Annotated in this window: 45 protein-coding genes and 2 tRNA genes; 15 read left to right on the top strand and 32 right to left on the bottom strand. The window is 64.7% G+C overall.

From position 1 onward, the window contains the following. Positions 1 to 955 (top strand): ABC transporter substrate-binding protein (locus HV675_RS24810; protein ID WP_175114097.1); only part of this gene is annotated, 955 nt, incomplete at its 5' end. A gap of 173 nt (positions 956 to 1,128) precedes the next feature. On the opposite strand, the gene HV675_RS24805 is transcribed toward HV675_RS24810, so the two are convergent. The 19 genes from HV675_RS24805 to HV675_RS24715 form a co-directional block, all read right to left on the bottom strand. Further along, positions 1,129 to 4,236: a bifunctional diguanylate cyclase/phosphodiesterase gene (locus HV675_RS24805; protein WP_175114096.1), complete on the bottom strand. Its 3,108-nt coding sequence runs from the start codon at positions 4,234 to 4,236 to the stop codon at positions 1,129 to 1,131. Then, positions 4,233 to 5,027 (bottom strand): substrate-binding periplasmic protein, encoded by a 795-nt coding sequence (locus tag HV675_RS24800; RefSeq protein WP_175114095.1) that lies wholly within the window; start codon positions 5,025 to 5,027, stop codon positions 4,233 to 4,235. Before HV675_RS24800 ends, HV675_RS24805 begins: the two co-directional genes overlap by 4 nt. Positions 5,028 to 5,891: 864 nt before the next feature. Then, positions 5,892 to 7,514, bottom strand: a complete 1,623-nt coding sequence (locus HV675_RS24795; protein WP_175114094.1) for an AAA family ATPase — start codon at positions 7,512 to 7,514, stop codon at positions 5,892 to 5,894. 60 nt (positions 7,515 to 7,574) lie between these two features. Beyond that, on the bottom strand, positions 7,575 to 8,267 hold the full coding sequence (locus HV675_RS24790; protein ID WP_175114093.1) for an alpha/beta hydrolase: 693 nt from the start codon (positions 8,265 to 8,267) through the stop codon (positions 7,575 to 7,577). 405 nt (positions 8,268 to 8,672) lie between these two features. After that, positions 8,673 to 8,749 (bottom strand) — tRNA-Pro (locus HV675_RS24785). 71 nt (positions 8,750 to 8,820) lie between these two features. Further along, positions 8,821 to 9,219 (bottom strand): MerR family transcriptional regulator, encoded by a 399-nt coding sequence (locus tag HV675_RS24780; protein WP_175114092.1) that lies wholly within the window; start codon positions 9,217 to 9,219, stop codon positions 8,821 to 8,823. 70 nt (positions 9,220 to 9,289) lie between these two features. After that, positions 9,290 to 9,700 (bottom strand): integration host factor subunit alpha, encoded by a 411-nt coding sequence (locus HV675_RS24775; protein ID WP_175114091.1) that lies wholly within the window; start codon positions 9,698 to 9,700, stop codon positions 9,290 to 9,292. Positions 9,701 to 9,769: 69 nt separating this feature from the next. Next, the gene (gene pheT, locus HV675_RS24770; RefSeq protein ID WP_175114090.1) at positions 9,770 to 12,211 is read right to left on the bottom strand and encodes a phenylalanine--tRNA ligase subunit beta; all 2,442 of its coding nucleotides are present in this window, start codon (positions 12,209 to 12,211) and stop codon (positions 9,770 to 9,772) included. A gap of 150 nt (positions 12,212 to 12,361) precedes the next feature. Next, positions 12,362 to 13,375, bottom strand: coding sequence for a phenylalanine--tRNA ligase subunit alpha (gene pheS / locus HV675_RS24765; RefSeq protein WP_175114089.1), 1,014 nt, complete (start codon positions 13,373 to 13,375; stop codon positions 12,362 to 12,364). 191 nt (positions 13,376 to 13,566) lie between these two features. Next, on the bottom strand, positions 13,567 to 13,926 hold the full coding sequence (gene rplT / locus HV675_RS24760; RefSeq protein ID WP_006052502.1) for a 50S ribosomal protein L20: 360 nt from the start codon (positions 13,924 to 13,926) through the stop codon (positions 13,567 to 13,569). Positions 13,927 to 13,956: 30 nt separating this feature from the next. After that, positions 13,957 to 14,154, bottom strand: coding sequence for a 50S ribosomal protein L35 (rpmI, locus tag HV675_RS24755; RefSeq protein WP_175114101.1), 198 nt, complete (start codon positions 14,152 to 14,154; stop codon positions 13,957 to 13,959). Between the two features lie 330 nt (positions 14,155 to 14,484). After that, positions 14,485 to 15,009: a translation initiation factor IF-3 gene (gene infC, locus HV675_RS24750; RefSeq protein ID WP_175114100.1), complete on the bottom strand. Its 525-nt coding sequence runs from the start codon at positions 15,007 to 15,009 to the stop codon at positions 14,485 to 14,487. Between the two features lie 49 nt (positions 15,010 to 15,058). Beyond that, positions 15,059 to 16,966, bottom strand: coding sequence for a threonine--tRNA ligase (gene thrS, locus HV675_RS24745; protein WP_175114088.1), 1,908 nt, complete (start codon positions 16,964 to 16,966; stop codon positions 15,059 to 15,061). A gap of 338 nt (positions 16,967 to 17,304) precedes the next feature. Then, a tRNA-Val gene (locus tag HV675_RS24740) sits at positions 17,305 to 17,381 on the bottom strand. A gap of 277 nt (positions 17,382 to 17,658) precedes the next feature. Next, positions 17,659 to 20,010: a RelA/SpoT family protein gene (locus tag HV675_RS24735; RefSeq protein ID WP_175114087.1), complete on the bottom strand. Its 2,352-nt coding sequence runs from the start codon at positions 20,008 to 20,010 to the stop codon at positions 17,659 to 17,661. Positions 20,011 to 20,183: 173 nt separating this feature from the next. After that, positions 20,184 to 20,537 (bottom strand): RidA family protein, encoded by a 354-nt coding sequence (locus tag HV675_RS24730; protein WP_175114086.1) that lies wholly within the window; start codon positions 20,535 to 20,537, stop codon positions 20,184 to 20,186. A gap of 62 nt (positions 20,538 to 20,599) precedes the next feature. After that, positions 20,600 to 21,532, bottom strand: coding sequence for an alpha/beta fold hydrolase (locus HV675_RS24725; RefSeq protein WP_175114085.1), 933 nt, complete (start codon positions 21,530 to 21,532; stop codon positions 20,600 to 20,602). Between the two features lie 348 nt (positions 21,533 to 21,880). Further along, the gene (locus HV675_RS24720) at positions 21,881 to 22,522 is read right to left on the bottom strand and encodes a CoA transferase subunit B (RefSeq protein ID WP_175114084.1); all 642 of its coding nucleotides are present in this window, start codon (positions 22,520 to 22,522) and stop codon (positions 21,881 to 21,883) included. A 2-nt stretch (positions 22,523 to 22,524) separates the two neighbouring features. Further along, positions 22,525 to 23,229 carry a CoA transferase subunit A gene (locus HV675_RS24715; protein WP_175114083.1) on the bottom strand — a complete coding sequence of 235 codons (705 nt, stop codon included), beginning with the start codon at positions 23,227 to 23,229 and terminating at the stop codon, positions 22,525 to 22,527. Between the two features lie 393 nt (positions 23,230 to 23,622). On the opposite strand from HV675_RS24715, the gene HV675_RS24710 reads away from it, so the two are divergent. Then, a complete protein-coding gene (locus HV675_RS24710; protein ID WP_175114082.1) occupies positions 23,623 to 24,168 on the top strand; it encodes a PAS and helix-turn-helix domain-containing protein in 546 nt (181 codons plus the stop codon). 145 nt (positions 24,169 to 24,313) lie between these two features. Here HV675_RS24710 and HV675_RS24705 read toward each other — a convergent pair whose 3' ends face one another. Continuing rightward, a complete protein-coding gene (locus HV675_RS24705) occupies positions 24,314 to 24,757 on the bottom strand; it encodes an acyl-CoA thioesterase (protein WP_175114081.1) in 444 nt (147 codons plus the stop codon). Between the two features lie 89 nt (positions 24,758 to 24,846). Next, positions 24,847 to 25,626 carry an SDR family oxidoreductase gene (locus HV675_RS24700; RefSeq protein ID WP_175114080.1) on the bottom strand — a complete coding sequence of 260 codons (780 nt, stop codon included), beginning with the start codon at positions 25,624 to 25,626 and terminating at the stop codon, positions 24,847 to 24,849. 260 nt (positions 25,627 to 25,886) lie between these two features. Here HV675_RS24700 and HV675_RS24695 point away from each other — a divergent pair, with 260 nt between their 5' ends. Further along, positions 25,887 to 27,560 (top strand): electron transfer flavoprotein-ubiquinone oxidoreductase, encoded by a 1,674-nt coding sequence (locus tag HV675_RS24695; RefSeq protein WP_175114079.1) that lies wholly within the window; start codon positions 25,887 to 25,889, stop codon positions 27,558 to 27,560. 39 nt (positions 27,561 to 27,599) lie between these two features. Here the strand turns inward: HV675_RS24695 and HV675_RS24690 are convergent, their stop codons facing one another. The 4 genes from HV675_RS24690 to HV675_RS24675 form a co-directional block, all read right to left on the bottom strand. Beyond that, positions 27,600 to 29,075 carry a tetratricopeptide repeat protein gene (locus HV675_RS24690; protein WP_175114078.1) on the bottom strand — a complete coding sequence of 492 codons (1,476 nt, stop codon included), beginning with the start codon at positions 29,073 to 29,075 and terminating at the stop codon, positions 27,600 to 27,602. A gap of 384 nt (positions 29,076 to 29,459) precedes the next feature. Further along, complete coding sequence (gene aroC, locus HV675_RS24685) at positions 29,460 to 30,560, bottom strand: chorismate synthase (RefSeq protein WP_175114077.1); 1,101 nt, start codon at positions 30,558 to 30,560, stop codon at positions 29,460 to 29,462. 384 nt (positions 30,561 to 30,944) lie between these two features. Then, positions 30,945 to 32,879 (bottom strand): MFS transporter, encoded by a 1,935-nt coding sequence (locus HV675_RS24680; protein ID WP_175114076.1) that lies wholly within the window; start codon positions 32,877 to 32,879, stop codon positions 30,945 to 30,947. Positions 32,880 to 33,358: 479 nt separating this feature from the next. After that, positions 33,359 to 33,811, bottom strand: coding sequence for a CBS domain-containing protein (locus HV675_RS24675; protein ID WP_175114099.1), 453 nt, complete (start codon positions 33,809 to 33,811; stop codon positions 33,359 to 33,361). Positions 33,812 to 33,955: 144 nt separating this feature from the next. Here HV675_RS24675 and HV675_RS24670 point away from each other — a divergent pair, with 144 nt between their 5' ends. The 3 genes from HV675_RS24670 (at position 33,956) to HV675_RS24660 (ending at position 36,760) form a co-directional block, all read left to right on the top strand. Beyond that, on the top strand, positions 33,956 to 35,344 hold the full coding sequence (locus HV675_RS24670; protein WP_175114075.1) for an O-acetylhomoserine aminocarboxypropyltransferase: 1,389 nt from the start codon (positions 33,956 to 33,958) through the stop codon (positions 35,342 to 35,344). Continuing rightward, positions 35,344 to 36,204: an alpha/beta fold hydrolase gene (locus tag HV675_RS24665; RefSeq protein ID WP_175114074.1), complete on the top strand. Its 861-nt coding sequence runs from the start codon at positions 35,344 to 35,346 to the stop codon at positions 36,202 to 36,204. The genes HV675_RS24670 and HV675_RS24665 overlap by 1 nt, the downstream gene beginning before the upstream one ends. 229 nt (positions 36,205 to 36,433) lie before the next feature. Continuing rightward, positions 36,434 to 36,760, top strand: a complete 327-nt coding sequence (locus HV675_RS24660) for an Mpo1-like protein (protein ID WP_175114073.1) — start codon at positions 36,434 to 36,436, stop codon at positions 36,758 to 36,760. Positions 36,761 to 37,015: 255 nt separating this feature from the next. Here HV675_RS24660 and HV675_RS24655 read toward each other — a convergent pair whose 3' ends face one another. Further along, a complete protein-coding gene (locus tag HV675_RS24655) occupies positions 37,016 to 38,374 on the bottom strand; it encodes a YihY family inner membrane protein (RefSeq protein ID WP_175114072.1) in 1,359 nt (452 codons plus the stop codon). 90 nt (positions 38,375 to 38,464) lie between these two features. Here HV675_RS24655 and wrbA point away from each other — a divergent pair, with 90 nt between their 5' ends. The 3 genes from wrbA to HV675_RS24640 all read left to right on the top strand — a co-directional run bounded on the left by wrbA (position 38,465) and on the right by HV675_RS24640 (position 40,602). Beyond that, positions 38,465 to 39,067: an NAD(P)H:quinone oxidoreductase gene (wrbA, locus tag HV675_RS24650; protein WP_175114071.1), complete on the top strand. Its 603-nt coding sequence runs from the start codon at positions 38,465 to 38,467 to the stop codon at positions 39,065 to 39,067. Between the two features lie 26 nt (positions 39,068 to 39,093). Further along, complete coding sequence (locus HV675_RS24645) at positions 39,094 to 39,498, top strand: DUF2069 domain-containing protein (RefSeq protein WP_175114070.1); 405 nt, start codon at positions 39,094 to 39,096, stop codon at positions 39,496 to 39,498. A gap of 189 nt (positions 39,499 to 39,687) precedes the next feature. Beyond that, positions 39,688 to 40,602: a metallophosphoesterase gene (locus tag HV675_RS24640; RefSeq protein ID WP_175114069.1), complete on the top strand. Its 915-nt coding sequence runs from the start codon at positions 39,688 to 39,690 to the stop codon at positions 40,600 to 40,602. A 101-nt stretch (positions 40,603 to 40,703) separates the two neighbouring features. On the opposite strand, the gene HV675_RS24635 is transcribed toward HV675_RS24640, so the two are convergent. Further along, positions 40,704 to 40,985, bottom strand: a complete 282-nt coding sequence (locus HV675_RS24635; protein ID WP_175114058.1) for a hypothetical protein — start codon at positions 40,983 to 40,985, stop codon at positions 40,704 to 40,706. 51 nt (positions 40,986 to 41,036) lie between these two features. Further along, positions 41,037 to 41,975, bottom strand: coding sequence for a LysR family transcriptional regulator (locus HV675_RS24630; protein ID WP_175114068.1), 939 nt, complete (start codon positions 41,973 to 41,975; stop codon positions 41,037 to 41,039). A gap of 158 nt (positions 41,976 to 42,133) precedes the next feature. Here HV675_RS24630 and HV675_RS24625 point away from each other — a divergent pair, with 158 nt between their 5' ends. The 4 genes from HV675_RS24625 to HV675_RS24610 are packed head-to-tail and all read left to right on the top strand — an operon-like array spanning position 42,134 to position 47,294. Further along, positions 42,134 to 43,960: an efflux transporter outer membrane subunit gene (locus tag HV675_RS24625; RefSeq protein WP_175114067.1), complete on the top strand. Its 1,827-nt coding sequence runs from the start codon at positions 42,134 to 42,136 to the stop codon at positions 43,958 to 43,960. Between the two features lie 17 nt (positions 43,961 to 43,977). Next, on the top strand, positions 43,978 to 46,200 hold the full coding sequence (locus HV675_RS24620; protein WP_175114066.1) for an FUSC family protein: 2,223 nt from the start codon (positions 43,978 to 43,980) through the stop codon (positions 46,198 to 46,200). After that, on the top strand, positions 46,190 to 46,390 hold the full coding sequence (locus HV675_RS24615) for a DUF1656 domain-containing protein (protein WP_175114065.1): 201 nt from the start codon (positions 46,190 to 46,192) through the stop codon (positions 46,388 to 46,390). The genes HV675_RS24620 and HV675_RS24615 overlap by 11 nt, the downstream gene beginning before the upstream one ends. Before the next feature lie 13 nt (positions 46,391 to 46,403). Then, positions 46,404 to 47,294 carry an efflux RND transporter periplasmic adaptor subunit gene (locus tag HV675_RS24610; RefSeq protein ID WP_175114064.1) on the top strand — a complete coding sequence of 297 codons (891 nt, stop codon included), beginning with the start codon at positions 46,404 to 46,406 and terminating at the stop codon, positions 47,292 to 47,294. A 224-nt stretch (positions 47,295 to 47,518) separates the two neighbouring features. On the opposite strand, the gene HV675_RS24605 is transcribed toward HV675_RS24610, so the two are convergent. The 4 genes from HV675_RS24605 to purT form a co-directional block, all read right to left on the bottom strand. Next, entirely contained in the window at positions 47,519 to 48,898 is a 1,380-nt protein-coding gene (locus HV675_RS24605) for an FAD-dependent oxidoreductase (RefSeq protein WP_175114063.1), read from the bottom strand. A gap of 296 nt (positions 48,899 to 49,194) precedes the next feature. Next, positions 49,195 to 50,667, bottom strand: coding sequence for a DEAD/DEAH box helicase (locus HV675_RS24600; RefSeq protein WP_175114062.1), 1,473 nt, complete (start codon positions 50,665 to 50,667; stop codon positions 49,195 to 49,197). A 460-nt stretch (positions 50,668 to 51,127) separates the two neighbouring features. Then, positions 51,128 to 51,514, bottom strand: coding sequence for an MliC family protein (locus HV675_RS24595; protein ID WP_175114098.1), 387 nt, complete (start codon positions 51,512 to 51,514; stop codon positions 51,128 to 51,130). 193 nt (positions 51,515 to 51,707) lie between these two features. Next, positions 51,708 to 52,919, bottom strand: a complete 1,212-nt coding sequence (purT, locus tag HV675_RS24590; protein WP_175114061.1) for a formate-dependent phosphoribosylglycinamide formyltransferase — start codon at positions 52,917 to 52,919, stop codon at positions 51,708 to 51,710. Positions 52,920 to 53,146: 227 nt separating this feature from the next. Here purT and HV675_RS24585 point away from each other — a divergent pair, with 227 nt between their 5' ends. Both HV675_RS24585 and HV675_RS24580 read left to right on the top strand, forming a co-directional pair. Further along, entirely contained in the window at positions 53,147 to 53,746 is a 600-nt protein-coding gene (locus HV675_RS24585; protein ID WP_175114060.1) for an META domain-containing protein, read from the top strand. 108 nt (positions 53,747 to 53,854) lie between these two features. Beyond that, positions 53,855 to 54,622: DNA translocase FtsK 4TM domain-containing protein (locus tag HV675_RS24580; protein WP_175114059.1), on the top strand; the 768-nt coding region annotated here is incomplete at its 3' end.

Raw genomic sequence — 54,622 nt, 5'->3', positions numbered from 1 at the left:
GGCCGCGCTCGCGGTCGGCTTCACGCCGGCCGCAGCGCACGCGGCGGCGCCGCTGAAAATCGGCTATAGCGACTGGCCGGGCTGGGTGCTGTTCCAGGTCGCCATCGACAAGGGCTGGTTCAAGGAGGAGAAAGTCGATGTCGCGTTCGAATGGTTCGATTACTCGGCATCGCTCGACGCGTTTTCGGCGGGCAAGCTCGACGGCGTCACGATCACCAACGGCGATGCGCTCGTGACCGGCGCAAGCGGCGCGAAGAACGTGATGATCCTGCTCACCGACTATTCGAGCGGCAACGACATGATCGTCGCCAGGCCCGCGACGAAATCGGTCGAGGCGTTGAAGGGCAAAAAGGTCGGCGTCGAAATCGGCCTCGTCGATCATCTGCTGCTCGATACCGCGCTGTCGAAGCACGGCATGAAGGAATCGGACCTGACGCTCGTCAATGCGAAGACCAACGAACTGCCGCAGGTGCTCGCGTCGTCGCAGGACATCGCCGCGGTCGGCGCGTGGCAGCCGAATGCCGGCGAGGCATTGAAGCGCGTGCCGGGCTCGCATCCGATCTTCACGTCGGCGGACGCGCCGGGCCTGATCTACGACGCGATCACGGTCAACCCGGCGAGCCTCGCGTCGCGCAAGGCGGACTGGGAAAAGGTGATCAAGGTCTGGTACCGCTGCGTCGCGTATGTGAACGATCCGAAGACGCAGGCGGATGCGGTGAAGATCATGTCGGCACGGGTCGGCCTCACGCCCGCGCAGTATCTGCCGCTGCTCAAGGGAACCCATCTGCTCGATGCGGCCGCGGCGAAGAAGGCGTTTGCGAAGGGCGACGGACTCGATTCGATCTATGGGTCGACCGCGAATGCGGACAAGTTCAACGTCCGCAATACCGTGTACAAGCAGCCGCAGGATATCAACGCGTATATCGATGCGTCGCTGACCGGCGCGGTGAAGTGACGTCCATGCGATAACGGTGGTGAGCGGAGCGGCGGCGACCGCTCGGCAAGCTGCCTGGTAGCCGTTCGCCGCTGTGATACGCGGCGAGAGCGGCAACAGTGGTGGCAACGGTAGTGGCAAAAGCAGCGGCAGCGGCAGCGGCAGCGGCGCATTGCACCGCCGCCCTGCCCGCTCTACCCGAACGGCTGCGCGTCGAAGCTGCCCGCAAACGCCTCGAACCCTTCGACCGGCAGCGGCCGGCAGAAGTAATACCCCTGATACGCGTGACACCCGGCGCCCGCGAGAAAGTCGCGTTGCGCTTCGGTTTCGACGCCTTCCGCGATCACCCCGAGGCCGAGGCTTTGCGCCAGCGCGACAATGGTGCGCGCGATCACCGCGTCGTTCGCGTCGATCAGAATGTCGCGCACGAACGAGCGGTCGATCTTCAGTTGATCGAGCGGCAGCCGCTTCAGATACGACAGCGACGAATAGCCGATGCCGAAGTCGTCGAGCGAGAACACGACGCCTTCGGCCTTCAGTGCGCCCATCTTCTCGATGATGTCCTGCACGTTGTCGACCAGCACGCTCTCGGTCAATTCGAGCTTGAGCCGATGCGGATTCGCGCCGGTCCGCTCGATCACCGCCAGCACCCGCTCGACGAAACGCGGTTCGCGAAACTGCTGCGCGCTGACGTTCACCGCGATCGTCAGATGCGCCATGCCCGGCTGCTGCGCCCACTGCGCGAGCTGCAGACACGCGGTTTCGAGCACCTTGTCGCCGAGCGCGAGAATCAGCCCGGTCTCTTCGGCAAGCGGGATAAAGTCGGCCGGCGCCACGATGCCGCGTTCCGGATGCCGCCAGCGCACCAGCGCTTCGGCGCCGGTCACCCGGTCGCCGTCGCTGACCTGCGCCTGGTAGTGCACGAGGAGCTGGTCTTCGTCGATCGCGCGGCGCAGCGCCGCTTCGAGCGCCGCGCGCTCGACCACCACGGTCTGCATCGCCGGATCGAAGAAGCACATCGCATTGCGGCCGCGCTCCTTGCACTTGTACATCGCCAGGTCGGCCTGCTTCAGCAGTTCGTCGATCGACGCCTGATGGCCCTGGAAGACCGTCGCGCCGACGCTCGCGCTGGTCCGGTAGTCGACGCCGTCGAGCTGATACGGTTCGGCCAGCACCGCGAGAATCGTTTCGCCGACCGCCTCCGTGCGATTCGCCGCTTCGTCGCGCAGCGCGCTCAGACTGCCGAGCATGACCACGAATTCATCGCCGCCGACCCGCGCCACCGTATCGCCTTCGCGCACGCAGCGGGACAGGCGATGCGCGACCTGTTGCAGCAGCAGGTCGCCCTTGTCGTGGCCGAGCGTGTCGTTGAGCGTCTTGAAGTTGTCGAGATCGATAAAGAGCAGCGCGCCGCATGTGCCGTTCTGCGCGCTCACCGCGATCGCCTGCCTGAGCCGGTCCCATAGCAGCGTGCGGTTCGGCAGGCGCGTCAACGCGTCGAAGAACGCGAGTTCCTTGATGCGCTCTTCGGCAATCTTGCGCTCGGTGATGTCGTGATGCGTGCCGACGTAGTGCGTGACCGCGCCGTTTTCGCCGGTCACCGCGGTAATCGTCAGCCATTTCGGGTAGATGTCGCCGTTCTTGCGACGGTCCCAGATCTCGCCCTGCCAGCCGCCGTCGCGATGAATCGTCTGCCACATCTCGCGGTAGAACGCCTTGTCGTGCCGGCCCGACTGCAGGATGCGCGGCGTGCGGCCCACCACTTCCTGCGCGGTATAGCCGGTGCAGACGGTGAATGCCGAGTTCACGCGCAGGATCGTGCCGTGCGCGTCGGTCACCATCATCCCTTCGAGCGATTCGAAGGCCACCGCTGCAATGCGCAGCTCCGCTTCGAAGCGCTTGCGCTCGGTGATGTCGCGCCCGCTCATACGGAAGCCGGTCAGCCCGCCTCGCGCATCGTAGATCGGCACCCACGACACGGACAGCCAGATCAACGCGTTATCCTTGCGGATGCAACGAAATTCGAGGTCGCCGCCGCGCAGCCCCTGGCGGCCCTTCAATAGCTCGGGCGCGACGCGCGGCATGTCGTCCGGATGAATCAGCGTGCCGGCGAAGTCGTGCATCGCCATGCATTCGTCGACGGTATAGCCGGTGTATTCCTCGACTGACGGATTGATCCAGCGCGGCTTGCCGTCCGGTCCCCACCAGACTTCGAGGTTCACCGTGCAGTCCGCGATCGCGCGAAACTTCTCTTCGCTCTCGCGTAGCTCGCGCGTCATCGTCGACGCGAGCCGCATCGCCCGGCTGCGGCCGGTCGCCATGATCCACGCGAGCAGCGCGAGCAGCACGGAGAGGCCGCCGCCGGTCCCTGCGATCAACCATTCCGCGTTGCGCCCGAAGCGGGCCATAAAGCGATCCTGCGCGGCGAGCGACAGCGTCCAGTCGTGCCCGCCGACCACCAGATACTCATGCGTGACGAGGTCCGACGGCACATGATGGGCTTGCGGGTCGGACGAGCGATACAGCAGCGATGCGGCCGACGTCCCGACGCCGTCGTAGATCGCCAGCGACAGGCCGGGCGGCTCCTCGCCGTACAGGCTCGCGATCACATCGTGCATCCGGAATGCCGCGTAGACCCAGCCGAGCAGATGCGCGCGGCGTTGCGCGACGGTATCGATCGGCTCGCCGTGCTGATAGACCGGCAGGTACATCACGAAGCCCGGCTGGTCCTGCCGGCCGACGTCCGAGGCGAGCTGCACCTTGCCGGAGATTGCCGCGAGCCCGGAGTCGCGTGCTTTCTCGAGCGCGTCGCGGCGCACCGGGCTCACCCATGAATCGAAGCCGAGCACCGCGCGCCGGTTGTCCGCGAACGGCATGCGCTCGATGATCGGTGCGTAGCTGTCGCGCTCGCCCACGGGGTCGACCGCATAGTCGGCGCCGGCGACGTGGCGCATCGTCGCGACGTGACTCGCGAGGCCGCGTTGCGGAACCCACTCGATCAGTCCGATCGCCTGGATGCCGGACAGATTCGCATCGGCGTTGACCGCGCCGATATAGTCGCGAAAGCGCTCGCGATCGAGCGTACCGGTCGCGACGAAGAGCGCCTGCACGCCGTGCAGCATCTGCTCGTACGACGCCATGCGCTGTTCGATACGGCTCACCGCGTCGCCGAGCGCGAACGTGAATTGCGCACGCAGTTCGTGCTGCGAAGCATGGCGCTCGTGGTCCCACACCGTCCACGTCAGCATCAACGAGGAGGCGAGCACCAGCAGCGGGATCAGGATCAGGCGCGCCCGGTTCACGGCGGCGTCGGAAAATCGACCATCGAGTCGGCGAGGTCGGGTTTGAAATATTTACGGAAAATGCGCCGCACCGTGCCGTCCGCGCGCATCTCGTCGACTAACGCGCGCCATTTTTCCCGTTGCGCCGCGGGCAACGCCTTCTTCGACATGATGAGGCCGTGCGGCACCGCGGGATCGTTGAATTCGATGATTGTCGTGATGTCGCGAATCTGCTTCTCGTCGACCACCGGGTAGTCGAACGGCTCGATGATCATCCCCTGGATGCGCTTCATGGTCAGCGCCTGATAGAGCGGCTCGAGACCGCCCGCAAGACTGACGCGGTTCTCGGCGGACAGCGTATCGACCAGCTGGTTGGCAGAATCGCTATAGCGGAAGCTGCGGATCACGCCGAGCTGGGAGCGATCGTCGCGCTCGAAGTCGGACAGACTCCGGATGCCCGCGTCCTTGCGCACCAATAGATAGTACTTGTCGCTGAAGTACCACGCGAACGACGCGTACTGATCGCGCTCGTCGTTGGTGATGCCGGACAGGCTGAAATCGAGCGCGCCGGACTCGATCAGCTTCCAGATGCGCGCACGCGACATCAGGCTCACGCGAATCTCGCAGCCGCTGCGGCGCGCCAGTTCGTCGGCGAAATCCTTGTCGATGCCGGTATCGGTGGCGAGCGAATACAGCAGCCCGTGGTCGTGCAGCGCAAGCGTAAACGGGCGCGAGCAGTCCGGACCGCTGGCGGCGTGCGCGCTGGCCGCGCAAAGCGTCACAAGCAGGCTACCTAGGACTTGCCTTATCAACTGGGCCTCCGGCGCGGGATATCGGTCAGATGCCGCAATTGTGTGGACGTTTGATGACAGCCATGCACGCGTTTGCAGTCATGAAATCCCCTTCGCAGCGGACGATAAGACGATCCGCCTCGCGTCGACTGATCTCCCGCCGTCGCGCGAATCGTTGTTCAGGCACACGAAACGTGTGGACGCACTTCAGTCCGTATATCGGCAAGCGTTCGCGAATCCTGAAGAGCCCTTCCTCTAATTCCGCTGTGGCCGGCTCGGGTGCCGGGCGCTTGTGACCCGGCCGGCAACGCATTCGGGCAGACTCGGTCCGCTTGCGTCAGAACGGCGACCTCCGTCAGGATCGCATCGATTTCGCGGTTCTGGAAGTCGACTTCGGGCTGCGTCACTCCAGTCGCCGAAAAGTGTCCCGACTGCCTGGCGGGCTCGTGACGGATAAGACGCATGCGTATCTCCGTTTTTATGAGCGGAGTGATATCGACGTCAGATGATCGAAAGCCGTCGCGCGCAAGGCCTCATGGATCGTCCTATTCGATCTGGTTGCGTGCGGGGGCGCGAGCGGCAAGCGGTCGACGTGTGATGCGCGGTGCTGTGCCAGGATAGCGGCGATGCTGTTGTCGCGGCATCGATGGGGAGAGAAGTCGCGGCTGATGGGCGAAGCCGAAGCATCGGCTTGTGCGCGCGCGGGTTGGCGTGGGAGAGTGGGAAGGGTTTGGGGGCGTTGCGTTGTGCTTTGCTGCGTTGTGCTTTGCTGCGATGTGTTCTGCTGCGATGTGTTCTGCCGCGCCGCGCGATGCGCGTGCGAACGAACTCCCCCTGTGCGAACCACTTGCTGACGCGGACCGCGGCGTCAGCACGCCGCGCGCGTCACGTGTGTCCGCGGAACAGCGCGCAGAGACGAAACACGTCTTCGCTCAACGGCAGCTGTTTGGCCTTGCAATAACGTGTCGCGAGCTTCAGCAATTCCTTGATGTCGCGCCCGCTCGCCTTCGGATAGCGAACCGTCAGCTCTTCGATCAGCGCGTCGTCGAGGTCCGCGCCGAACTGCTCCGCAAGCAGTTTCCAGAGGTGCGTCGCATCGGCCTTCGACGGCGTCTCGTAGTGGATCGTCGCGATGCAGCGCGACAGGATCGCATCGTCGACGTCGCCGATGCGATTGGTCGTCATGAACATGAGCCCGTTGAAATACTCGAGCGTGCGCAGGAATTCAGCGACGATCGCGTTGTGCTCGAGATCGTTGTCGCGGCGCCGGATATAGACGTCCGCCTCATCGAGCAACAGGATCGCGTCCCAGCGCGTCGCGCGACGCAGCACGCCGGTGAGCGCCGCGCCGACCGATGCGGCCGTCGTGCCGAGCTGTCCCGAATGCACGCGGTAAAGCGGCTTGCCGACCACTTCCGCGTAGATCTCCGCGGTCAGCGTCTTGCCGAGTCCGGGCGAGCCCTGGCACAGAATGGTCGTGCCGCCCGATTTGCCCTGCACGAAGTCCTGCACGAGCACGTTCATGTTCGACGTCAGGATATCGATCAGATCGCGGTGATCGCCGGGCAGCACCAGCTTGTCGCGCAACTCCGGCTGGTAGCGATACTCGCTCATATGCTGCACGTGCGCCCAGATATTCTTGTGCCACTCGAGGTGGAACAGGTGCACGTAACAATGCAACGGAATCCTGTCGAAACCGGATTCGATCCCGGCATTGCGCCAGAAGCCCGGATCGCAAGTCATTTCGAAGCGGCGCTCGAGCTGTTCCTCGTCGTTCACGCACTTCGCGGTGATGCCGTCGACAATCCGCGCGAGTTCCGGCGCGCCCTTCGCGTCCGTCGTGAACACCGACTTCGTGACGACGAACTGCGCACCGAAGCGGCGCTGGTACTTCAGGAATTTTTGCGCGTGCTGCTCGTATTCCTGCCTGAACTCCGCGCACTCCTTATAGAAGCCGAATTCGGCGAGCAGTTCGGGAATCGTGCGATCGACGATGTCGCTGCGATTGAACATCAGCGATGTCGTCATGCCGGAGCGCCGCTTGCTGTAGTCGGTCTGCTCCGAATTCGCCGATTGCATCGTGTTCGCGACCATATCGACGACGACGTACGGCATGCCCTGCTCCGGCTCGACATGGCGGATCCGGTTCACAAGCCACGGCAATAGCGTGCCGTCCTTGTTGCGCCGATACAGCCAGCCGTCGGTCGCCTCGCGGCCGAGATACGCGATCAGGCCCGGCACCAGTTGATCCAGCGACGGAATCACGCGCGCCTGCGGCGCGTTGTGGATGCCGTCGAGCGCAAGCATCTGGAACATCAGTCCGCGATCGTTCTGCGACTTGCACAGCGTGTACAGCGAGTTCAGCGACTTCGCATCGAACAGCCGGCTCGACACGACCATGTTGCCGTGACAGATGCCGTGCGCCGCCAGTTGTTTCGCAAGCGGAGAACTGCTGCCGATCATGCCGAGCAGCGGGTGGATCAACGATTCCGGTATTTCAAAATCCATTAGCGCGCCTCCCGATGATGAGCGCTCGTTTCCGCTGGCTGATTATCCGGCCCGCGTGCATCAGTCTTCTGGATGTTGCTTCAGAAAGAAGTCGACCGCGAGTTCGACGACCGGCGGCTGAATCGCGTGCGGGCCGTTGAACTCGATATAGTGCACGTCGTACCCGGCCGCCTTGAGTTTCGCTGCATTCGCGCGGCCGCTGGTTGCGACCGGCAACTGTTCATCCTGGAGACCGTGCGCGATCAGCACCTGCGGCGCGCCCTCCTGCATGAAGATCGAAAAGAATCCGCCGGAAAATGCAATGACGTGGCTGACGATATCGCCGTTCGTCACGCCGATCGATAGCGCGTAGCTTGCGCCGTCCGAGAAGCCTGCAAAGGCAAGATGGCGACGGTCGACCCGATAGCGCGAAGTGACTTCGGTCAAGGCCTGATGCAGGCGTTCGAGGTCCGGGCCATTGCCGCCGATCACGATGTCCCACGTCGGATAGGTCGAATGCGGCGCGAGCACGAGAAAGCGATGTTGCTGCGCGTGTGTTTCGATGAAGGGCAGCACTTTCTCCGGGAAGCCGCCCGCTCCGTGGAACATCACGAAGAGCGGCACCGGCGTGTCTTCGCTCAGACCTTCAGGGACGAACAACACCGCGTCGCGCTCGTCCGCGAGGCCCAGACGGTGGCGCCCGGGTGGCAGCGGACCCTTCGATGGCTCAGCATGCGTGAAGGACAAACGGCCAAGCAACGACGGATCGAGCATGGTGGACCTGCGGGGTGGAAAATGACCTGATATATCATATATCAGCACGCTATTCGACGGGAATGAAAAGCAACGGTGTTAGGTGTTTACGCGAATGCGTGGCGGCGGCGGATAGCGTGTTTGATGGCCGGTGGTGTGTGATGTTTGTCGAAACGGCCAGGATGGATGTCGCACTTCGCTTCGCGATCTTTTGCTGCCATGCTCGCATGGTCTGCTGCTTCGAGCGGATCGGATTTGGATGCGCGTCCGCGGCTTTTAAGCTTGACGGAGCTGTCTAAGATTGATGGCGCTTTTTTTCGAATGGCGTGTGGTGAGCAGCGTGCCGTGTACGAACGATGTCATGACCGACACGCCCAACAAAAAACCCGCGCCAGCATTAAGCCGACGCGGGTTTTCTGATGAATCTGGTCGGGGCGAGAGGATTTGAACCTCCGACCACCTGCACCCCATGCAGGTACGCTACCAGGCTGCGCTACGCCCCGAAAGTCGGCAAGTATAACAGACACGATGCTCGCTGAGCATACCCTTGCACTGCCTCACGCTGTTTCGCCGCTCAATGCCCGAGCAGATCGATCACATGCAGCAATTCCTTGCGCAACTGATCGACATCGACGCTGGCCATCGACGTCGTCACCACCGGCGCTTCGGCTTCTTCGCGTTCGTCCGCTTCGCGTTGCGCGCCGCCGTGCGAGTCGAGACGATTGCGCGCGCCGTTGATCGTGAAGCCCTGCTCATACAGCAACTCGCGAATCCGGCGAATCAGCAGCACCTCGTGATGCTGGTAATACCGCCGATTGCCGCGCCGCTTGACCGGCCGCAACTGCGTGAACTCCTGCTCCCAATAACGCAGCACATGGGGCTTCACGCCACATAGTTCGCTCACTTCACCGATGGTGAAATAGCGCTTCGCCGGAATCGGAGGCAAGACGACTTTTTCGATCGTCGCTGTCATCGTCAGTTAGCCGTCGTGGTGGTTGCGCGGAAACGCGCGCGTATCGATTCTAATATCGATCAGCTATCGATCAGCGCGTCAGGCTCGCTTCGGCGCCGTTTTCAACGAGCGCCTTCAGCTTTTGACTTGCGTGAAACGTGACGACGCGGCGCGCGGCGATCGGAATCGCTTCGCCCGTCTTCGGATTCCGGCCGGGACGCTGCGGTTTGTCGCGCAACTGAAAGTTGCCGAAGCCGGACAGCTTCACGCTGTCGCCGCTTTCCAGCGCATCGCGGATCACTTCGAAGAACGCCTCGACCATGTCCTTCGCTTCGCGCTTGTTGAGCCCGACATTGTCGAACAGCAACTCGGCAAGTTCGGCCTTCGTCAGCGTCGGCGTTTCGCCCGATGCGCCGGCGGATGATGTCGGGATATCGCGAATCATGGCGCTGCGTTGCGCCGTAAGAAGGGCTTCGAAATCACTCGAGTTCATTTCATTCATATCTAATCAGATGGCGCGCAAACTGAAACGAAGAATGCGGGAATAACCGTGACTAACCCGCCCTGCGGGTTATCCGCGCAACCGTGCGCCATATGCTCGAGCCAGACGATCCACCAGGGTTTGAATGGCCAGATCGACCGTTTCATCCTGAAGGGTCCCACCAGTATCTTGCAAGGTCACACGGAACGCAAGGCTTTTCTCATGAGCTGCCAGCCCACCGGAAGTACTTGATTTTGGACGAAATTCGTCGAAAAGCGCAACCCTCTGAACGGTCTTGCACGCGTCCGTCGACAGGGCCTTTTGCATCTCGTCGAGCAGCGCCTGAACCTCGATTTTCTGGTCGACGACGACGGCAATATCGCGCCGCACCGGCGGGAATTTCGACACGTCGCTCGGGCTCGGCAAATCACGCCGCATCAGTGCTTCCGCATCGATTTCGAACAGGATCGGCGCGTGCGGCAGATCATACTTCTGCATCCAGCGCGGATGCAGTTCACCGATCCAGCCGACCGCGCGGCCGTCGAGTTCGATGCGCGCGCTGCGGCCCGGATGCAGCGCCGGATGCTCGGCCTTCACGAAGCGCGCAGCGGACGCCAGCGCCGGCGTCAGCAGCGCTTCGACGTCGCCCTTCACATCGAAGAAATCGACTGCGCGCGTCGCTGCGCCCCACTGCTCGTCGAGCACCGGGCCGTAAGCGAGCGCACCCAGCCTCTTCGGCTGCGCGAAGCCTTCGACCGTCATCTCGCCCGCGGCGATCGACGGGTCGTGCAGGAACACGCGGCCCGCCTCGAAGACGCGGATGCGATCGGCGCGGCGATTCAGGTTGTGGCGCAGCACATGGATCAGGCTGCCGAACAGCGTCGTGCGCATCACCGACAACTGGCTGGCGATCGGATTGAGCAGGCGCACCGGGTTGCTGTTGCCGGCGAAATCCTGTTCCCATTCGGCATCGACGAAACTGAAGTTGACCGTCTCCGCGTAATCGCGCGCGGCCAGCGCGTGGCGCAGCGCATGGATCGAGCGACGCGTTTCGTTCGTCGCGCGCATTTCGCTTTTTGCAACGGGCGGTCGCGCCGGAATCTTTTCGAAGCCGTAAATGCGCGCGACTTCCTCGATCAGATCCTCTTCGATTTCGATGTCGAAGCGGTACGGCGGCGGCGTCACGGCAAACGTATCGCCGTCGCGCACATACTCGAGACCGAGGCGCGTGAAAATATCCGCAATCTCGTCGGCGCCGATCGCGATACCGATGATCCGCTGCGCGCGCGCGACACGCATCTTCACGCGCTCGCGCTTCGGCACATTGATGATCTGATCGTCGATCGGACCCGCCTTGCCGCCGCAGATGTCGAGGATCAGCTGCGTGATCCGCTCGATGTGCTCGGCGGTCGTCGCGTAGTCGACGCCGCGCTCGAAACGATGTCCGGCGTCGGTCGAGAAGTTGTACCGGCGCGAGCGGCCGCGGATGCTATCGGGCCACCAGAACGCCGCTTCGAGATAAATGTTGGTCGTATCGAGCGTCACCGACGTGCTGTCGCCGCCCATGATGCCGGCAAGGCTCTCGATATGGCGATCGTCCGCGATCACGCCGACCGTTTCGTCCACTTCGATCGTATTGCCGTTCAGCAACTTCAGCGTCTCACCGCGCTTGCCCCAGCGCACATCCATCGAACCGTGAATCTTGTCCAGATCGAACACGTGCGACGGACGGCCGAGTTCGAGCATCACATAGTTCGAGATATCGACGAGCGCCGAGATGCTGCGCTGGCCGGAACGCTCGAGACGCTCGACCATCCAGTGCGGCGTCTTCGCGCGCGCGTTCACGCCGCGGATCACGCGGCCCGAGAAGCGGCCGCACAGATCGGGCGCGGAAATCTTCACCGGCAGCGTTTCGTTCAGCGCAACGGGCGCCGGCTTGATGTCGACCGGTTTGAGCGCCGCGCCGGTGATCGCCGCCGTCTCGCGCGCAATGCCGAATACCGACAGGCAGTCCGCCTTGTTCGGCGTCAGCTTGACTTCGAAGATCGTATCGTCGAGCTTCAGCGTGTCGCGGATGTCCTGGCCGATCGGCGTATCTTCAGGCAGGATCAGAAGGCCGCTGTGATCTTCCGAAAGCTTCAGTTCGCGTGCGGAGCACAACATGCCCTGGCTCTCAACGCCACGCAGCTTCGACAGCTTGATGGCGAACGGCGCGCCACCCTCTTCGGCCGGCGGCAGTTGCGCGCCGACCAGCGCAACCGGCACCTTGATGCCCGGCGCGACATTCGGTGCGCCGCACACGATGTTCAGCGTCGCACCCGTGCCGGCGTCGACCTGGCAGACGTTGAGCTTGTCCGCGTCCGGGTGCTTGACCACCTCGAGCACGCGGCCGACGACGATCTTCGAGGTCGGCGGCGCGACCGGCCGCAGATCTTCGACTTCGAGACCGGCCATCGTCAGCGCATGCGACAGTTGCTCGGTCGTCAGTTGCGGATCGACGAAGGATCGGAGCCAGGATTCCGGAAATTGCATGGTTCTGTACGTTTTAAACGGGTTGAGTCAACGTCCGGCTAGCGCGGGGCGACGCATCTTCATGCAGTCGTGCGCCCGCGCCACGCCTGCTACGCGGCTTGCTCGCGGCGCGCTGCGCGTCATTGCGCAGCAGCGGCCGCCGCGGCGGCATCACGCGAACTGCCGCAAAAAGCGCAGGTCGTTTTCGAAGAACAGACGCAGATCCTGCACGCCGTAGCGCAGCATCGTCAGACGCTCGAGGCCGCTGCCGAATGCGAAGCCGATGTAGCGCTCCGGGTCGAGGCCCATGTTGCGCACGACCGTCGGATGCACCTGCCCCGAGCCGGAAATTTCGAGCCACCGGCCCGCGTTCTTGCCGTGCTCGAACATCATGTCGATCTCGGCCGACGGCTCGGTGAACGGAAAGTACGACGGGCGGAAACGCACCTGAATATCGTCGCGCTCGAAGAATTTCTTGAGGAAATCGCTATAGACGCCCTTCAGGTCCGCGAAGCTGATGTTCTCCTCGATCCACAGTCCTTCGACCTGGTTGAACATCGGCGAATGGGTCGCGTCGCTGTCGACGCGATAGGTGCGGCCCGGCACGATCACCTTGATCGGCGGCGTATGGGTACGCGCGTAACGCACCTGCATCGGACTCGTATGCGTGCGCAGCAGCAGCGGACGGCCGTCGGCATCCTTGCCGTCGACGTAGAACGTGTCCTGCATCGAACGCGCCGGATGATTTTCCGGGCTGTTCAGCGCGGTGAAGTTGTACCAGTCGGTTTCGATTTCGGGACCGTCGGCCACGTCAAAGCCAATCGATCCGAAAATCTGTTCGACACGCTCCCACGTCTGCATCACCGGATGCAGACTGCCGGCATCGGCGCCGCGACCGGGCAACGTGACGTCGATCGCCTCGGCAGCGAGGCGCTGGTTCAGCAGCGCATCGGCGAGTGCCTGGCGGCGCGCGGTGAGCGCCGCTTCGACCTGTTGTTTTGCGACGTTGATGCGCGCGCCTTCGGTCTTGCGCGCGTCGGGATCGAGCTTGCCGAGCCCCTTCAGCAGTTCGGTCAGCGCGCCCGACTTGCCGAGAAAGCGCGCCTTCTCGTTTTCGAGCGTGGTGACGTCAGTGGCGTGTTCGAAGGCGCCTTGCGCGTCGGCGACGATTTGGTCCAGGTCCATTGATCCCATCTTGTCAACGTCAGTGTTCAATTTGAAGCAAATCCGGCTCGACCAACAAAAAAGGGGCTCGGTGAGGAGCCCCGTTTTTGTTGCAGCGTCACCGGGGGCCGGGTATTCGCTGCAACGAACCTTGCAGTTACCGGGCGTCTGCTTCTGACGCCGGTGGTGCACCGAAGGCGCACCGGGCACGATCAGGCTGCAACGGCGGCTTTCACCTGCTGAACGATTGCCGCAAAAGCAGCCTTGTCGAACACCGCCATGTCGGCCAGCACCTTGCGGTCGAGTTCGATCGACGCCTTCTTCAGGCCGTTGATGAACACGCTGTACGTCATGTCATGCTGACGCACGGCCGCGTTGATACGCGTGATCCACAATGCGCGGAACACACGCTTCTTGTTGCGGCGATCGCGGTACGCGTACTGGCCCGCACGCATCACCGCCTGCTTGGCGATGCGGTAGACGTTATTGCGACGGCCGCGGTAACCCTTGGCCAGCTTGATGATCTTCTTGTGACGGGCCCGTGCGGTAACCCCACGTTTGACTCGAGGCATGTTTCGCTCCTTTGAGTGTCGGTTAAGGGGTTACGCGAACGGCAGCATTGCGCGCACGGAGTCCATGTTGGTTTCATGGACAGACGTGGAACCGCGCAGATGACGCTTGTTCTTCGTGGTTTTCTTCGTAAGGATGTGACGCTTGAAGGCTTGACCGCGCTTGACGGTCCCGCCCGGACGCACCTTGAAGCGCTTGGCAGCGCTCTTCTTGGTCTTCATCTTAGGCATGACGAACAACTCCATTATTTGATGGATATGGGTGTGCGGTTGGCCTTGACGGCCCTTCACCCGCCCTTCGAAACCCAGTCCACTTGGTATGCAGACGGCCGACGCTGTAACGATGCGGCCACTGCTTTCAGACAAACGCCCGCGATACTACCCGGTGCGGGCGCCGTTCCGAATCTTTGCCGGGCTTCGCCGCACAGATTGCGACCAGGCACCGTTCGATTCCTGCACGTGCTGCTAAACCTGAATCCAAACTCAATCTGCGAGAGCCCCCTGCGACTACCTGCAAGCACCGGCTTCGGCAATCGCAGCGCACATCGACGATGCGCGAGCTTACTTCTTTTTCTTCGGCGCCAGCACCATGATCATCTGGCGGCCTTCCATCTTCGGCATCTGCTCGACCTGACCGACCTCGTCGAGGTCGGTGCGCAGGCGCTCGAGCATGCGCATACCGATTTCCTGGTGAGCCATTTCGCGGCCACGGAAACGCAACGTGATTTTCGTCTTGTCGCCGTCTTCAAGGAAGCGCACGAGATTGCGGAGCTTGACGTTGTAATCGCCATCATCGGTACCCGGGCGGAATTTGACTTCCTTCACCTGGATGACCTTTTGCTTCAGCTTCGCTTCGTGCTGCTTCTTCGCTTCCTGGTACTTGAACTTGCCGTAGTCCATCAACCGGCAAACCGGTGGGACCGCCTGTGGGGCAATTTCGACCAGATCTACGTCCTGCTGTTCCGACATACGGAACGCATCAGGTAGTTTGACGATTCCGAGCGGTTCGTTGTTGACTCCGACCAGACGCACCTCAGGTGCGGTAATTTCACCGTTGATGCGATGCGACGACTTATCAGTAGCGATGTTACGTTTCCTCTAAAAATTGAAAAAAAACGGCCGCGCTGCCAGGTGGTTATTGGAACGACTGCACTTCCTGACGCAGACGTTCACTGAACGCATCGACGGGCATGACACCCAGATCGACGCCGCCACGGGCACGCACGGCTACCGTTTGCGCTTCACGCTCCTTGTCCCCGACAACCAGTAGGTACGGGACCTTCTGAAGCGTGTGCTCGCGTATTTTATAGCTTATTTTCTCGTTGCGCAAATCGGCCTCAACTCTAACCCCTTGTTTTTGCAACGATTGGGCCAGATTTTTCGCATACTCGGCCTGACTTTCCGCGATATTCATGACCACAACCTGTAAAGGCGCAAGCCACGCAGGCATTGCACCAGCGTGGTGCTCGATCAGAATGCCGAGGAAACGCTCCATGGATCCGACGATTGCCCGGTGCAGCATGATCGGTCGCCGACGCGTGTTGTCTTCGGCGACGAACTCGGCGCCGAGGCGCTCCGGCAGCACCATGTCGAGCTGCAGCGTGCCACATTGCCAGGACCGTCCCAGCGCGTCCTTGATGTGGTACTCGACCTTCGGACCGTAAAACGCGCCTTCGCCCGGCAGCTCTTCCCACTGCACGCCACACGCGCGCAAGGCCTCGCGCAGCCCTTCTTCCGCACGATCCCACGTTTCGTCCGTGCCGGCGCGCGCGTCCGGGCGCAACGACAGCTTGATCTCGACCTGATCGAAGCCGAAATCCTGATAGACGCTCATCGCGAGCGTGTTGAACGCGATCGACTCGCTGATGAACTGATCTTCCGTGCAGAAAATGTGGGCATCGTCCTGCACGAAGCCGCGCACGCGCATCAACCCGTGCAGCGCGCCCGATGCCTCGTTGCGGTGGCACGAACCGAATTCCGCGAAACGCAACGGCAGGTCGCGATACGAACGCAGACCGTGATTGAACACCTGCACATGGCCCGGACAGTTCATCGGCTTGATCGCGTAGTCGCGCTTTTCCGATTCCGTCGTGAACATGTTTTCGCGATAGTTCTGCCAGTGGCCCGATGCCTCCCAGAGGGAGCGGTCCATGATCATCGGCGTCTTGATCTCGAGATAGCCGGCCTCGTTCACGCGGCGGCGCATGTATTGCTCGACCTGCTGCCACAGCGTCCAGCCGCGCGGATGCCAGAACACCATGCCCGGCGACTCGTCCTGCATGTGGAACAGGTCGAGTTGCTTGCCGAGCTTGCGGTGATCGCGCTTTTCCGCTTCCTCGAGCATATGCAGGTACGCGTCCTGATCTTCCTTCTTCGTCCAGGCCGTGCCGTAGATACGCTGCAACTGCTCGTTCTTCGCGTCGCCGCGCCAGTAGGCGCCCGCCAGCTTCATCAGCTTGAAGACTTTCAGCTTGCCCGTGGACGGCACGTGCGGACCGCGACACAGATCCGTGAAGCCGCCGTGCGAATAGAGCTTGATCTCGTCACTGGCCGGAATCGACTCGATGATTTCCGCCTTGTACTTCTCGCCGATGCTCTTGAAGTATTCGATCGCCTCGTCGCGCGACACCACACGCCGCGACACGGGCTCGTCTTTCTTCGCGAGCTCCTGCATGCGCTTTTCGATCTTCTCAAGATCTTCGGGCGTAAACGGACGGCTGTAGGAAAAGTCGTAGTAGAAGCCGTTGTCGATCACCGGACCGATCGTCACTTGCGCTTCCGGGAACAGGTCCTTGACCGCGTACGCGAGCAGGTGCGCCGTCGAGTGACGGATGATGTCGAGGCCGTCCGCGTCCTTATCCGTAACGATGGCGAGCGACGCATCGTGGTCGATCAGCGCCGACGTATCGACGAGTTCGCCGTCGAGCTTGCCGCCGAGCGCCGCCTTCGCGAGTCCCGGACCGATCGACGCCGCAACTTCGGCGACCGTCACGGGGTGATCGTACTGTCGAACTGAACCATCGGGCAGACGTATCGAAACCATTGTTTTCTCCGTGATGCCGACCGGCCGGCGGCGGCTGCAACGATTCGTTTAAAAACGACTGTGACAAATCAAAAACGCAAAAACCGAGAACGAAACCGAGGCAAAAAAAATGCGGCCCCGCTTTCGAGGGGCCGCATTCACTTTCCAGCAAATCGCAATGGCGATAAGGCGAACAGGATCCTCGACTAGCGTCGCTCCGAAGTGGTTTCGGTCAACGTTCGCGGTGTCATAACCATGCTCGCTATATTGACGCGAACTGTGTTCGCGCCGCTTGCGGATTGGTGAAACAACGATGACTGCAAAAACCCGCCGCAATTCACCGATATTTCGATTTTCGTTGGTAGGCTCGATTGGACTCGAACCAACGACCCCCACCATGTCAAGGTGGTGCTCTAACCAGCTGAGCTACGAGCCTGAAGAAGACGAGATTATATGGAGCACTCAGAGTGTTGGCAAGTATTTTTATGCGCCGGCTTTAAAAAACCGGTCATTTTTGCGCGAGCCGAAACACCCGACAAAGCGCCCACAAAACGGCCTCCGGCGCGACCCAACAGCGGCCCGCATAACGGCCGTGGAGCGGACCGTGAAGTGGGCCGCGAAGTGGACCGTGAAGCAGGCCATGGAGCGAGCCGTAAAGCGGGGCGTCAAGCGAGCGTGAAGCAGCCGCAAAGCGCCCCGAACCCCACGCGCATTCATCCCTTACGCCCCGCGCGCACGACACCTGTCACTTCGCCGAGCAGCGTGCACGCACGCTGAATCTGCGACGCACTCGACACCTCGACGGTGAACATCATGAAAGCCGCGTTGCGGCGCGATTGCGTCTTTACGCCGATCACGTTCATCTTCTCGCGCGCGAACACTTCGGAGATATCGCGCAGCAAGCCTTGCCGATCGGTCGCTTCGATCGCAAGGTCCACCGGATACACCGACTGCCCGCGCCCGCTCATCACATCGGCGGACCACGTGGTCTGCAGCACGCGTTCCGGCGCCCTTGCCGCCATGCGCAGAAAGGTCGGGCAATCGCTGCGATGCACCGACATCCCTTTGCCGCGCGTGACGAAGCCGGCGATATCGTCGGGCGGCGCCGGCCGGCAGCAACGCGCGAGTTGCGTGAGCAGCGCATCGACGCCGACCACCAGCACGCCCGTCGATGCGCCATGCGCAACGCTTGCGCCGCTGCTGCGCTTTTCGAACTGCTCGGGCGCTTCGACTTCCGGTTCCGCGGGCGGTGCATCGTGCAACGCCTGTTCGATCAGGCGCAGACTGAACTCGTCCTTGCCGACCACCGCGTACAACTCTTCCGGCGCCTTGAAGCCGAGCTTCGCGGCAAGCTGATCGAGATTGACCGACGTCTTGCCCTCGCGCTGCAGCGTCTTCTCGACGAGCGCGCGGCCGTTCGCGATGTTCTCCGCTGAATCGACCGCATTGAACCATGCGCGCACTTTCTGCCGCGCGCGGCTGCTGCGCAGATAGCCGAGCTGCGGGTTCAGCCAGTCGCGCGACGGGCCGCCCTCTTTCACCGCGACGATTTCCACCGTCTGTCCGTTCTGCAGCGGCGTGTTGAGCGGCACCATCGCGCCGTCGACGCGCGCGCCGCGGCAACGGTGTCCGAGATCGCTGTGCAGGTGATACGCGAAGTCGAGCGGCGTCGAGCCGTGCGGCAACGGAATCACGCGCGCCTGCGGCGTGAGCGTATAGATGTGGTCGTCGTCGAACGTCGCGTCGCGCAGATGCCGCCACGGCTGGCGCGCCGGGTCCATATCGTCGCGCGCGCCGCCCGGGGCGGCGCCGAGGCTTGCGTCAGCGGCACGATCAGGTTCATCGTCGCGCTCGTCTTCGTGCTGAGCGGGCGCGCCCGATGCGCGCTGCTCGCGCTCCGACACATCGTCCTTCCACGCCAGCAACTGGCGCAGCCACGCGATCTTCTCGTCGTACGAGCCGCTCGCGCTGAACTGTCCGCCATAGCCGCGCGGGCCCGCTTCCTTGTAACGCCAGTGCGCGGCCACGCCATATTCGGCGAACTGATGCATCTCCTGCGTGCGGATCTGCACTTCGAACGCGCGCCCGTCATCGCCGATCACGACCGTATGCAGCGACTTGTAGCCATTCGGCTTCGGCCGCGAAATATAGTCGTCGAATTCCCTCGGCACCGGCTGCCACAGGTTGTGCACGATCCCGAGCACGGTGTAGCAGTCTTTGATGTCCGGCACGATCACGCGAAACGCGCGCACGTCGTAGAGCTCGGAGAAGTCGAGATCTTTACCGCGCATCTTGCGCCAGATGCTGTAGATATGTTTTGGCCGCCCGCTCACCTCGGCACGAATATGCGCGGCCGACAGTTCGCGCTGCAGCCGCCCGATCGCTTCGGCAACGTATGTTTCGCGCTCGACGCGCTTTTCGTCGAGCAGCTTCGCGATGCGTTTGTAGGTGACCGGTTCCTCGAAGCGGAACGCGAGGTCTTCGAGTTCCCACTTCAACTGCCAGATGCCGAGCCGGTTCGCCAGCGGCGCATAGACGTCGAGCGTCTCGCGCGCGACATCCGGCGACGGCGCGAGCTTCGCGGCCGCGTAGTAGCGCAGCGACTGCAGCCGCGATGCGAGCCGGATCAGCACGACGCGAATATCCTGCGCGAACGCGAGCAGCATCTTGCGCAGCGCTTCGACCTGCGCGCGACGCGCCGCCTGCGCTTCGCGTCCGCCGGAATCGGGCAGCGCGCTCTGCGCCGCGGCGCGCAGGCTGACCGTGCCGAGGCGCAACAGCTTGCGCACGTCGGCGACCAGTCGCGCGACTTCTTCGCCGAACTTCGCGGCAATCACCTGCTCAGGATCTTCGAGATGCGGCGTCAGTCCGAACAGTGCGGCCGCCAGCACCGCCGGCGGATCGACGTTCAGCGTGCGCATGATCGACGCGGTGCCCGCCGCGTGCTCGGCGAGCAACTCGCCCGTCGACAGCCGCGCCTCTCCCGCGTGTGCGCGCACGAACGCGAGCGCATCGTCGAACGATGGGGTGGAAGCGGGAGCGGTCGGCGAGGTTTCGGTATTCATGATGCGACGGCCCGCGGCGTGCCGCGGGCAAGCGGGCGGGCCTACATAACAGCGATGTGACAACAATGACAACAACGACGGCGACGATGGCTACCGCGTCAAGCCCCGCGACAGCCCCGCGTCAGCCGCATGGGCAGGCGCACCTGCCACGACAACCGGGAGTACGGCGAACGTCAGTTGCGCTGCGCGGCCACCACGACGACTTCGACGAGACATTTCGGGTTCGCGAGCTTCGCTTCGACGGTGGCGCGCGGCGGCGTGGCGCCCTGCGCGACCCACTCGTCCCACACCGCGTTCATGCCGGCGAAATGCGCCATATCGGCGATGAAAATCTGCACCGACAGCAGATGCGACTTGTCGCTATTCACTTCGGCTAGCAGACGATCGATGTGGCCGAGCACTTCACGCGTCTGGCCGCCGATATCCTGATCGGCGTCTTCCGCGATCTGGCCGGCCAGATACACGGTGCCGTTATGCACGGCGATTTCCGACAGACGCTTGCCGACGTGATGACGAATCACTGCCATGAGAATCCCTGTTGGTTGAGTGGTTGTATGAGCCGGCCATGCGGGCGCGGCACGACTCGCTATTATGACGCGTCAGCGCGTTCACCGATAAAGAAGCGCCGCGCAAGCGCAATCTGGTCAGGCGCGAGGAAAGCCGGCGCATGTCCAACCCCGTCGATCTCGACGCTCGATACGTTGCGCCCGCGCTCGACCATCTGCGTGACCGTCTCGCGCGACAGCAGATCCGACTGCGCGCCGCGCACCACCAGCACCGGCCCTTCGATCGCCGCGAACGACTTCCATAATGCCGCCTCGCCGAGTGCGGTCATCTCGGGCGTCACCGCCGCGAACGGTTCCGCGATACGCGGGTCGTAACGGAATTGCCACGCGCCGTCGCGTTCGTGCAGCAGCGGCGTGTTGATCTCGCGCCACTCATCGGCCGTCAGCGGTCCAAACGATTCCGCGAGCAACGACGCATGCTCGACACCTTGTTGCAACGTATCGAAACGCGCCGGCTTGCCGAGATACGTGCCGATGCGCGCCAGCGCTTGCGGTTCGATATGGGGACCGACGTCGTTCACCAGCAATTTGCGCACGGGCGAGTCCTTCAGGCCTGCGAGCGCGATGCCGATCAGACCGCCCATCGACGTACCGAACCAGTCGACCGTTTCCACTTCGAGCCGCGCGATCAGCGTGACCATATCGGCAACGTATTGCGGCACGCCGTAGAAGTTCGGATTGTCGAGCCATGACGACAGCCCGCGACCCACCACATCCGGACAGACCACACGATGCGTCGCGGCCATCGCCGCGGCGAGGCGGTCGAAATCGCGGCCGCTGCGCGTCAAGCCGTGCACGCACACGAGCACGCGCGGGTTACGCGGGTCACCCCATTCCGTGTACGCGACCCGATGCAAACCGGCCGGACTCAGACATTGCACATAGCGCTGGCGCGGCGCGCTGTGGCTCGAAGCGGCGTTGAGGCCGGGGGTACCGGAAACGGTCTCGGCGGTCATCGTGATTTCCTCCTGGGCGTATGAAACGAGATCAGGAAAATGCGGCCGGATGCGGCGCGTGCAATCGATTGTAGCCGCTGGCCCAAAAACGAAGCGGGCGCGGCTCTCGCCACGCCCGCCCTGTTCTGCTTCACGGTCGCTGCTTCATGGTCGCAGCTTTACGGCTACTGCTTCGCTGCCGTTGTTTCACGGCCGCCGCTTCATGGCCCGCTTCATAGCCCGCTTCATGGCCCGCTTCACTGCCCGCTTCGTATCTCGCTTCACAGCCGCTGCTCTGTGGCCACTGCCCTACCGCGATTGCTTCGCGACCAGCCACTCACCGCCACCGCTTCACGGTCATCGAACCGCTCAGTGCACCGCGCTCACATCGAGCGGCGCGCCCGTCTTCGCCTTGATCTCGTCGACCGTCACGCCAGGCGCCAGTTCGACGAGCTTCAACCCGTTCCCGGTCACATCGATCACGCCGAGGTCCGTGATGATCCGGTCGACGACGCCGACGCCCGTCAACGGCAGCGTGCATTGTTCGAGGATCTTGTGCTGATCGCCTTTCGCGACATGCTCCATCAGCACGATCACGCGCTTCACGCCGGCCACGAGGTCCATCGCGCCGCCCATGCCTTTGATCATCTTGCCCGGGATCATCCAGTTCGCGAGATCGCCGGTCTTGCTGATCTGCATCGCGCCGAGGATCGCGAGATTGATGTGGCCGCCGCGGATCATCGCGAACGAATCCGCCGACGAGAAGATCGACGAACCGGGCATGGTCGTGACCGTCTGCTTGCCCGCGTTGATCATGTCCGCATCGACTTCGTCTTCAGTCGGAAACGGGCCGATGCCGAGCAGACCGTTTTCCGATTGCAACCACACTTCGATACCGGCCGGCACATGATTCGCAACCAGCGTCGGCAAGCCGATGCCGAGGTTCACGTAGAAGCCGTCCTGCAATTCCTTTGCCGCGCGCGCGGCCATTTCATCCCGATTCCAGGCCATGATTACTCTCCTTTCGCGCGAGTCACACGTTGTTCGATGCGTTTTTCCGGATGCGCGTTGAGCACAAGCCGTTGCACGAAAATGCCCGGCGTATGGATCGCGTCCGGATCGAGTTCGCCCACCTCGACGATCTCTTCGACTTCCGCGACCGTCACGCGGCCCGCCATCGCGCACATCGGATTGAAGTTGCGCGCGGTGCGGCGATAGACGAGATTGCCCGATTTGTCCGCCTTCCAGGCCTTGACGAGCCCGACATCGGCGGTCAGCGAATGTTCGAGCACATAGTGGTTCTCGCCGAACTGGCGGGTTTCCTTGCCTTCCGCGATCACGGTGCCGAAACCCGTGTTCGTGAAGAACGCCGGAATGCCCGCGCCGCCCGCGCGCAGCTTCTCGGCGAGCGTGCCTTGCGGCGTGAATTCGAGCTCGAGTTCGCCGGCGAGGAACTGGCGCTCGAACTCCTTGTTTTCGCCGACGTACGACGAGATCATTTTTTTGATCTGCCGCGTTTCGAGCAGCAGGCCGAGACCGAAGCCGTCGACACCCGCGTTGTTGCTGATGCACGTAATGCCCTTGACGCCCGAATCGCGCAGCGCGGCGATCAGTGCTTCAGGAATGCCACACAGGCCGAAGCCGCCGACGGCGAATGTCTGCCCGTCCTTGACGATGTCCTTGAGCGCTTCGGCTGCGCCCGGATAGACCTTGTTCATCAATATGTCCCTTCCTTGAATGGAGATCCACAATCGAGCCGATGCGTTTTTCTCGTGCGCATCGGATACGACGCTTGTCGACGTGCATCGGGCAGCGCCCGAACCGTCATTCTAGTCACTGGCGCAAGGCGGTGTATCAACCGGCGGGCCCTGCGCGCGCGGCTGTCTCCGCTCGCGCGTCCGTGCGCCCGCCAGACGCCGGACGGACCCCGCACGCGAAAAGCGGCAAACCGGGCGGGATGGCCGATTGCGCACCAGCGGGTTACAACGTGCGCCCCATGCGCGTCGTGTGCCCTGCGCGCCGCCTCAACCTGCGTGGTGAGGGAACAAGGGTACGACGCGCGCGCGTTACGGCACAATACGCAAAAATACATAGGTATTCACACCGGATTCATGCCCGCCCTGGACTACCAAACCGCATTCCACCTCGCACCGATCGGGCTCGTGCTGTCGCGCTCACGCATGATCGAAGACTGCAACGACGAACTCGCATCGATTTTCGGCTGTGCGCGCGAGGCGCTGATCGGCCAGTCGTTTCAGGTGCTGTATCCGTCAGCCGACGAGTTCGAGCGCATCGGCGCGCGCATTCCGCCGATCATGAGCGCGCATGGCAGCTATGCGGACGACCGCATCATGAAGCGCGCGAACGGCGAGCTGTTCTGGTGTCATGTGACCGGCCGCTCGCTCGAGCGCGCCGACCCGCATGCGGCGGGCGTGTGGACCTTCGAGGATCTGAGCGCGACGCGGCGCGTCGCGGTCGAACTGACGCCGCGCGAACGGGAGATCGCCGCGCAGCTCGTGACCGGCAAGACCAGCAAGCAGATCGGCAGAATTCTCGATATCAGCTCGCGCACGGTCGATGTGTATCGCGCGCGATTGATGCGCAAGTACGATACGGGCAACGCGACGGAATTATTGCAGCGGCTTTTGGGTCATTGAGCGGGCCCATCGAGCGCGAGGCGCGCCTGCGCCGCACACGTCGATCACGCACTTGCAACACGCTGCAACACGCGCACACGTGAGTGACGCGTGCGCGTCACACGTCTGCCTGTCACGCGCCTTCACCCGCCGCGCTTCACCCACACTAGGCAGCGGCGGCAGCCTGCGCGAGCGGCGCGCGCTCGATCGCCGCACGCAGTTCCTCAGGCAGCGGCACCGACTTGCCCGCTTCGTAATCGACCCACACGCAGCGCGCCGCGCCGCGCGCGTAGACGGTCTGCGGATCATCGGCGCGCGTCAGCACGAAACCTGTGTCGAAGCTGCTGCGGCCCGGCGTGCCGACCGACATCCGGCCGATCACATCGCCCGGGTACTGCAGCTGCTTCAGAAACTCCATCGACGCATTGACGACGACCGGCCCGTGCCCACGCGCATCCGGCGCCGGCATGCCGCCGACCTGCTCGAGCCAGCCGATCCGCACCTGCTCCATATAGCGAAAGTAGACCGTGTTGTTCACATGGCCGAACGCATCCATGTCGCCCCAACGGATCGGCAGGGACATCTCGAATACTGCGTGGTAATCGCTCATCTGAATCTTCCGGGACAAAGCGGACACAGCCGCGTCCTCTGCATGATCGCGGCTGCGCGAGGCGCGCGAACGCGCCGAAACGAAAAGGCTTACGAAATGCCGAACCCGTCGTCGGCGGCGATGATCGAGCCGTTGATGAATTGCGACTCGTCGGCCGCGAGCAGCAACAGCAGGCCGTCGAGGTCTTCGGGCTTGCCGACGCGGTGGCGCGGCAGCATCGAGATCAGCTTCTGGCCCTGCTCGGTCGACCAGTGGTGGTGGTTCATCTCGGTTTCGATGTAGCCGGGGCAGATCGCGTTCACATTGATGCCGTGCCGGCCCCACTCCTGCGCCATCGCCTTCGTCATATGAACGACCGCCGCCTTGCTCATCGCGTACAGGCCGATTTGCGGCACGACGCGCAAACCGGCCATCGACGCGATGTTGATGATGCGGTACGGCGGCTTGCCGCCGCTGCCCGCGCCGCGCATGATCATCCGTTTCGCGACTTCCTGCGCGACGAAAAACGCGCCGCGCGTGTTCGTGTCGAACACGTATTCGAAGTCCGCGGGCGTCACTTCCGCGAGACGCTGCGTGGTCGACACGCCGGAGTTGTTGACAAGAATGTCGATCGTGCCGGCCTCGGTTTCCGCGTGCGCGACCGCGGCCTTGATGCTTTGATAGTCGGTGACGTCGATCGACACGACGTGCGCGGCGCCGCCGGACGCTTCGATTTCGGCACGCAGTTCCTTCAGGCGCTCGACGCGGCGGCTCGCCAGCACCACCTTCGCGCCGGCCTGCGACAACACTTGTGCGAACCGCTTGCCAAGCCCAACGGAGGCGCCGGTAATCAGCGCGACCTTGCCTTCCAGATTGATCGAACGGCCCATTGTGGTTTTCCTTGAATCGTTGGAGCGCCCCGGGGCGACACGGCATCAGCGCGCACGCGCATCATGTGCACAGCGCGGTGCGCGGGAAGCGGCTGTATTGCGCGGCATCCCGCAACGCCCGCGCGAAGCGATGCGGTGTCAAGCCCGGAGTCGAATAATAGTACGATCGTGCTAATGAGGGTGCATTCGGTTGCAGCGTCGAGACCGTTCGCCCACAATACGATCCCGAAAAAAGCATTCTAACGGTAAGAGGAGTTTCAATGACCCCCGCAAGTCTCATTGAGCAGTACGGCCCGCGCGAGTCGATGGAATACGACGTCGTGGTCGTCGGCGGCGGGCCGGCTGGGCTTGCCGCGGCAATCCGGCTCAAGCAGCTCGCGGCCGAAAAAGGCGCGGAGCTGGGCGTCTGCGTGCTCGAGAAGGGATCGGAGATCGGGGCTCATATCCTGTCCGGCGCGGTGATGGACCCGCGCGCGCTCAACGAACTGATGCCGGACTGGAAGGAAAAGGGCGCGCCGCTTACCGTGGAAGTAACCGAAGACCGCTTCCTTTTCCTGTCCGAAACGGGCGCGACCGCGGTGCCGAACTGGGCGCTGCCCGACAACTTCAAGAATCACGGCAATTACGTGATCAGCCTCGCGAACGTGACGCGCTGGCTCGGGCAACAGGCCGAGGCGCTCGGCGTCGAAATCTTTCCGGGCTTTCCGGCGGCCGACGTGCTGTATGGCGACGACGGCGCGGTGAAGGGCGTCGTGACCGGCAACATGGGCATCGGCAAGGACGGCGAGCCGACCGAAAATTTCCAGCTCGGCATGGAGCTGCACGCGAAATACACGCTTTTCTGCGAAGGCGCGCGCGGACATCTCGGGCGCCAGCTGCAGGACACCTTCAGGCTGCGCGACGGCGCCGAACCGCAGGTCTACGGAATCGGCATCAAGGAGCTGTGGGAAATCGACCCCGCGAAGCACAAGCCCGGCCTCGTGATCCACACCGCCGGCTGGCCGCTCGACACGCAAACCTACGGCGGCTCGTTCCTCTATCACATCGACAACAACCAGGTGATGGTCGGCTTTGTCGTCGGGCTCGGCTATACGAATCCGTATCTGTCGCCGTTCGAGGAATTCCAGCGCTACAAGACGCATCCGTCGATTCGCGCGTTCCTCGAAGGCGGCAAGCGCGTGTCATACGGCGCACGCGCGATTACCGCGGGCGGACTGCTGTCGCTGCCGAAACTCGTGTTCCCCGGCGGCGCGCTGGTCGGCGACGACGCGGGCTTCCTGAATGCGTCGCGCATCAAGGGCAGTCATGCGGCGATCAAGTCCGGCATGATGGCCGCGCAAGCCGCGTTCGATGCGCTGCAAGCGGGCCGTGAGCGCGACGAACTGAGCGCTTATCCGGACGCGTTCAAGCAATCGTGGCTGCACAGCGAACTGCATCGCGCGCGCAATTTCAAGCAGTGGATGAGCAAGGGGCTGTATCTCGGCACGCTGATGGTCGGCATCGAGCAGAAGCTGTTCGGCGGCAATGTGCCGTGGACGCTGCATCACCGTCACTGGGACCACGAGACGCTGAAGCCCGCGTCCGCGTGCAGGCCGATCGATTATCCGAAGCCGGATGGCAAGCTGACCTTCGATCGTTTGTCTTCGGTCTTCATCTCGAACACGAATCACGAAGAGAACCAGCCGCCGCACCTGACGCTGAAAGACCCGTCGGTGCCGGTCAACGTGAACTTCAGAACCTACGCGGGACCGGAAAGCCGCTATTGTCCGGCCGCGGTCTACGAGTTCGTGAAAGGCGACGACGGCAACGAGCGTCTTGTGATCAACGCGCAGAACTGCGTGCACTGCAAGACCTGCGACATCAAGGACCCGACGCAGAACATCGTGTGGGTCACGCCCGAAGGCGGCGGCGGGCCGAACTACCCGAACATGTGACGCGGCGCAATGCGCGTAATGCGCGCGGCGGGCGTGCCGCTACGCGCGACGCGTCGCCGCCAGCGCTTCGACTCTCGCCCTCACGTTGTCGATGACCGGCGCCCATGCGCCGACCGAAGGCTGCCGGTATAGCTCGATCGAGCCATACCACGGCGTGCTTTGCGTTTCATTGCCCCAGAACCACGCGGACACGTGATCGATCATCAGGCAGGTCGGCACGCCGAGCGCACCGGCCAGATGCGCGGGACCGCTGTCGATCGTCACCACAAGGTCGAGATTTATCAGCAACGCGGCGACATCGTCGAAGCCCGCGCTGAACTGCGCACTCGGGTCGACGATCTTCACGCCGCGCGCCTGCCATTGCGTGACCGTCTGTGCACGGCCCGGCGACAGCGCGAACCAGGTGACGCCCGGCACCGCGAAGAGCGGCTCGAGTTGATCGATCGGAACGGAGCGGCGCGCATCGCGACTATGCGCGGGGTTGCCGTTCCAGACGAGACCGACGCGACGCTGCTCCGCGCTCGCCGCCGCATCCGTATGCGCCTGCCACGCCTCGATGCGCGCCGGGTCCGCGCTCAGATACGGATGCCCCCACCCGGCCGCGTCCGTGATGCCGAGATGCAGCGGCAGGCTCATCAGCCCGCAGTGGTAGTCGGGATGCGTGTCGAGGTTCGTCTCGAGCGTCACGTCGGCGGGCAGCATGCGTTCGAATAGCGACCGCAGCGGTCCATCGTGACCGAAGATCACGCGACCGCCTTCCTCGCGCGCGCGTTGCGCGATCAGCGGCAGAAAGCGCGCCGACCACAGACAATCGCCGTGCCCCTGCTCGCCATAGACGACCAGCGTCTTGCCCGCGAGCGGCTCGCCGCGCCAATGCGGGCTGGTCGCCGCGAGCGCCCGTTGCGCGGGGTTGACGCCATCGTCGAACGCGAGGCGCGCTTCGTAGCGCGGCCAGCCTTGCGCGAAGCGGCCCGCGCGAATCTCAAGCTCCGCGAGATCGAACAGCGCATACGCACTGTCCGGCGACAGTTCGAGCACGCGGCGCAACAGCCCTTCGGCTTCGGCGAAGCGCGCCTGTTCCTTGATGCACAGCGCGAGCTTGTGCAAGACCACCGGATGGTTCGGCGCGACACGCGCGGCTTCGAGCAGCAAACGCTGCGCTTCGTCGAAATCGTCGCGCTGTTGCGCGGCGGCCGCGCGCCAGACGAGCGCGTTCGCATCGGCGGGATCGCGCGCGAGCAGCAATTCGGTCGCGGATTCGACCATCTGCCAGTCGTGCACGATAAACGCGGTCTGCGCGATCGTCGGCAGCAAGGTGGGGTCGCTCGATGCGTCGAGCCGCCATGCGCGCACCAGCGCGTTCAGCGCGTCGCGCAGGCGGGGGATGTCTCGGCCGGCTGCTGCGATCAGCGCGCGGCCATACGCGAGCCAATCAGCGGCCACCGCGTTCGGCGCGACGGCGTGCGCGTGAAGTTGCGCCAACGCATCGGCGCCTTGCGGTGTGGAGTTTGTCATTCTCGTGCTCCACGGTCGGGAAATTTGTGCGGACTCGCGTGCCGGTCTGTTGGCTTGACGGCCTCGCTCGCCGCTCATCACCGTGAACCATCGCGGCGGCTTTCACGATCGCGTTTGTCGTGATCTCTGTAGCGGCTAACCGTGACGATGCGCGGTTACAGCACGCGCGTCGCGATGCGCGTGCCTTCACGTTACGGCGCGCTACCTCGCGATGCGCGCTCGGGTTACAACGCTCTGCGTAGCGATGCGCCTTTGCGTGACGGTGCGGTGCGCTCCGCGTAACGATACGTCGTCGCGTTACAACGCTGCGCGCTTACTCGTGCCTGCCTTAAGGCTCCAAGAGCGCTAAGGGCTCCAAGGGCGCTAACGGCGGCGTTAAGAGCCTTAAGGCGCGCTCGCTGCAATCTTCGGCGTCGCGACGACCACGTCGCCGCACTGCGCGCGATGCCGCAGCGCGTGATCGATCAGCACCAGCGCCAGCATCGCCTCGGCAATCGGCGTCGCGCGGATGCCGACGCACGGGTCGTGCCGCCCAAACGTTTCGACGACGGCAGGTTGCCCGGCCTTGTCGATCGAGCGGCGCGGCGTGCGGATGCTCGAGGTCGGCTTGATCGCAATCGACACGGTGATGTCCTGCCCGGTCGATATGCCGCCGAGCACGCCGCCCGCATGGTTGCCGACGAAGCCCTCGGGTGTCAGTTCGTCGCCGTGCACCGAGCCGCGTTGCGCCACGCTCGCGAAGCCCGCGCCGATCTCGACGCCCTTCACGGCATTGATGCCCATCATCGCGTGCGCGATGTCGGCGTCGAGCCGGTCGAAGAGCGGCTCGCCGAGCCCGACCGGCACGCCGGATGCAACCACGTTGATGCGCGCGCCGATCGAATCGCCGTCCTTGCGCAACGCATCCATATACGCTTCGAGCTGCGGCACGATGTCCGCATTCGGCGCGAAGAACGGGTTCTCACGCACCTGCGCCCAGTCGACAAACGGCACGTCGACCTCGCCCAGCGCGGCCATATAACCGCGAATCTCGGTGCCGAACTGCTCGCGCAGCCACTTCTTCGCGACCGCGCCCGCCGCGACGGTCGGCGCGGTCAGACGTGCCGACGAGCGGCCGCCGCCGCGATAGTCGCGGATGCCGTATTTCTGCCAATAGGTGTAATCGGCGTGACCGGGGCGGAACGTTTCGACGATATTGCCGTAGTCCTTGCTGCGCTGATCGGTATTGCGGATCAGCAGCGCGATCGGCGCGCCGGTGGTGCGCCCTTCGAAGACGCCGGACAGAATCTCGACCTTGTCCTCTTCCTGACGCTGCGTGACATGCCGCGACGTGCCGGGCTTGCGACGGTCGAGTTCACCCTGGATATCGGCTTCGCCGAGCATCATGCCCGGCGGGCAGCCGTCGATCACACAACCGATCGCAGGACCGTGCGATTCGCCGAAGGTCGTGACGGTGAAAAGCGTACCGAGCGTATTGCCGGACATGAGCGTCGTCCAAAGTAAAGCGGGGAAGCCGTCATTATGCCAGCCTCGGGTGATGCCGGTCCCGCGCGGCGAGCGGGGGGAGCGTGCCTGTGCGTGTGTGCGCGTGTTTACGGGCGTGTTTTCTGTCCTTTTCGCGGGCCGTTTCCGGCGATTCGGGCGCGCTTCTGCGCGCCCGATCGTGCGCCCTTCCCAGCCTTTGCGCCGGCTGCGCTTTTCGCAGTTGCGCTTTCGCCGACTGCCCTCTCGCGGTTGCCCTCTCGCCAGTTGCCTCTTCGCCAGTTGCCTCTTCGCCAGTTGCCTCTTCGCCCGCGGCCTCTTCGCAGGCTGCCCCTTCGTCGGCTGCCCCTTCTCGTCGGCTGCCTCTTCGCCGACCTGTCCGCGCGGCTATTTAACCGCGCCGCGCAAGTCCGTCACGATCTGCTGCAAGCCTTCCGGGCTCACCTGCGCCGGATCGAGCGGCTCGCCGACCGCCAGCGTCAGCCGGCTCATCACGCCCTTATGCAAGGGGCGCGGCCAATGCGCGCCAGCGCGCGAAAAAACACTGCCCCATAACCCGCACAGCGCCATCGGCACGACCGGCGCCGGCGCGCGCCGCAGAATCTCCGTGACGCCATGGCGAAACGGATTCAGCTCGCCGGTGCGCGTCAGTTTCCCCTCGGGAAAGATGCAGACCAGTTCGCCGTCGGCGAGCGCCTGCGCGCAGGTGTCGTAAGCATGCTCGAGCAACGCGGCGTCCTCGCGCGCGGGCGCGATCGGAATCGCCTTTGCGTCGCGGAACAGCCAGCCGACCAACGGCATGCTGAAAATCTCGCGATCCATCACGAAGCGGATCGGCCGCGGGCTTTCGGCCATGATCACGATCGCGTCGACATAGCTCACGTGGTTGCACACCAGCACCGCCGCGCCGCGCTCGGGAATGCGTTCGGCATGCAGCAGGCGAATCCGGTAGAACGTATGCACGAGCAGCCACGCGATAAAGCGCAGCAAAAACTCCGGCACGAGCGAATAGATATAGATCGCGACGACGACATTGAGCAGCGCCGTCACGAGAAAGAGGCCCGGAATGCCGACACCGGCCGACGTCAGCGCAACCGCCATCAGCGCCGACACGATCATGAACAGCGAATTCAGGATGTTGTTCGCCGCAATGATGCGCGCGCGATGGCTCGGCTGGCTGCGCGCCTGAATCAGCGCGTAGAGCGGCACGCTGTAAAAGCCGCCGAACATCGCAAGCAGAAACAGATCGGCGAGCACGCGCCAGTGCGCGGGCATCGCGAGAAACTCCGCAACCGACAGCAGATGCGGCGCGCCTTTCAACGTATGGCTCGCAAGAAACAGATCGATCGCGAACACGCTCATGCCGATCGACCCGAGCGGCACGAGGCCAATCTCGATGCGGCGCTTCGACAAGCGCTCGCACATCAGCGAACCGATGCCGATGCCGAGCGAAAAAGTGGCGAGCAGCACGGTCACGACATCCGGGTTCGCGGAAAGCACTTCTTTCGCGAAACGGAAAAACGACGACAGAAAGGTCGCGCCGACAAACCACAGCCACGAAATGCCGAGCAGGCTCAGAAACACCACGCGGTCCTCGCGCGCGAGCTTCAGATTGCGCCAGGTTTCGCTGACCGGATTCCAGTTGATCCGCAGGCCGGCCTGAGCAGGCCGCGAGGCGGGCACAAAGCCGGACACCACCCGCCCGATCACCGCGATCGCGATGCAACCGCCCGCGAGAATCGCTTCACCGTGCGCGGCAACGCCCGCCGCGGCGCCGCCGACGATCGTGCCGAGCAGAATCGCGACGAACGTGCCCATCTCGACCAGCCCGTTGCCGCCGACCAGTTCGCGCTTTTCCAGATGCTGCGGCAGATACGCGTATTTGACCGGGCCGAACAGCGTCGAATGCACGCCCATCATGAACGTGCACAGATACAGCAGCGGCGCGCTGTGCAGCCAGAAGCCCGCGCCGCCGACCAGCATCACGACGATCTCGAAGGTCTTCACGAAACGCGTGAGCATCGCCTTGTCGTACTTGTCGGCGATCTGGCCGGACGTTGCGGAAAACAGCACGAACGGCAGGATAAAGATGGCGGAGATCAAAAACGCGGCGGTGTCCGCATTCACGCCGGAAAAACGCGCCGCCTGATAGGTCACGAGCGACGTGAAACCGATCTTGAACACGTTGTCGTTCATCGCACCGAGGAACTGGGTCCAGAAAAACGGTGCGAAACGCCGCTCGCGCAGCAGGCGGAACTGCGATTCGTGCGCGCCATCGGCATCGGCGGCGCGGCGGGCGGCGGGTAGCGGTCGGTCGCTCATCGGTGGGCGGGTGAGGCCGGAAGGCTCAATGTAAGGTGGAGAATAGGTCCGTCCTGCACGCGACAGGGCAACGCAGCACGAAGTGCGGCGAGGCTGCGGTAGTGGCGACGGCGGACACAAAAAAGCGCACGCTTGCGCGCGCGCTGCGGGTATTGTCAGCGATCCCGGTATCCGCGGCATCGCGGCGACATCGGGATAACCCGTACCGTACACCAAACGGGTGTCACCGTAACGTGAAGCTTGCTCGTGTGCGGGTTCGATGGCGGGCAAGCGTGGCCGCATCGCGCCTGTCGCGGCGGGCGGTGTTATATGAAGCCGGATGCCATAAAGAGCTATGACCCGCGGCTATGACCGCCGCTATCGCCCACAACTAGGGCCCACAGCGACGACCGACGGATACGGCCCGTAACGGAGGTCCTTACTGGACCCGCTGGACCAGTTGGACCCGCCGGACCCGCGCTGCGCCTTTGCCGGCCTTCTTACTGCGCCTGTTCCCGCTCTTCCGGCCAGTCGCGAATATAAGCCTTCAGCATCCGGTTCTCGAAGCCCTGCTCTTCGACAACCGCTTTCGCGACGTCATAGAACGAAATCACGCCCATCAGCGCGCGGCTTTCCATCACCGGCAGATAGCGCACGTGATGTTCGAGCATCATGCGGCGCACCTCATTGACATCCGTTTCCGGCGTGCAGGTGAGCGGATGGTCGTCCATGATCTTGCGGATCGTCGTGGTGCCGACGCTGCCGCCGTTGCGCGACAACGTAAGGATGATCTCGCGGAAGGTCAGCATGCCGACCAGGTCGCCGTACTCCATCACGACGAGCGAACCGATATCGTGTTCGGCCATCGCATCGACCGCGTCATTGAGCGGGGTATCGGGCGTCACCGTGAATAAGGTGTTCCCTTTGACTTTGAGGATATCGCTGACTCGCATGACTCGTCTCCTGATGAAGCGCGGATAGGCTTGAATGGCATTATTTTTGATGCTAGCGGAAAGACCCCTAAAAGGAAAGCAGGCACCTGGGTGATACGATGGCCGCACCGTCACCTTCGCGCGGCTCAACGGCCTGCGGTATCCATGCCTGCCAACCGTTTCGACACGCTTGCGCTGCATGCTGGCGCGGCCCCCGACCCTGCCACCGGCGCGCGCGCGACGCCGATCTATCAAACCGCCTCCTTTGCGTTTCGCGATACCGACCACGCCGCCGCGCTTTTCAATATGGAACGTGCGGGCCACGTTTACTCGCGGATCTCGAACCCGACCGTGGCCGTCTTCGAGGAGCGGGTGGCCGCGCTCGAACAGGGCGCGGGGGCAATCGGCACGGCCAGCGGTCAGGCGGCGCTGCATCTGGCGATCGCCACACTGATGGGCGCGGGCTCCCATATCGTCGCGTCGAGCGCGCTTTATGGCGGGTCGCATAACCTGCTGAATTACACGTTGCCGCGCTTCGGCATCGAGACCACCTTCGTCAGGCCAGGCGACATCGACGGCTGGCGCGCCGCGCTGCGCGCGAATACGCGCTTGCTGTTCGGCGAAACGCTCGGCAACCCGGGCCTCGACGTACTCGATATCGCGACGCTCTCGCAGATCGCGCATACGCACCGCGTGCCGCTGCTCGTCGATTCGACGTTCACGACGCCGTATCTGATCAGGCCGTTCGAGCACGGCGCCGACTTCGTCTACCACTCGGCGACCAAGTTTCTCGGCGGCCACGGCACGACGATCGGCGGCGTGCTGGTGGACGGCGGCAGGTTCGACTTCGCCGCGTCGGGACGCTTTCCCGAGTTCACCGAACCGTACGCGGGCTTGCACGGCATGGTGTTCGCCGAAGAAAGCACGGTTGCGCCCTTCCTGCTGCATGCGCGCCGCGAGGGGCTGCGCGACTTCGGCGCCTGTCTGCACCCGCAAGCCGCGTGGCAGTTGCTGCAGGGCATCGAGACGCTGCCGCTGCGTATGGAGCGCCATGTGGCGAATACACGCAAGGTGGTCGGGTTTCTCGCCGCCCACCCGGCTGTCGACTCGATCGCCTACCCCGAACTGCCCAGTCATCCGGACCACGCGCTCGCGCAGCGCCTGCTGCCGCGCGGCGCCGGTGCGGTATTCAGCTTCGATCTGCGCGGCGATCGCGCCGCCGGCCGCCGCTTTATCGACGCGCTCGCACTGTTTTCGCATCTGGCGAACGTCGGCGACGCGCGCTCGCTGGTGATCCACCCCGCATCCACGACGCACTTCCGGATGGATGCCGCCGCACTCGCGGCCGCCGGCATCAGGGAAGGCACCGTGCGCCTGTCGATCGGCCTCGAAGACCCGGATGATCTGATCGACGATCTCAAGCGCGCGCTGAAGGTTGCGCTGAAGACCGAGGTCAAGTCCGCTCAGCAACCCGCGGGCGGCGGCGCGGGCGGCCCGCGGCACAAGACGGCCACCTCTCGCGCCAAGGCCGGCGACTCGCGCAAGGCGTCGTGATGATAGTCGACGTGCACGGCAAGTCCGCCTACGCGTACACCGGCGGCCAACCCTTCGACCCGGCGCGGCCGACCGCCGTCTTTATTCACGGCGCCGAACACGATCACAGCGTATGGGCGTTGCAGACCCGTTACTTCGCGCATCACGGCTTCGGCGTGCTCGCCCCTGATCTGCCGGGGCACTGCCGCAGCGCCGGCCCCGCGCTGCGCACCATCGGCGCGCTCGCGGACTGGCTCGCGGCGCTGCTCGACGCGACCGGCGCGGCACGCGCGTTGATTGCCGGACACAGCATGGGGTCGCTCGTCGCGCTCGACTTCGCGGCGCGCCACCCCGCTCGCACGACGCATCTCGCGCTCGCGGCAACGGCGGTCCCCATGACCGTTTCCGATGCGCTGCTCGATGCGGCGCGCGAGCGTGAGCCGGAAGCGATCGACATGGTCAACCAGTGGTCGCATTCGACGATCGCCGCGAAACCGTCGTGCCCCGCGCCCGGCTTCTGGCTGCACGGGATGAACCAGCGCCTGATGGAACGTGTCGCGGCGAACGGCGAGCCCCACCTTTTTCATACCGACTTCAGCGCGTGCAACGACTACGCGGACGGCCTCGCGCGCGCCGCGCAGGTGCGCTGCCCCGTGCGTATGCTGATCGGCCGGCGCGATCTGATGACGCCGCCGCGCGCGACCCGCGCGCTCGCCGATGCGTTCCGGCAGGCCCGTGTGCGGTTCGATATCGTCACGCTCGATGCCGGTCACGCGCTGATGGCCGAACAGCCCGATGCGACGCTCGACGCGCTCTACTCGTTCGCGACCCAGGCAGCGAGCAGCCCCAGCCCATCAGGCCCAGCATCGGCGCAACCGTAGCGGATGCCTCGCCTGATGCGCGGTACGCGCGCCGTGCGAATCTCGCGAGCGCGGGCCGCGGTTTGCCGCGGCAGCGCGTTTGCGGACGATCACGGCATCGCGAACGCATCGCCGCCACCTTATCCGCATAGGCGGTAGCGCACCATCGTCCGGATGGCCAGGTTGCGCCGCCGGGTGGAACGCAGCACAATGAATTCGACCTGCAAGCGGCAACGCACGGGAGCCGAAGATGGATCCGCATTCCACACACGACGAACCGCATTTCGCGAATTTCGCCGAGTTTTATCCGTACTATCTGGAAGAACATCGCAATCTCGCGTCGCGGCGCCTGCACTTTCTCGGCTCGCTAGGCGTGATCGGCTGTGTCGCGATGGCGCTCGCATCGGCCGACTGGCTGTGGCTGCCCGTTGCGGTCATATGCGGATACGGGTGCGCATGGGTCGGGCATTTCTTCTTCGAAAAGAATCGCCCCGCCACGTTCCGCCATCCGGTTTACAGCCTGATGGGCGACTGGGTGATGTTCAAGGACATCTGCACGGGGAAAATCTCGATCTAGTCGTCGCGTGGTCAACGCGAAGGCGAAGCGGTGCGCCCGTTCAGAATGTTTGTCGCGCGCACATGCGGAGCACTCATGCGGAGCACGGATGCGACGCGCACCTGCTTCATGTCGATCGCACTCGCTGGTGTGCACGCTCGCGCAAAGTGTTCGGGTAAGCCACTGCGGCAACCTGATCACGCACGCCGCGCGGGCGAACCGATCACGCAAACCACTCACGCACGCAGTCCACCCCAGCAACCCGCGGCGCGTGCCTCACGCAATCCGATGCGGCATCGCCGACGCATCGCTCGCCGCGTCATCCGTCTGCTGCGCGGCCCGTTCGTCCGCGCGCGCCGTGATCAACGCGGCGAGCGTCAGGTCGAGCCTGTCGTTTTCGAGCGCGCTCAGCAGGGTCACCGCGTGCAGGCGCGACGAATCGAGATTGACCTGATACGCGAGCTCGCGGCGGTCGATCACCAGCAGATCGTACAGTTGCCTGACGGTGATCTGATGCGGATTCGCAAGCAGCACGTAATGAGGCTGCAAACCGTTTTCGTCGAGCGGCACGATCCAGCCGATCGTCTCCAGTTGCTGCAGCAGCCGCACGGTCGTATCCAGATCGCGGCGCAGCATCCGTGCGAGCTCCGGCACCGTATAGCCGCGCGAACCGGCGTCGCGCGCTTCGCTCAATGTGGCGAGCAGTTCGAGCGCATACAGCAGGTCGCCGCCGGCGAAGTAAGGCCGGTGAAACTGCCCGATGCGAATCGCCGGCAACGCCGATGCGATCATCGCGCCGGCCAGCGTAATGAACCAGCTCAGGTACATCCACAGCAGGAACAACGGCACCACCGCGAATGCGCCATACACCGCCGTATAGCTCGGGATGCGGCGAATGTAGAAGCCGAAGCCGCGCTTCGCGAGCTCGAATGCGATGGCCGCGCACAGTCCGCCCACCGCCGCATCGCGCCATTCGACGCGGCAATTCGGCAAATACACGTACATCAGCGTAAACGCGAGCACCGTCAGCGGCAGCGCGGCGCCCGTCAGCGACCATTCGATCATCGACGGAATATGCTGCGTGGCCGTGTACGCCATCGAGCGCGTGAAGAGATACGATGAAATCGACAGGCTCACGCCGATCAGCAGCGGGCCGAGCGTCAGGATCGCCCAATACACCAGCACCCGCTGCGCGAACGGCCGCGCCTTGCGCACGCGCCAGATCACGTTGAACGCGGACTCGACCGTCATCATCGTCATCACCGACGTAACGAGCAGCACGATCATGCCGAGCGTCGTCAGACCCTTCGCCTTCGACGCGAACTGGTTCAGATACTTGAAGATCTGGTTATTGAACTGCTCCGGCATCAGGTGATCGGCGAGAAAACCCTGCAGCGATGTCTGAAACGACGCAAAAATCGGAAACGCGGTAAAGAGCGCGAACACCACCGTCGCAAGCGGCACGAGCGAAAGCATCGTTGTGAACGTGAGGCTGCCGGCCACCTGCGGAATGCGGTCTTCGCCGCTGCGTTGCGCGGCGAATTGCGCGAGGCGTTTGATCGTGTCGAAGTCGACACGCAGTCGGGACAACAAAGGCAACAGGCGCGACAGCAAGCCGAGTTCCTTCCACTTCATCGATCGATCTCTCCGTGACGCCGCCATGCCGGTTATGTAGCGTGAGCGCGGGACCCAGCCCCTATAATACCCGTTCACTATAAACAGCCTATGAAAGACATCCTTGTGCTTTACTACAGCCGGCACGGCGCGACACGCGAACTCGCGCTCGCGATCGCGCAAGGCATCGACAGCGTGTCCGGCATGCAGGCACGCGTACGCACCGTGCCGCCGGTCTCGACGGTGTGCGAAGCAAGCGCGCCGGATATCCCCGCCGAAGGCCCGCCCTACGTGGAATTGCGCGACCTCGAAGAATGCGCGGGCCTCGCGCTCGGCTCGCCGACCCGCTTCGGCAATATGGCCGCGCCGCTCAAATACTTTCTCGACGGCACGACGCCGCAGTGGTTGTCCGGCGCGCTCGCCGGCAAACCGGCCTGCGTGTTCACGTCGACCGGCAGTCTGCATGGCGGCCAGGAAACCACCCTGCTTTCGATGATGCTGCCGCTTCTGCATCACGGCATGCTGATCCTCGGCATCCCGTACACCGAGAGCCTGCTCAACACGACGCAAACCGGCGGCTCGCCGTACGGCGCGTCACATCACGCGCGCGCGGATTCCGCCGCGCACGGCATTTCCGCCGACGAAAAAGCGCTCGCCATTGCGCTTGGCAGCCGCATCGCGCGCACTGCGGCGTCGATGACCGAACGTCCGTAGGCACAGAAGATGAGCGAGCGCACCGTATGACGATCCACGCCCCCTCGTCCCCGTCGCCCGCGCCCGCGCCGCGAGCGTACGCCGCATACGGCGCATCCGCCGCACTCATTCTGCTGATCGCGTTGTGTGTCGCATGGGAATGGCGCGTCGCGCCGCTGCGCGCAGGCGGCTCCGCGCTGGTGTTGAAGGCCGTGCCGCTTCTGCTTGCGCTGCCGGGCGTGTGGCGCCGCAGTCTGTACACGCTGCAGTGGGCATCGATGCTCGTCCTGCTGTATCTGATGGAAGGCATCGTGCGCGGCATGAGCGACCGTGGTCCGAGCGCGTCGCTCGCGTGGCTCGAAGTCGTGCTCGCGCTGGTGTTTTTCGGCTGTGCGCTCGCGTATGTCGCACCGTTCAAACGGGCTGCGCGGCGCGCGAAAAAGGCGGTCTGACAAGCACGCGGCGCGCTTGCCGCATAACGCACAAATCGCGCACCGGCATCACGCGGGCGCAGCGCCCCAAGGTGCTACGCTAGACACATCGCCCGCGTCGCCGCGTCACGCGAGCACCGTGCCAGCCCGGCCGGCTGCAATCGTGGAACCCGAACCCGCCGCCCGCACGCGGCACATGGAGCCGTCTCGATGAAAATTCGCGTGCTGTCCGATCTGCACCTCGAATGCGACGAGCCCGACGTCATACCCCACGCCGACGCCGATCTCATCGTGCTCGCGGGTGACATTCACAATCACGCGCAAGGGTTGCGCTGGGCCGCGCAAACATTCGACGGCGCCGTGCCGGTGGTGTATGTGCCGGGCAATCACGAGTATTACGACGGCGAATTCGGCGCGCTCGAAACGGCGATGCAGGACGCCGCGCATTCGGTCGACAACGTGCACTTCCTGAACAACGCGGCGCTCGTCGACGCGCAAGGCCGCTGGCGCGTGCTCGGCACGACGCTATGGACCGACTTCGCGTTGTACGGCGCCCAGCCCGATGCGCGCACGGTATCGATGGCGGCCGCTCAACGCGCGATGCTCGATTATCGCGGCCTGATCCAGCTCGCGTGGAGCGACCCGGCACGCGATCTCGCCGGCGAGCTGGCCGCAGAAGCACGCGCCGGCGAGCGCATCGACCGCGCCCGAGCGCCAGATTCAGGCGCCGCACGCACGCCGGCCGTCGCTACCGGACGCAGCGCGCCTCGCCATTTCACACCCGCCGATTCACTCGCGTTGCACGAGCATGCGCGCGCGTGGCTAGCCGCTGAACTTGCGAAGCCGTTCGCCGGCAAGACGATCGTGGTCACGCATCATGCGCCGCATCGGCGCAGCCTCGCCGAGCACTACGCGAATGACCGCGTGTCGGCGGGTTTCGTCAGCGACTTGCCGGACCTCGTGCGCGCGCCCGTCTCGCTGTGGATTCATGGCCATACGCACACCGCATTCGATTACGTCGAGAACGGCACGCGCGTCGTGTGCAATCCGCGCGGCTATTTCGATTTGCGCACGCGTCAATACGAAAACGAGCAGTTCAGCTGGCGCAAGGTGGTGGAGATCTGAACGACGCGGTACGTCGCGCGCGGCTCGAACGTGACATCGAATGCGAACGCACGCATGATTCGGTCGCACGCACAAAACAGCACTCAAAAAAACCGTGAGACTCAAAGACTGCTTGCATCATCCTTGCGCGCGGGCTTCATCGCGCCCGTCTTGACCGGCACGAGCCGCGGTTGCGGCCGCAAACGGCGCAGCACGTCGCGCGAGGCGGCGACAACAATCAGTCCGGCAATAACGGCGACACCGATCATCAGATGCGTATCCATGTTTCCCTCTTCGTGGCAAGGTGCGGCGTGCGCCGCCTCGTTCCAGCCCGGCGACAGCGGCATGGACTCCACGTTAGCAAAACCGGTTCGCGGGGAAAGTAAAGAAGTGTTGCGGCGCAACGCGCATCTGTAACATCGTACGGAAGCCCCATCGTATGGGACCGGCCACGCTCAGGTGCGCGCGAACTTGCGTAACTCGGCCTGATTGCGCGCCAGCGTCGCGGGCAGCGTATCGCGCAGATATTCGATCCACGTGCGAATCTTCGCGTCGAGGTACTGGCGCGAGGCATAGAGCGCGTACAGATTCATCTCCTGCGACGTGTACTCGGGCAGGATCCACATCAGTTCGCCGCTGCGCAGCCCGGCGATCGCCGAGAAAATCGGCACGAGGCCGACGCCCATCCCTTCGCGCACCGCGACCGCCTGCGCCTCCGCCACGTTCACCTGAAACGTCGCCGGACCGAGCGCGACGGTCTCCCGCCCGTTCGGGCCGTCGAAGGTCCACTCGTCGGTCGGGAACATCGGCGTGATCAGCCGCAGGCACACATGCTTGCGCAAATCCGCGGGCGTCTGCGGCACGCCGTTGCGCTCCAGATACGCGGGCGACGCGCACGCGATGCTGAACGCGCCGCCCAGACGCTGCGACACCAGCCCCGAGTCGGGCAGATGCTGCGCGAGCACGAGCGCGACGTCGTAGCCTTCGTCGAGCAGATCGGGCATCCGCTGCGCGAGCGTCAGTTCGACATGCACCTCCGGATACAGCTGTTGATAGCCGCCTACCGCGGGCACGACGTAGTGCTGACCGAAGCTCGTCATCGCGTGCATTTTCAGTTTGCCGGACGGACGCGCATGCGCATCGCTCGCCTCCGCCTCGGCCTGATCCACATACGCGAGAATCTGCTCGCAACGCTGCAAGTAGCGCTCGCCCGCTTCGGTGAGCGCGATGCGGCGCGTGGTGCGGTTCAGCAAGCGGGTGCGCAGATGCGCTTCGAGGTCCGAAATAGCCCGCGACGCGTAAGCCGTGGTCGTATTGAGATGCTGCGCGGCGCCGGTGAAACTGCCCGCCTCGACGACGCGGACAAAGACGCGCATGTTCTGAATCGTATCCATGTCGATCCTTGACTACCTTTGCAGCCGATTGTTGCACAAACGGTAACGGCGATTATCTCAGTTTCCGTAAGGATCCGTTACACCTTTACCGGTTATTCATTAATCTGCTGAAAAATATAATGGCACATACCGTTTCATAGTCAATCAGGGAGGCAATCGTGCAGTGTCCGGTGAGAAATGGGATCGCCGCGCTCGCGGTTTTTGCGATCCCGCTAATAATTGCCGGCTGCGCGAGTCCCGGAAACGTCGCGCCGCAAGCGCACGGCACCGACCCGATGTCGCTCGACGCGGGCGCCGCGATCCGTGCGGCCGACATCGATGCGAAATGGCCTGCCGTCGACTGGTGGCAGGCCTACCAGGATCCCCAACTGAACAGTTGGGTGGCCGCCGCGCTCGCGGGCAATCCGACGCTCGCGGTTGCGCAGGCGCGCGTGCGCAGCGCGCAGGCGCTCGCCGCGGTGAACGCGGCTGCGCTGTCGCCGCAAGTCAACGGCAACATGTCGATTCAGGGCGAGCACTGGCCCGACAACGTGTACTACGGCCCCGGTCCGCTCGGCGACCAGACCACCTGGAACAACACCGCGTCGCTCAACCTGTCGTATCACCTCGACGTGTGGGGCCGCGACAAGAACGCCGCCGAGGCCGCGCTCGACCTCGCCCACGCACGCGCCGCCGACGCGCGCGCCGCGCAGCTCGAACTCGAAGTGAACGTCGTGCGCGCGTATATCGATCTGTCGATGAACTACGCACTGCTCGACATCGCGACGAGCACGCTTGCGCAGCAGCAGCAGGTCGCCACGCTCGCGAACCGCCGGCTGCAGGGCGGCCTTGGCACGCAGCTCGAGGTGACGCAAGCCGAAACGCCGCTGCCCGAGTACGAGCGCCGCATCGATGCGCTCGACGAGCACATCGCGCTCGATCGCAACCAGCTGGCCGCGCTCGCCGGCCAGGGGCCCGGCGCGGGCGACGCGATCACGCGGCCGCAGCTTGCGCTATCCGGCCCAGCGGGCCTGCCGTCGACGCTGCCCGCCGCGCTGATCGGCCATCGTCCCGACGTGGTCGCCGCACGCTGGACGGTCGCGGCGCAGGCGCGCGGCATCGACGTCGCCCATGCGGATTTTTATCCGGATATCGATCTGCTCGCGTCGGTTGGCGGCTTTGCCGCGATGGGGCCGTTCTTCCAGTTCCTGCACGCGCAGAACGGCAGCTGGACCGCGGGGCCGGCCCTGTCGCTGCCGATCCTCGACGGCGGACGGTTGCGCGCGCAACTGGGCGTCGCGTCGGCCGGCTACGACGAAGCCGCCGAACAGTACAACCAGACCATCGTCAGCGCGCTCAAGGAGATATCCGATCAGGTGGTGCGGATGCGCTCGCTCGAAACGCAAGCGAAGGAAGCGCAGCGCTCGGTCGATATCGCAACCCGCAACTATCAGCTTGCGCGCGAAGGCTATCGGCGCGGCCTCACCGACTACGTGAACGTGCTGATCGCGCAAAGCCAGCAATTGCATGCGCAGGAGGGCGTCGCGCGCGTGCAGGCCGATCGGTTGACCGTGCGCGCGACACTCGTCGCGGCGCTCGGCGGCGGTCTCGTGGAACCCGCCGACGGGCCTGCGGAAGCCGACACCTTTCCCGCACGCGGACGCGGCAAAGCGGCGCAAGGCGCGCGCGCCGGCGCCGCTGCTGCACATTCGACCGCCGCCCCGGCGCCAGCGGCTGCGGCTGGAAGCACGACCGGAAGCACGATGAACGCGGGCAGTGCGGCAAGGCCGGCCGCACAAGCCGACACGCCGGGCACGAAACGGCCTGCCTCCCAGGCCGGCGCACAGCCCCTTATGCAGCGCGTGACACAGCCCGGCGCTACACAGTTCGCTACACAGCCCGCTACACAGTCCGCTACACAGTCCGTTGTACAGCCTGTCACGCAGCCCGCCGCACCGCTCGATGCGGCCACCTCCAACGCAATCGCCAACGCGAACGCGCGCTGACCGCGGAGCCGCCCGACATGTCCACTTCGTCTCCCGTTCAACCCGCCGGCTGGTCGCTGCCCGCGCTCTACGCGGCGTTCGCGGACTGGGCGCGCACCGACGGCCGCACCTGGCTGTACCTGTTCAAAGCGCTCGCGGCCGCGTTCCTCGCGCTCGGCATCGCGATGAAACTCGAGATGCCGCAGCCGCGCACCGCGATGACGACCGTCTTTATCGTGATGCAGCCGCAAAGCGGCGCGGTGTTCGCGAAGAGCTTCTACCGGATCTGCGGCACGCTGGTTGGGCTCGTCGTGATGCTCGCGCTGCTTGGCCTCTTTCCGCAGCAACCGGAACTATTCATCCTGTCGACCGCGCTGTGGGTCGGCATCTGCACCGCGGGCGCCGCGCGCAATCGCAACTTCCGCTCGTACGGCTTCGTGCTCGCCGGCTACACCGCCGCGCTGATCGGCATCCCCGCGTCGCAGCATCCGGACGGCGCGCTGCTGTCGGCGCTCACGCGTGTATCCGAAGTGCTGCTGGGGATTGTCTGCGCGGGCACGCTCAGCGCGCTCGTGTTTCCCCAACACACCGGCGATCTGTTGCGCACCACCGTGCGTGCGCGCTTCAGCTCGTTCGTCGACTATGTCGGCAGCGTGCTCGCCGGCCACATCGAGCGCGCGCAGATCGAAGCGACCAACGCGCGCTTTATCGCCGATATCGTCGGCCTCGAAGCGATGCGCAGCATGGCCGTGTTCGAGAGCCCCGAGTCGCGCATGCGCGGCGGCCGGCTGTCGCGCCTGAACAGCGAATTCATGGCCGCGTCGACGCGCTTTCACGCGCTGCACCAGTTGATGAACCGTCTGCATCAGGCGAGCGCGTGGGCGACCATCGATGCGCTCGAGCCGTACTTCCGCGAAATCGCGCCGCTATTGCGCCATCAGTCCGGCGAGCCGGTGCGCACGGCGGCCGATGCGACCTATGCGGCGCAACAGCTCGACGCGTACAAGGCGGCGCTGCCCGCGCGCATCCGCGCGACGCGCGCCGAGCTCGCCGTGCATCCGGACGAACCGCTGCTCGACTTCGACACCGCGTCCGAACTGCTGTACCGCTTTGTCGAAGACCTGCACGCGTACACGGCCACCTATGCGTCGCTGGCCGTGCCGAGCCATGCGCGCGAACGCTGGATCGAGCACTACGAACCGAAAACGAATCCGCTGACGGCCGGTATCTCGGGCCTGCGCGCGGCTATCGTGATGTGCGTGCTCGGCGGGTTCTGGATCGCCACCGCGTGGCCGAGCGGCACGACGCTCACGCTCAACGCGGCGGCCATCTGCGCGCTTGCGTCGTCGTCGCCGAACCCGCCGCGCACGGCGTGGCAAATGGCGCTCGGCACCGCGCTGGCATCGCTGATGGCGATCATCGTCACCTTCGGCTTCTATCCGCGCATCGACGGTTTCCCGATGCTATGCGCGGCGCTCGCGCCGTTTCTCGCGCTCGGCGTATTCATGACGACGCGTCCGGCGCTCGCCGGCTATGGGATGGGCTACTGCATCTTCTTCTGCTTTCTCGCAGGCCCGGACAATGTCCAGATCTACGACCCGATGACGTTCATGAACGACGCGCTCGCGCTCGTGCTGTCGATACTCGTCACCGCGGTCGCCTTCGCGGTGCTGTTGCCGCCGTCGACGCCATGGCTGCGCAACCGGCTGCTCGTCGATCTGCGCCGCCAGGTGGTAGCCGGCTGCCGCGGCCATGCGTCGCGGCTGCGCACGCGCTTCGAAAGCGGCGCGCGCGACCTGATGTTCCAGATCAACGCACTCGCGGCCGACGAGCCCGAGGTCAAGCGCGCCACGTTGCGCTGGCTGTTCGCGGTGCTCGAGGTCGGCAACGCGATCATCGACCTGCGCCGCGAGATTGCGGATCTGCCGCCCGACCCGCGCTATGCGCGCAAGATGCCGTGGCGCGTGAAGCTGCGGGCAATGCGCGACGAGGTCGGCCGGCTGTTCGAAAAGCCCACCGCGAAACGGTTCGATATCGCACTCGCCGCGACCGGCGACGCGATCGGCGCCGTGCAGCAGATGCTCGCCGAGGTCGAGCCGCTGCGCGACGAGCGCCATCGGCTGCAACGCATTCTGAGCCATGCGCACTTCGTGCGCAGCGCGCTGCTCGACCCTCAATCGCCGCTCGCGACACTGGCCGGCAACGGCCGGTGCGCCGGCGATCCACCGCCTGCCACACCAGGAGCTCGCCATGCCTCGTGAAGTCGCCATTCTCGATGCGTACATGCCGGCCATGATCGTGCTGTTTTTTCTGGGCGCCGTGCTGACCTGGGCGCTCGACCGGATGCTCGCGTACTTCGGCGTGTATAGCGTCGTGTGGCATCCGTCGCTGTTCCGCGCGAGCCTGCTCGTCTGCATATGCGGCGCGCTCGGCCTTGCCGTTTATCGTTGATCAGAGTCGAACCATGACCATCCGTAACCTTCTGGGCTTCTTCGCGACCGTGGCGATCTTCGCCGTCGCGGTGCTGATCGGCCGCGCGCTGTGGGTCCACTACATGGACGAACCGTGGACCCGCGACGGCCGCGTGCGCGCCGAAGTCATCAACATCGCACCGGACGTGTCGGGCGCCGTCGTCGAACTGCCGGTGCGCGATAACCAGCTCGTGAAGAAAGGCGATCTGCTGATGCAGATCGACCCGTCGCACTATCAGATCGCCGTCGAGCAGGCGCAGGCCGCGGTCGCCGCGCGCAAGGCGGAGCTGCAGATGCGTCTGGACGACGCGAAGCGCCGCGCCGATCTGGACAGCCTCGTCGTCTCGAAGGAAAGCCGCGAGAATGCATCGCACACCGCGAATGCCGCGCAGGCGCAGTACCAGCAGGCGCTCGCCGCGCTCGATGCGGCAAAACTCAACCTCGAGCGCACGCGCGTCGTCGCGCCCGTCGACGGCTATGTGACGAACCTGAACGTGTACCGCGGCGACTATGCGATTGCGGGCAGCGCGAAGCTGGCGATCGTCGACAGCCATTCGTTCTGGGTGTATGGCTACTTCGAGGAAACCAAGCTGCCGCACGTGCAGGTCGGCGATGCGGCCGAAATGCGGCTGATGAGCGGCGGCGTGCTGCGCGGACACGTCGAAAGCATCTCGCGCGGCATCTACGATCGCGACAATCCGGAAAGCCGCGAACTGCTCGCCGACGTGAACCCGACCTTCAACTGGGTGCGCCTCGCGCAGCGCGTGCCGGTGCGTATCCGGATCGATGCGGTGCCCGACGGCGTGCTGCTGTCGGCCGGCACGACCTGCACGGTCGTGGTGACCCCGGCGCGGCAGCCGGCGCTCAGACGGGCGGCCGGATAAACGAACGGTCTCGCGAGAAGATCGAACAAACAGTCTCTGACCAGCAGTCTCAGACAAGCTACCGGAAGACTCGTTGGACGATCGCCCTGACAGCGCAGCGCCGGCAGGGCAGTCCTGACGATCGGGCTAAAAAAAGCGGCAAAAAAAAGCAGCCCAAAAAAACAACGCAAAAAGCAGCGCGAACCCAGGCGGCCGACATGGGCCGCCCGACTCCGCGCGCGCGTTTATGCCTCGAGGCTCGTCTTCGCCGCGTCGAATTCCGCGCACAGGCGCTTGACCTTCTCGACGACCGCCTCCGTTCTGAGTTCCGTCGATGGTTTGAGCAGCGCCATCACTTCGAACAACAGCTTGCGGATATCCACGTCGATGCAGGCCGCGCGCTGCAGCATGCCGTTGAACTTCAGGCTTTCCTCGAATTTATCCGGCCGCGCGCCTTGCGTTTCGGGAAATGCGAAATCCGGCATCACCGCCAGCATCCAGATATTGTCGAGCGCCGGCAGCGTCTTCTGCATGAACGCTTCGAACAGTCCGTCGAGCGGGTGACCCGCATGCTGGCCGTCGCGGCGGCTCGCGAGCACATCGCGCAATCGCTCCGCCTCCACCGCGGCCGCCGACATGCCTTGTCCGTAGATCGGATTGAAGCGGCAGATCGCGTCGGCGAACGGGATCAATCCGCGCGGCCAGTTTTCGCAGCGTTCGAAATGCCTGCGGCGATTCTCCGGAAACGCGTACTGGACAAGCTTGCCGTGCAAGCGCGCCCGCTTGAACAGGTCGTGCAGCGAGCGCGTCTGCAGCCCCGCCGCGAATTCGATGAATCCCGGCCAGTCTCCGGGCGGCACGTCGGCGCCGCGCGAACCGACCGACGCGAAATAGCAATTGTCCTCGCGCGCGAGCAGCAGCCCCTGTCGCGGATTGTGCGGCGGAGCCGGCATCGTTCTCAACACGTCGAATTCGGGCCGTTCGCCGTCGGCAAACTCGATGATCGCGGTCGTGTAGCTGAAATCGATGCGGAACGCGGTTTCTTCCGGCGCGGAACGTCCGGTTGCCTGCAGGAAATCGAGCGTCGGTTTGCCGCGACCCGACGCATCCACCACGAGATCCGCGTCGTGCGTTTCGTGCATGCCGTCGCGCGTTTCGCACCGCACCGCCGCGACGGACTGGCCGTCCGGCGTGGCCACAATCCCGGTGACACGGCGGCCGTCGAGTATGGCGATTTCCTTGCGCTGATTCAGGAAGCGCAACAGCACCGACTCGATCAGCGGACGCGTGCACTTGAGCAGCGGAATGCCTAACGCCCCCTCCGGCACCGAATCCTGTGCGGAGAACTCGAATTGCATCTTCAGGCCGAGGTCGGAATATCGGGCGCCTGCGTCACGCAACGCCGTGGAGAAGCCGTCGAACAATGCATCAAGCGCTTTCGCGCCGCCGGGCAGCAACGCATGCGCGTGCCGCCCTTGCGGCACGCCCGCACGCGGTTCGACCGCGCCGGACGCGTGGTCCCGTTCGAGCAACACGATTCGCTCGAAGCTGCCAATGAGCGCCTGCGCGGCCGCGAGGCCGCCGATACCCGCACCGATGACGACTGCCTGTTTGCCGATGGTCATGAATTGCCTCCGGATGGACTGAACGATTGGCTCGCCTGTGTCGACACGTCCCGCGCGATGCGCGCGGTCAGATGCGAGCCGCTTCGTCTGTCACAACAACGGGCGATGAACAATATTCCGCCCGCGCACCGGATGTTTCGCGCACGCGTACGAAAATGCGCAGATACATTTGACAATCGCACGCAGCCGCAACCAGCCGGTTGCAGCCGTGGCCGTCATGCGAACGATGGGGAGAAAAGCGAGACGTCCGGTCCGCGTACTCGCGCGGACCCATGGACGGCGTGATCAGCAGGCGATCAGGACGAGGACGGACTCTTGCGCGGCATGCCGAAGCCGCCCAGCAGCGCGGCGAGCGGTTGTTTGGATGCCGGCTTCTGCGGCATGCCTTCGACCTCGTCGCGTTTCGCGGACGCCGCCGATAGCGCGCCGGGCGACGGCTCGTACGGCTTGAGGAAGAAATCGTCGACCGGCGGCTGACGATGCGCATGCGCGGTACCGCTGCGCTCGAAGCCGCCGCCCGCACGGCGCCGGCTGCCGCCGCGCTCATCGCGTTCGTCACGGCCGCGCCGGGCGCCCCGCTCTTCGTGATGGTGCCGCACCGGCACGTCGACCGCGAGCCGCTCGACGGTGAGCGGCCGCTTGATCAGCTTTTCGATGTCCTGCAACTGCTTGCGCTCGTGCGCGGTAAACAGCGACAGCGCGTCGCCCGACGCGCCCGCGCGGCCCGTGCGCCCGATCCGGTGCACGTAGTCTTCCGCGTTGAACGGCAAGTCGAAGTTGATCACCGCCGGCAGCTCGACGATATCGAGCCCGCGCGCCGCGACATCGGTAGCGACGAGCGCCTCGATCTCGCCGCGCTTGAACGCGTCGAGCGCCTGCATCCGCTCGCTTTGCGTACGGTCGCCGTGAATTGCGGTCGCGACCACGCCGTCGCGTTCGAGTTGCCGCGCGAGCCGGCTCGCGCCGATCTTGCTATTGCAGAACACGATGACCTGCTTGAGGTTGCGCTCGCGAATCAGTTGCACGACCGCGCCGGTCTTGTCGCCCTCGGCGACCTCGTAGACGACCTGCGTGACGTTGGTCGCCGTCGAGTTGCTGCGCGCGACCTCGATGGTCTGCGGATCGCGCAGGTACGTGGCCGCCAGCTTCTTGATCTCGCCCGAGAACGTCGCGGAAAAGAGCAGCGTCTGCCGGTCTTTCGGCAGCAGGTTCAGGATGCGCTGCAAGTCGGGCAGAAAGCCCATGTCGAGCATGCGGTCCGCTTCGTCGAGCACCAGGATCTGCACCTGGCCGAGATTCGTGGTTTTCTGCTGCACGTGATCGAGCAGACGCCCCGGCGTGGCGATCAGGATTTCGACGCCGCGCCGCAGCTCCGCCGATTGCGGATTCATATCGACGCCACCGAACACCACCGCGCTGCGCAGCGACGTGTGCTTCGCGTATGCCTGCACGTTCGCGGCCACCTGGTCCGCCAGTTCGCGGGTCGGCGTGAGGATCAGCGCGCGCACCGGATGGCGCGCCGGCGACGCGCTCGTGCTGGCGAGCGGCAGCAGACGCTGGATGATCGGCAGCGAGAAGCTCGCGGTTTTGCCGGTGCCGGTTTGCGCGGCGCCCATCACGTCGCGGCCGCCGAGCACGACCGGAATGGCCTGCTCCTGAATCGGCGTCGGCGTCGTGTAGCCCTGCTCCGCGATGGCTTTCAGGATGTCGGCGGACAGGCCGAACTGATCGAAGGTCGCGGTGCTGGGAATGGCAACTGTGTCGGACATGGTGGCTTTCGCTAAAAATGCGCCTGCGCGCGAGGGCACACGGCCCTTGAACTGACCTGAACGGCGGCCTCGCAAACACCGGCCCTACGCTGGCCCTGCATCGGCCTCAAGCAGGCTTGCGTACCGTTTGACTATTGCTGACTGCTTGCATAAGCGGCCGGCGCCGCCGGAAGCGTCACGATGAAGGCGGAGCCGCGATATGCGGGAAACGCGCCGGATGACCCGGCGCAAAGCGGGCGGTCGAAGCGGCCAGGCAGCCCGGCGAGCGGAATCGGCCCGGCTCCGGACGGCGCACACACCCGCCGCAAAGGGCGCTATTGTAGCACCTCGACGCCCATCGCCCGGATGCGCGCTTTGCGCGGCCAGCCGCGGCCCGACGCCCGCGGGCGCACCGCTCGCAGTAAGACTGGTCCCTGCTTGCGACAATGGCGTGACAGGCGCGCATCACGCGCGTTCCCGGCTAGCGAACGATCGTTATGCAATCGGACAGGACCGGCGGCGCGTTGGGTCCGGACATCGCATCGTAAAGGTCGGCGCGCGTACCCTTGGTCCACCACGTGTAGCTGCCCGCCTGATATTTCGCGCCGGAACCGGACAGCGTGTTGACGAAGAGCATCTGCTGCCCTTTCACCGGCACGACTGCGAAGCTTTGCCCGTTCGCCGCGCTCAGATACGTGACGTTGAACGTGCGCCCGGTCGCGCACGTGTATTTCTGCGTACGCGGGTGCTTCGTGCGCAGGTCGCCGAAACGCGGCGCGGCGGCTTGCGCCGCGCTACACGGCAAGGCCGCGGCGAGCACCGCGAGCGCGGCGATAGCCGGAACACAATGCCGGATCAACCTGTTCATCATCGAATACCCCGCGTCGTCGAATACCTGCGATGAAACCTGGACAGACCTCGCCACAGCGCATGCGCATGAACTGAACATGCCGGTTGCGCAAGCGCGGCCGCGCTTCGCCGTGGGCCTCGCGAACCACCCCGCACGCCACAGCATGCGCGGGCGGGGCACGGGCACGGGCACGGGCACGGTCACGACAAGGCTACTTCGCCGATACGGGGCGCACGGCCGCCGCGGCTTGCTTCGCCCGCGCGCGAGCTTCGTCGATCGTCGCGCCGGTCGCGACCGCCACGCCCATGCGCCGCTTCACAAAGCTCTCCGGCTTGCCGAACAGACGCAGGTCCGAACCGGGCACCGCGAGCGCCTGCGCGACGCCCTCGAATGCAATGCCGGCCTCATCGAGCCCGCCGTAGATCACCGCCGATGCGCCCGCTGCGCGCAGCGACGTGTCCACCGGCAAGCCGAGAATGGCGCGCGCATGCAGCTCGAATTCCGAGAGCCGCTGCGACGCGAGCGTAACGAGCCCCGTGTCGTGCGGACGCGGGCTCACTTCCGAGAACCATACGTCAGCGCCGCGCACGAAGAGTTCCACACCGAACAGCCCGCGGCCGCCGAGCGCCTCGGTCACCTTGTGCGCGACTTCGCGCGTGCGTTCGAGCGCAACCGCGTTCATCGGCTGCGGCTGCCACGATTCGACATAGTCGCCGGCCACCTGCACGTGGCCGATCGGGTCGCAGAAATACGTGCGCGTCGCGCCGCTCGACGGATCGACGGCGCGCACGGTCAGCTGCGTGATCTCGTAGTCGAAATCGATAAAGCCTTCGACGATCACGCGCCCGCGATTCACACGGCCGCCGGCCAGCGCGTACTCCCAGGCAGGCTCGACATCGGCGGCGCGCTTCACGACCGACTGCCCTTTGCCCGACGACGACATCACCGGCTTCACGACGCACGGATAACCGACCTTCGCGATGCCCGCCTTCAGTTCGTCGAGCGAGTCGGCAAACGCGTACGGCGAGGTCGGCAGGCCGAGCTCTTCGGCGGCCAGACGGCGAATGCCTTCGCGATTCATCGTGAGCTGCGTCGCGCGCGCGGTCGGGATCACTTCGGCAAGCCCGTCGGTTTCGATTGCCGCGAGCGCGTCGGTCGCGATCGCTTCGATCTCCGGCACGATCAGATGCGGCCGCTCCTTGTCGACGAGCGCGCGCAACGCCGCCGGATCGGTCATGTCGATCACATGCGCGCGGTGCGCGACCTGATGGCCCGGCGCATCCGCATAACGGTCGACCGCGATCACTTCGACGCCGAGGCGCTGCAGCGCAATGATCACTTCCTTGCCGAGTTCGCCCGCGCCGAGCAGCATCACGCGCGTGGCCGTTGGAGAAAGGGGCGTGCCGATGCGTTGGCCGGTCATGGAAGCTCCGAGGAAGTGCGATGAGTGGATGGAAAGGGTGCGCCGATGTTAACATGCGCCGCCGCGCCCGCGACGTGCGAGAACGCGTGCGCGTCGAGGCTCACGCGCGTGGTGGCGCGCGACGGCCGCGCGCCATCGATGATGCGCGCGCATGTCATGCGCACTCGCTTGCCCGCGGCGTAGTGCGTTACCCTTACGCCTTCCCCAGTTTCGACAGGAACGACGCCATGGTCCTCACGTCCGCTGCGCGACGCGTTGCATGTTTTCTTGCTGTGAGCGCGACGCGCGCCGGCGCGATCCGCCGTGCATCCGGTGCGGCGCGGGTGCGCCGCAGCGCCGCGCTGATCGCGGCCGCGGCCCTGGCGGCCGCGTGTGCGATGCCGAAGCACAACGATACGGACGCGCCGCCACCGGACCCGTTCGAGCCCTCCGCCACACAACTGCTCGACAACACGAGCTGGCAGCTTGCCGCCTGGACGCACGCGAACGGCGCGGCGCGCGTCGTGCCGCACAGCGAGGCCGGCAGCGCCGGCGACGCGCCGCTCACATTGACGCTCTCGACGGCCAACGGGCAGCGCCGCGCAAGCGGTTTTTCCGGCTGCAACCGCTATACCGGCACCTACACGCTGAGGGACGGCAAGCTGAGCTTCGGCCCGCTCGCGGGCACGCGCATGGCATGCGCGGGAACCGGCGGCGAACTCGAAGGCGACTATCTCGACGCGCTTGCGCATATCGACAAGACCGGCGTGCAAATGCGCCCGCCGCAGCAATTGCAGTTGATCCTCTCGAACGGCGACACGCTGATGTTCGCGCGCAGCGATCAATGACGCCGTCGCCGCGTCGCAAATTTGCGTTAGCCGTCGAAGGACGCCGCTTCGTCAGTTTAAACTCGGCGGGTTGCGCTGCGGCGCGTCCGTCAATCGTCGATGTCTAGCATGCATACGGTAGTTTTCAGCGGGTTCGGCGGGTCGACTGTCTGGTTGATCCCGCTCGTCTGGCGCCTCGTGAAATCGGTGCTGCCGGGCGGGTCCGGTCTGCGCGGTCCGGGCACGATCCGGCTGTGGCTCGGCTTCGTGTGCGTGATGATCGCGAGTTGCGGGCTCGAAGCGTCGCTTGTCGATATCGCGGGCGTCGACCGGGCCGGGCATGCTCTAGCGAACGGCGTCGGCCATCTGCTCGGCCACGTCGGCACCCCGCTCGCGATGCTCGCGCTACTCGTGGTGAGCCTGCCGTGGCTGCTCGGCTTTCGCTGGTCGAGCGCGCTGTCGTGGGCCGATGCCGCATTCGGGCTCGGTCTGCCCGGCATGGGCGGCGCGCAACGGCGCAGCCGTCGCGCGCAGGACGATGCGCCGGCCGCATCTGCCGCCCGCCATGTAAAGCCGATCGCGCCGCGTTCGACCGGACGCTATACGCGTCCGACCGCCTGGCAGCCGCCCGCCACGACGCGCGGCGGCAAAAGCACGCCGGGCGCCGTGCGTGATGACGCGGTGAATGGCAAGGCCGGCGGCTTGAACGCGCGGCTCGTGCAGCCCACTGCCGGACGCACGCCCGCCGAGCCGGTTGCGCCCGCCGGATGGCTGCGCGGTGAGTCGGACACGGCGCGGCCGGCTGATCGCCTACGTTCGTCCGATGGCGCAAGACGCGACGCGACGCGCGGCGCGGCCACCGCGGCAGCAGCGGGCGCGGCCGGCGTTCAGGCGTCG

Origin of the sequence: Paraburkholderia solisilvae, assembly GCF_902859875.1 — a bacterium.
In the GTDB taxonomy this organism is placed as follows: Bacteria; Pseudomonadota; Gammaproteobacteria; order Burkholderiales; family Burkholderiaceae; genus Paraburkholderia; species Paraburkholderia solisilvae.
This window is presented reverse-complemented; position numbering and strand designations above follow the sequence as displayed.

Coding starts and splice junctions, on each gene's coding strand:
- HV675_RS24795 (WP_175114094.1), bottom strand. CDS start 7,514: ATGGATTTTGAAATACCGGAATCGTTGATCCACCCGCTGCTCGGCATG.
- HV675_RS24790 (WP_175114093.1), bottom strand. CDS start 8,267: ATGCTCGATCCGTCGTTGCTTGGCCGTTTGTCCTTCACGCATGCTGAG.
- HV675_RS24780 (WP_175114092.1), bottom strand. CDS start 9,219: ATGACAGCGACGATCGAAAAAGTCGTCTTGCCTCCGATTCCGGCGAAG.
- HV675_RS24775 (WP_175114091.1), bottom strand. CDS start 9,700: ATGAATGAAATGAACTCGAGTGATTTCGAAGCCCTTCTTACGGCGCAA.
- pheT (WP_175114090.1), bottom strand. CDS start 12,211: ATGCAATTTCCGGAATCCTGGCTCCGATCCTTCGTCGATCCGCAACTG.
- pheS (WP_175114089.1), bottom strand. CDS start 13,375: ATGGACCTGGACCAAATCGTCGCCGACGCGCAAGGCGCCTTCGAACAC.
- rplT (WP_006052502.1), bottom strand. CDS start 13,926: ATGCCTCGAGTCAAACGTGGGGTTACCGCACGGGCCCGTCACAAGAAG.
- rpmI (WP_175114101.1), bottom strand. CDS start 14,154: ATGCCTAAGATGAAGACCAAGAAGAGCGCTGCCAAGCGCTTCAAGGTG.
- thrS (WP_175114088.1), bottom strand. CDS start 16,966: ATGGTTTCGATACGTCTGCCCGATGGTTCAGTTCGACAGTACGATCAC.
- HV675_RS24735 (WP_175114087.1), bottom strand. CDS start 20,010: ATGAATACCGAAACCTCGCCGACCGCTCCCGCTTCCACCCCATCGTTC.
- HV675_RS24730 (WP_175114086.1), bottom strand. CDS start 20,537: ATGGCAGTGATTCGTCATCACGTCGGCAAGCGTCTGTCGGAAATCGCC.
- HV675_RS24725 (WP_175114085.1), bottom strand. CDS start 21,532: ATGACCGCCGAGACCGTTTCCGGTACCCCCGGCCTCAACGCCGCTTCG.
- HV675_RS24720 (WP_175114084.1), bottom strand. CDS start 22,522: ATGGCCTGGAATCGGGATGAAATGGCCGCGCGCGCGGCAAAGGAATTG.
- HV675_RS24715 (WP_175114083.1), bottom strand. CDS start 23,229: ATGAACAAGGTCTATCCGGGCGCAGCCGAAGCGCTCAAGGACATCGTC.
- HV675_RS24710 (WP_175114082.1), top strand. CDS start 23,623: ATGCCCGCCCTGGACTACCAAACCGCATTCCACCTCGCACCGATCGGG.
- HV675_RS24705 (WP_175114081.1), bottom strand. CDS start 24,757: ATGAGCGATTACCACGCAGTATTCGAGATGTCCCTGCCGATCCGTTGG.
- HV675_RS24700 (WP_175114080.1), bottom strand. CDS start 25,626: ATGGGCCGTTCGATCAATCTGGAAGGCAAGGTCGCGCTGATTACCGGC.
- HV675_RS24695 (WP_175114079.1), top strand. CDS start 25,887: ATGACCCCCGCAAGTCTCATTGAGCAGTACGGCCCGCGCGAGTCGATG.
- HV675_RS24690 (WP_175114078.1), bottom strand. CDS start 29,075: ATGACAAACTCCACACCGCAAGGCGCCGATGCGTTGGCGCAACTTCAC.
- aroC (WP_175114077.1), bottom strand. CDS start 30,560: ATGTCCGGCAATACGCTCGGTACGCTTTTCACCGTCACGACCTTCGGC.
- HV675_RS24680 (WP_175114076.1), bottom strand. CDS start 32,879: ATGAGCGACCGACCGCTACCCGCCGCCCGCCGCGCCGCCGATGCCGAT.
- HV675_RS24675 (WP_175114099.1), bottom strand. CDS start 33,811: ATGCGAGTCAGCGATATCCTCAAAGTCAAAGGGAACACCTTATTCACG.
- HV675_RS24670 (WP_175114075.1), top strand. CDS start 33,956: ATGCCTGCCAACCGTTTCGACACGCTTGCGCTGCATGCTGGCGCGGCC.
- HV675_RS24665 (WP_175114074.1), top strand. CDS start 35,344: ATGATAGTCGACGTGCACGGCAAGTCCGCCTACGCGTACACCGGCGGC.
- HV675_RS24660 (WP_175114073.1), top strand. CDS start 36,434: ATGGATCCGCATTCCACACACGACGAACCGCATTTCGCGAATTTCGCC.
- HV675_RS24655 (WP_175114072.1), bottom strand. CDS start 38,374: ATGAAGTGGAAGGAACTCGGCTTGCTGTCGCGCCTGTTGCCTTTGTTG.
- wrbA (WP_175114071.1), top strand. CDS start 38,465: ATGAAAGACATCCTTGTGCTTTACTACAGCCGGCACGGCGCGACACGC.
- HV675_RS24645 (WP_175114070.1), top strand. CDS start 39,094: ATGACGATCCACGCCCCCTCGTCCCCGTCGCCCGCGCCCGCGCCGCGA.
- HV675_RS24640 (WP_175114069.1), top strand. CDS start 39,688: ATGAAAATTCGCGTGCTGTCCGATCTGCACCTCGAATGCGACGAGCCC.
- HV675_RS24630 (WP_175114068.1), bottom strand. CDS start 41,975: ATGGATACGATTCAGAACATGCGCGTCTTTGTCCGCGTCGTCGAGGCG.
- HV675_RS24620 (WP_175114066.1), top strand. CDS start 43,978: ATGTCCACTTCGTCTCCCGTTCAACCCGCCGGCTGGTCGCTGCCCGCG.
- HV675_RS24615 (WP_175114065.1), top strand. CDS start 46,190: ATGCCTCGTGAAGTCGCCATTCTCGATGCGTACATGCCGGCCATGATC.
- HV675_RS24610 (WP_175114064.1), top strand. CDS start 46,404: ATGACCATCCGTAACCTTCTGGGCTTCTTCGCGACCGTGGCGATCTTC.
- HV675_RS24605 (WP_175114063.1), bottom strand. CDS start 48,898: ATGACCATCGGCAAACAGGCAGTCGTCATCGGTGCGGGTATCGGCGGC.
- HV675_RS24600 (WP_175114062.1), bottom strand. CDS start 50,667: ATGTCCGACACAGTTGCCATTCCCAGCACCGCGACCTTCGATCAGTTC.
- HV675_RS24595 (WP_175114098.1), bottom strand. CDS start 51,514: ATGAACAGGTTGATCCGGCATTGTGTTCCGGCTATCGCCGCGCTCGCG.
- purT (WP_175114061.1), bottom strand. CDS start 52,919: ATGACCGGCCAACGCATCGGCACGCCCCTTTCTCCAACGGCCACGCGC.
- HV675_RS24585 (WP_175114060.1), top strand. CDS start 53,147: ATGGTCCTCACGTCCGCTGCGCGACGCGTTGCATGTTTTCTTGCTGTG.